Consider the following 57671-nt stretch of genomic DNA (forward strand, 5'->3'; position numbering starts at 1 on the left):
GCTTTCGTCTATACGGCTAAATGTTATGCGTTGCCTTGCTGTTCGTTCGGAGTACCACTGTTTGCAGTTAGCAATAAGATTGCTTGAATGCCAAAACATTTCTGTTCATTAAATTTGATACTAAAATGCGTCTTCTTCAATTTTTACAGATTCATATTTCGCAATAAATTCTTCCCAAGTCCAACCTGAAAACAAACGAGGCATGTGTTCTTTAAATTTTACTGTTTCCGCATTTTCGGTTTTGTTTGCGGATTGAAAGAATTGCTTTTTGCCAATACATAAAACAACGCGAAGCGATAAGCATCGCCATATAACCTGAAAGTCTAAACCTAAATACTCTGGTCTTTCATCAATGGCAAAATAATAAAGTGAGTTGGTGGCGCTTTGTAAAGCATATGCTTTAACAACTAGCCGTTGGGTGCATCCACCACACTAAAAATTCCAAAAATGGGGTCGTGCATCATCTAATATTTTGGGTCAAAATGGGAGATAAGGATAATTTTTTTTAAAATGTGGTCAAGATTCAGGATACGAAAGCCACCGACAATTGATTTACCTGAATCCTTTTCCTCCCAGTTTAAAAGCGCTTTAGCCGCTTGGCTATAAGAATAGGCAAAAGACTCTTTAAATCCGAGCTTCAATGCTTCTTCAATTAGTGAATCGTCAACAGGATTAATCGGACCAAAATGTTCTATTGCAAATTTTTCATCATCTTGAATGGCAAATACCATTAGTTTAAGTTCCATGTTCTTTTCAGCTTTCTTTTCCATTTCTATATTTGTTTGTTTTGTTTGCCTACTATAATCAGTTTTCGGCTACCCTGTTTTTTTGTCAAAGATATTTTTTGCAGTCAGTTTGATATTAGCTTTTACTGCCGCCCCCAAAAAGGTTGAACTTAACGGCAGCCTGTGAAAAAACAATTCCCTCAACAGCTGTACGTTAACAACATGTAAAAATAAAAATTACAACAACACTGTTGACCTGTCTTTGAAAAAAAAATAAATATGCATCACATAGCTGAGGGCTGCCGGCATTAAATGGAAATATCAAGCTTAGATTGCAACATCGATTCGGAAAATGTTGTACGCTTTATTGATGCTTTTGTTTGTAAACTCGATTTCGTGAAATTGAAATTTGGAGAGGAGTTGTTGTCGTGGTATTTTAAACTACAAAAGGTATGAATCGTATACACCCATAGTTAGACATCCACAAAAACAAAAATTGCTTTACTAGTACACCAAAGCAATTTAGCCCCCCCCAGCAAAGCCACTCAATTATGACGACACCCCATGCCGGTGTCGCTGAACCTCCGTTAGAGAATTCGGGGCAGGCCTAATAGTCAAAAGCCCATCGTTTGCTACGATGCCGGGGGGCTTTCGTCTATACGGCTAAATGTTTAGCTGCTGGGCTTCTTGACTTATTTATTTTATTAGTTTAAGTATAAGCCTTGTAACTTCCTCTGGTTTTTCTAAAGGACTAATATGTCCACCTTCAATAACAATAGTTTCAATATTAGGGTGGTGTCGGCACATAGTCCTCTTCCCCTTTTAAAGCTATGGCCTTAACTTTTAGTGTTTTGATTAAATCCGTTGCATCAACAGCGTCTAAAATAACAACTTTGTCGATTTGCTTAATTTGCTTATTTGATAAAATACTCATTGGGCGTTGGAGTTGAATTATCAATGATGCATTTTCTTTCAATGATAACTTGCCAAATAAGGCCTTTGCAGCTTGTTTTGTATAAAAATTTCTGAACACTAACATGGAATGTTGCAGTCCAAAGGTCGTCTTTTGCTTTTTTGAAGCTGCTTGAAACGGCATATTACATAACCCTATTGATGCAAAACGTTCTGGATGTTTGTATGCTGCTCTCAAAATAGTCATACTACCCCAGGAGTGACCAATAGCAATGACCTTGGAGATTTTCAAGCTATCTAAAATCTCAATTAGCATATTTGAGCAGTCGGTAATAGTCCAATTCGCTTTTATGTTCTTTCGGCTATTTCCATGCAAAGGCATGTCAACAGATATTAAGGTGCGGTCATTTATTTCTTGAATTTGGCTGTCCCATAAGCGATGGTCAAAGTATACACCGTGAAGAAAGATAATTGGCACTTTATCTGAAGTGTTTTCTTTTATATAAACGGTTATACGCCCGATATTTGTAGTAAAATATTTTGGATGTGCAGATGTATTCATAATTGATAATAGAGAAAGGATTACAATGAGAAAATATTTCATTTTAGTTGCTAATTGAAGGAGCTTGTTTTGAAAATGTTTTATCTGTAATTTGCTCAACAATGAAAGCTGCCATATCTCCTAATGTTATTGATAGCGTTAAATCTTTACCATCAAGAGTTGCTTTGCTGTTTTCTTTCGTAGGTTTATCAACAATATTTGAGCATCGAACAATGGTCCAGTCCAATTGGCTATTCATTATTATCGGCTCCATACGGTTCTTATCATCAATGATTACTTTCAGCCATTTCATGAAATATGGGAGTATAATTTTGTTGAAGAACCAAGGCTGAAAAGACACACTATTACCAGCACCAACATTGCTCATCGTTATAAGTCTTTTTATATTGGTTTTCTCCATTTCATCGACTATGATTTTAGTAGCATCAGAGATAAAAGTGGTAGGTTTTCCATCGCCTTTGCCACCAACACCTAAACATTGAATTACCGCATCTTGATTTTGTAAGATTGTGTTAACAGTATTTCTGTCAAGCACATTTCCTTCAACTATTGTGAGATTTTCATTTTCAAGTTGAATGGAATTTTTATCTCGGACTAGAATGGTTACCTGATGATTTTGTGATAAAGCTTTTTTTAGAATTGCCTGACCAGAAAAGCCGCTGGCTCCAAAGATTACTATTTTCATTTTTACATTGATTTATTTACAATGCAAATATGCAGGGTCTTCCAAAATCCTATCTGACACAAATGTGTCAAAATGAATGGTGAGCCAATTTTTTTCTTATTCGTGTTAATGATTGTCTCTCGATACCGAGGTAAGATGACAAGTGAGATAAGGAAACTCTATTGAACAAATCAGGGCTTTCTTGAATAAATTCAAGATATCTGCTTTCTGCATTTTCGAAAAGAAAGCTTTCAATCCTTTTTTGTTGCAACTTCAAAACTTCTTCTGCAACCAATCTGCCATATCTTTCCAAAATCGGAAACTGTTCGTAACCTTCTTGAATGTGTTTATATGAGAGATTAACAATTACACTCGGTTCAATGCACTGAAAATAATATTTGCTCGGTACTTGGGTAATGAACGCAGAATAATGGGTTGCATACCTCTTTTCCCTGATAAAGTTTACCGAAATTTCATTGCCATTATTGTCAATATAATAGGCACGCAATAAGCCAGAAAATATAAACCCAATTTCCTTCTGAATTGTATTTGCGTGAATGTAAAAATGCTTGGATTTTAATTCAGAAATAGTCAAGCCACTTTCAAGATAATTTAATTCAGCATTTGTCACTTTTGGGCAAAGTGTCTTAACCGAGTTTAAGTATGTCTTAATAGCTTGTTTCAATGTTTAATGTTATTTTGTGTTTAGTGTCATAGCCTTGCAGCTAACGTCAGCCTGTGAAATAACCAACTTGCCCACAGCTGCACGTTAACAACATGAGGTAAAAATAAAAATTACAACAACACCGTTGACACACCTTAGCAAAAAAAATAAATATGCATCACATAGCTGAGGGCTGCCGCAACCAAATGGAAATATCAAGTTTAGATTGCAACATCGATACTGAAAATGTTGTACGCTTTATTGATGCTTTTGTTTGCAAGCTCGATTTAGTAAAATTGAAATTTGAAAAGAGTTCTTGTTGTCGTGGTATTTTAATCTACAATTGGCATAAATCGTATATGGTCATAGTTATGAAATCGCTTCGACCGCCAAAATTTTCAAAAGTGGGTTTTTTCACATCTTGACGCACGGTTGGCAGCTACAAGAAGTTGGCGATTTCGAAGCACAAAACTGTCTGTTAGCACCGCACTTGCTACGAAGCACAAATCTTCATTTAACCACTGAACCGCCAATTTCTTGTAGGTGCTGTTATGCAACGCATTTCTTCTCATTCTATGCAAATATTGTCACTTTTGATTTAACAGGTTGTCCTTTTACTTTTGCTGGCGTCCAAGTTTTCATTGACTGAATAAACTGTTTAATTTCTTCAATTCGTTTGTCGTCAGTGTAGTAATTTATTCTAATCTCAATGTCGCTAATTGTTCCGTCCTTGTTCACAAAAAAGTCAATACTGATATCCGTCTCTTTGTCCTTTGGAACTATTTGATAAAGTTCATCTTTTACGAATTTAATTGTGGATTCACGTCCGTCTTTGAAATAAGGATAAGTAAACGATTGAAATTTATTTTCTTCATAGTCCTTTGTCCACATACTGTCAATTGAAAAAACGTAAGCTGGAATTACAAGATAGTATGGGTCTAGAACAATATGCTCAAATTCCTTCTTGTCAATTTTTTCGTCCGAGATAGATTTTATTTTGTATTTACGGTCAGTAGTTCCAAGTATCTTTATTTCATACTCTAAAGCTATTTTATCAAATGTTAACGGTGTCCAAGGATAAATTATTCCTGGCTTTATTTTGTCTGTCAACCAAACTTCAACTATCACTTGGTCTCCGTGCTTAATAATTGATTTTTGGCATTTATACCCCAGAATGTCTTTAAATTCTTGAGTTACTTTAATTGTCGTGTCGCCATAGTTACTCGATAACGCTTGCCTAACAAGTTCTTCAGGCGTGTAGTAAATAAAATAATTATCCTTGTTTAGTCCTAATGAAGATGCGTCATCAATTAATCCTAAAATTTCATTTGATTTCTTGTCGTAGATATATTTTCTATCTGCACCACGTGCATACTTTTCTTTAATTACTGCGTTGTCTTGGTCGAAAAGAATTTCCAACTCCCAACTTGAAGTCGTTCCTTCTCCTGAAATAGAGTAGGTTAATTTTCCTTCATTCAAGTCAATTGTCGGGTCTTTAACTGTCGAAACTTGTCCGTTACAACTGGTCAAAAATAGTGATGTCAAAAGGATACTTATTATTTTCACGGTCGGTCTTTTAATATGTTGCAAATCTACCCGCTTGACGCAAGTCATTATTTTTAATTTTATCAATACTTAGCTTGAAGTGCTTCATTTCCGATCAGTTAGAAATAAATATACAAAAAACGCAATTGCGTTTTTTGTATATTATTATTTACTTTTTGTCCCACAATAACTTCATGCTTTGTTACCAGCAATCTAACATGGTGCAATTTGTTTTTGAAACAGGAATACATCACAATAAGGATATTATTTGGATTTTGTTTCCAAACATACAAAAGCTTATTAATAATTTCAAGGCCATCAATTACTCCGTGTTTTGTTTTTTCTCTTAAAAAAATTATAAAACACTCCCGCTTCAGCCTGATAGTAACTAAGGTTTTGTTTTAGTTGTATAAAATCATCATCAATTAACCTGATGCTCTTAGCCTGAAGTATATCTGCTTTAAAAGGAGTTTCTTTTACATAATCAAGCTTCCACAACGAAGTGTTGCTATAATCCATATATGTAACTAGCCCTGTATACGTGTATCCGGCTCTAAGGTATACAGATATGGTAGCACTCAATTCATATTTAAATCCCAAATTAAAATTCAAATAATAAGTAAAACTTGAAGTTCGTTGCTGGGCTATAAGGTTTTGCGCATCTTTAATGTACCATTGCCCAAGCGAAAAATCAGCAAGCCGGCAAACTGACCTAATGTAAGTAACCCCCAATCCGGCAGTTGCATAACTTTGAAGCTTTTCATACTCAGGTGCAAATTGAATAGATACGCCTCCCGTAGTCATTGAACTACTAATGTCGTTGCGAATCGTATTTGGCAACTTGGCCACTTTCAATCCTTTATGAAACACAATAAGCGAATCGTTATAGTAAACCGAGTATGCATTTAGTCTGGCATAACTTGCTTCAAAACCCTTGCTGAATAATGAATTACGTGCCGGAGGCAAATAGTACGCTGCTTTTATCCCCAATCCATTTCTGTAAAAGTCTTTTAGTTGTTTATTACCCATAAAAGTGTATGTATAACCAACACTGAGAGAAGACTGCGAATACCCTTCAATATTTATTAAACAAAAACTCAAAAATAAAAGGATGTAATGTTTCACTTAATATAAAATAAGAATTGCTAAATAATTAACTTTGCTTGGTCAAAACTAATTGCTTACAAATATATGACTAATATACTTAACTGGTTTGAGATTCCTGTTACAAATATGGAAAGAGCTCTGCAATTTTATGAAACTGTTTTATCTATCAAATTTAAGCGTCAACAAACACTAGGCTATGATATGGCGCTTTTTCCAACTGAAACCAATATGGTAACTGGAGCGCTAATTTGCGGTGAAGGATACAAGCCTACTGTGCATGGAAGTCTAATCTATTTAAATGCAAATCCAGATTTAAATATAACGCTTTCTAAAGTTGAAAATAATGGAGGCCAGGTATTGGTTTCTAAAACTTTAATAGATGCTCAAAGCGGTTATTTTGCGTTTATTTTAGATACCGAAGGCAACAAGGTTGCCTTACATTCTAACCAGTAGTTTTCCAATAATTAGATCATCTCTTCTATCTGTTTTTGTTTCTTCTGTTGAAACTTTAATGGGGGTTTTGATTAATAATCCCACAATTCTATAGAATTTGGAGTAATTTTTGAGCAACGCACTAACTCAAGCATACTTTAAAATAAAAAGCTATACTTTTGCAATGTCAAAACTATCATGACAATTCTTTTAAAAAAGGAATATTCAAAATTTAAAAAAATGAAAAACGTTTTACTTACAATTTTTTCTGTATTAATAATGGTACAAATAGGCAATAGTCAGTGCACCAATACGAATGCAACAACATGCCAATGTTTGCAGGCAAACTCAACCGACTGCGATTTATTGCCAGATATTATTGTTGGTAAGCCACCATTGCTTACAAGTGGCTCCTATGGAATAATTGAATACGCATACAACGATAGCACAATTGAAAAAGGTCGTTTGCGTGTATCGGTTTCTACACCTAATATTGGGCGTGGTCCACTAGATGTGCGAACGGATAGTGTATTTGTTTGCGGAACGGATACAATTGTTGGCACACCTCCCGCTATTTGTCCTAATACAAATTTACCTCCTAATATTTTAGTTAAGCAATGGATTTATCATAAGAATGGAAATGTGATGACTAAAATACAAAAGGAAGCAGGAACTATGACCTACCATGCCGGTCATGGACATATGCATGTAGATGAGTGGGGACATTATACATTGCGAAAAGCCACATCAAACCCTGATCCCCTCACCTGGCCTATAGTTGGTTATGGACAAAAGCTCGCCTTTTGCCTGATGGATTTTGGCACTTGTCAAACATTTCTGGGACATTGCGTAGATAGTAATGGAAATACATTAGGCAATGCTAATTTCCCAAATCTGGGACTTGGTGGCGGTAACTTTACTTGCAATGCAACCCGACAAGGTATATCTTCCGGTTATACCGACATCTACTATCAGTATTTAGGTGGAATGTATATTCAATTGGACAGTTTATTATGCAATGGCACCTATTGGATAGTGGTAGAGATAGACCCGCTAAATTATTTTACCGAAGAGAACGAAGTAAACAATGTGTTGGCAGTACCTTACACCTTAACCAAACAACGTCCAGGTATAACTATTAATGCCACAGGCGGCCAAAGTATGTGTGTAGGACAACAGGCAAATTTAAGCGCAAGTGGAGCAGCAGATTATACGTGGTCGCCTTCAACCGGCTTAAATCAAACTACTGGTTCATCGGTAATAGCATCTCCTAACACAACAACAACCTATACTGTTGTAGGCAATGGTCAAGGCGCAGGTTGCAGTGATACCAAAACAGTAACTGTAACTATCACTAATACGGCTACTATAGGCGTAACAGGCAATACATCAGTGTGTAATAATGTACCGGTAACTATAAGTGCAAATGGCGGGAGTACATACACATGGGCTCCATCAACCGGCTTAAGTGCCACCACAGGGACAAGTGTTACTGCTAACCCATCAAGCACTACAACATATACCGTTACCGGAACAACCTCTAATGGATGCACCGGAACCACAACGGTTAAAGTAACTAAAGGAAACAATCCTACTATTAATCTCACTAATAGCACAGCAGTTTGCAAGGGTACATCAGTTACCTTAACAGCCTCCGGTGCAAGTACTTATAGTTGGTCACCCAGTACCGGCCTTTCTTCAATATCAGGCTCAACGGTATTAGCCAATCCAGAAAACACAACTATATATACTGTAACCGGAACCAATGCAGCCGGATGCACAGCCACCAAATCAGTTACCTTAACTATAAATCCGATACCTGTAATTAACTATGAACCTCTGGCTACGTCCTATATAAATACCATTACAGCAGTTGCATTGATTGCCACACCGCCAGGTGGTGTATTTCAAGGTATAGGTGTTTCAGGAAATACATTTAGCCCCAATGTTGCCGGTGTTGGTGGTCCTTACTACCTTTCGTATTCGGTTACTAATCAATTTGGTTGTCAGGCTGCAGCAGTGCGCTCAACATCTGTTGTTTATTCTTGCCTTAAGCCAACTGGTGTTACGGTAAATAATATAACAAGCAATTCAGCGCAAGTTAATTGGAACAGCGCCAGTACTGCTGCAACTTTTAAAATAAGATACAAAGTTTCTAGTGCTTCTGTGTGGACAACAAAGACAACCCCAGGCATTCCTTATGTTACTAGTTATAACCTAACTGGTCTTTCGCCTTCTACAACGTATAATGTTACCGTTAGACCTGGTTGCTCGGGTACTGGCATTACTAGTGTTAAAAGAACTTTTACCACCAATGCCAGCAAAAATGGCTTAAATATTTTTGACAATAATGAGGATGATGCTGTGCTCGAAATAATGCCAAATCCAAATTCGGGTGAATTCAATATTTCATTCTATACTGACCTTGCAGGTGATGGTGATATTCGTATTACGGATCTTACCGGACGTCTTTTATCGTCTGAAAAAATTGCCGTAGTTGAGGGTGAAAACAATTTATGGTATCAAATGTCAAGCTATGGGCCTGGAATTTATTTTATTGAACTAACTTTTGATAATCAAAAGTATAGTGCTAAAGTGGTGCTCAATTAAAATAAATTTATTGCTCGTTAAAAACAAAGAAGGCTGATGATGAATCAGCCTTCTTTGTTGAAGTGGCTTTTGATGGTAATTGGTAGAAGGATTCTTATTAGTAATATAGTGTACCAATCCAAAATAAATCCCCCTTACCTCTGCATTTTACAAAAAGAGCAAAGCAACCAGTCAATAACATCTATCTTTTATAGATATGAGTGCTAAGATTTTGTAAGTAATCATACGCTCCAATAAGCCGTGTTCCATACCAGCTAAAAAACTCTCCGTTAACTAATTTTACACAAGTTGCTGGAAATTGTTTCTGAAAAATATCCACGTGTTTTTGTGAAAAGGGAAATGGTTCGCTTGATAGAAAAATTAAATCAGGTTTTGCCTGACTTAATTCCTCAACAGATAGTGTTGGATACCTTGTTTTATGTTCAAAACAATTGACAAATCCGGCAATCTTAATGATCTCATTAATAAACGTATCATGACCTACCGTCATTATCGGATTATGCCAAATAAGATAAGCAACACGCAACGGAGACCCCTGCACAGAAAAGTTTGAATATAGCGCAACAATTCTTTTAGCTATTAATTGTGCTACATTGGATGTGTTTGTAATTGCTCCAATACTAGTAATCATGGCATATGCATCGGCAAGTGTTTTAACATCACTTATCCAAACAGGAAAATTTTTTTCAAGTAACTCAATCTGGTTTTTATCATTTTCCTCTTTGTTGCCAATAATCAAATCCGGGTTTAATGTAAATATTTTATCAATATTAAGATTTTTAGTTCCTCCTATCATAACTTTGTTTAGGCTTTCGGGAGGATGAATACAAAACTTTGTTGTACCAACTAAACGATCGCCCAAACCCAAATCGAACAGCAATTCGGTTTGTGATGGAACACACGAAACAATTCTTTGCGGTGTTGATGGTAAATAAATGGATCTTAATGTTTGGTCGGTAAACGTTGGCATTGTAGCTTATTGAAACGTTTAAACAGATACTTAAGGAAGTAGTTGTATGGTTGTAAAATCAATGCATTTTGCTTCGCTTGATAAAGTAAGGCATCAATACCTGTTGATATCCCAAAGCCACATCAGCTTCATATAAATCTATTTTATATTGAGCACATTTAAGGTCAAGCTCCTTTTTGAATTTTCTAATATTTTCAAGGTAATGTTCCTTAACTTGGTTGCTATGAACCTTAACCCGCTCTCCGGTTTCAACATCAATAAACTCGTAGGGGCGATTTTCAAAATTGAAGTCTAATTCGCGCGCTTTATCTGTAACATGAAATAATACTACTTCGTGCTTGTTGTACATGAGATGTTGCAGCGCATTAAACAAGTCATCGCTGCTACTTATATTCTCAAACATATCACTAAAAATAACTACAAGCGAACGTTTGTGAATACTATCGGCAATTTCGTGTAATGCACCCGCAGCAGCAGTCTTGCCTTCAACCTTTGGTGTTTGATCCATTGCCTGATCAAGATAATTGTATAACAATTTATGATGTACGGTAGTTGATTTAGCCTGTGTATTTACATCCACTTTATCGCTAAAAATGCTAAGGCCAACAGCATCGCGTTGCATCTTAAGCATGTACATGATAACCGCAGCACAATGTGCCGAAAAAGCAATCTTATTAAGTCTGGAAGGATTCTTTTTATCATACTCGGGAAAGTGCATAGATGCACTATTGTCAACAATAAGATGGCATCTGAGATTTGTTTCCTCTTCGTAGCGCTTTACAAAAAGCTTATCGGTCTTGCCATATAATTTCCAATCGATGTGACGGGTTGATTCGCCCGTATTATACAACCTGTGTTCGGCAAACTCAACCGAGAATCCATGAAAAGGAGACTTGTGAAGTCCGGTTATAAAACCTTCTACCACTTGACGAGCCAGTAACTCCAAGTGGCTTAAATGTTGTATTTCAAATTGATTAACTGGCATAAATAAAAAATGCCTTGTAACTGCATACTGTCACAAGGCATTTGTTTTTTTAATTAGAAAACAATGCCTCTAATTTGGTTGCAAGCGCAGCCTTTGGTGCTGCTCCTACTTGCTTATCCACCACTTCACCATTCTTAAAATATAGTAAGGCAGGAATGTTGCGAATTCCATATTTCATAGTTACTTCTGAATTTTGGTCAACATTTAATTTGCCAATTACAGCTTTACCTTCAAAGTCCTTTGCCAGTTCTTCTACAAATGGGCCAACCATGCGGCAAGGTCCACACCATTCTGCCCAAAAGTCTACCAATACCGGCTTGTCTGATTTGATTACTAACTCATCAAAGTTAGCGTCTGTTAGTTCTAATGCCATTTTTTTATTTAATTTTTAAAACGTTTCAATTAATAAGCCCACAAATAAAATTAATAATTCGATTCACAATTAATCAATAACTGTACTAAACCAAAAATAATGACAAAGTTTCCTTAAAAAGAACAATTATTCGTTAAACAATGTTTTACCTGATTTCTTTAGCTAGAAACTGCCCGGTCACACTTTTTTTATTTACGGCCAGTTCTTTCGGAGTGCCTGTGCACAGTATATTGCCACCCTTGCTACCGCCTTCAGGACCCATATCTATTATATAATCTGCCACCTTTATTACATCCATATTATGCTCAATTATGAGCACTGTATTTCCCTTATCAACCAAACGATGCAATACATCAAGCAGTACGCTAACATCCTCAAAATGTAAGCCTGTGGTAGGCTCGTCAAGTATGTAAAAGGTATTTCCTGTATCTCGCTTTGACAATTCGGCAGCAAGTTTAACCCGTTGTGCCTCACCTCCCGATAGCGTAGTTGACGATTGCCCCAGTGTTATATATCCCAAACCTACATCTTTCAACGTTCTTATCTTTTGCAAGATAGAAGGGATATTTTCAAAGAACTCTACTGCATGCTCAATGCTCATGTTAAGCACATCGTTTATCGATTTACCACGATAACGAACATCCAAAATTTCGCGATTATAGCGTTTGCCATTGCATGCTTCACAAGTAACATGTACATCGGGCAAAAAGTTCATCTCTATTGTTTTTACTCCCGCACCTGTGCACGTTTCGCAGCGGCCACCTTTTACGTTAAACGAAAACCACCCCGGCTTGTAACCTCTGATTTTTGACTCATTTAGCTCGGCAAATAAATTCCGAATATCTGTAAACACGCCTGTATACGTTGCTGGATTGCTGCGCGGTGTTCGCCCAATTGGCGATTGATCAATCTCTATAACCTTATCTACAAGGTCTATTCCTGTTAGCTTTTTGTACGGTAAAGGTTTTTGTTGTGAGCGATAAAAATGTTGCTGCAGAATGGGGTATAACGTTTCGTTGATTAATGTGGATTTGCCACTACCTGAAACACCCGAAACTACAATCAACTTTCCAAGTGGAAAACGTACGTTCACATTTTTAAGATTGTTGCCCGATGCTCCTGATAGTTCAATAAATTTACCATTGCCTGCCCGCATTGGTTGTGGCGATATCAACTTTTTCTCGCTTAGATATAAGCCGGTAAGTGTATCAGATTGAATAATTTGCTGAGGTGTACCATGAGCAACTATTTTACCTCCATGCACTCCTGCACCGGGACCAATATCTATTACATAATCGCTTTCCATTATGGTTTCCTTATCGTGCTCAACAACAATTACCGAATTGCCATTGTTGCGCAATTCCTTGAGTGAGTTTACCAAACGAATATTGTCGCGCTGATGGAGACCAATGCTTGGTTCATCTAAAATGTATAACACGCCTACCAACTGCGAACCAATTTGAGTGGCAAGTCGAATACGCTGCGATTCGCCACCACTAAGCGATTTACTTGTGCGGTCAAGCGTTAGATACTCAACCCCAACATCTACCAAAAATTTTATTCGCTTCGATAGCTCCTTAATAATTTCTGATGCAATGGCTTTTTGTCTTTCACTTAATTTGCTTTCAACCTTTTCAAACCACAGTTGCAAATCGCTTATGTCCATTTGTGCCAACTGCGAAATATTTTGTCCATTGATCTTAAAGTACAACGATTCCTTGCGCAATCTTGCACCATTGCATTGCTTACATCGATCAACATTCATAAAGTTGTCAATCCATTTTCGCAGACTCTCACTTGGATTCTCGGTGTACTGTTTTTGTAAGAAATTAATTATTCCTTCAAATACTACGGTGTATGAAAAACTTTTGCCCCTGGGCATATTCCTTCTCAACCAACAACTCATCAGTACCATACAACATCACTTGCAAGGCTTCATCCGGAATGTCTTCCATTTTGCTATTGAGGGTAACTTTATATTGCTTGCAAATGGAATCTATCTGTGCAAAAATCCAATTGTCTTTATACTCGCCAAGAGGCGCTATACCTCCTTGTTTTATAGTCTTCTTACGATTGGGAATAACTGCGTTTATATCTATTACATGCTGCGTGCCAAGACCATTGCATCCTGTACAAGCACCATAAGGCGAATTGAACGAAAAATTATTGGGCTGTGGTTCGTCATAACTAATGCCGGTGGTGGGGCACATCAGTTGCTGCGAAAAATGACGTGCTTCGGTGGTGGTTTCATCTAATATCATCAAACTGCCCTTGCTGTGTTTAAAGGCAAGTTTCAATGAATCAATAAGACGTGTAGCAGAAGTATCATTCACTGTTAACCGATCTATTACTACTTCAATATCATGTATTTTGTATCGGTCGGTTTGCAAGCCTTTTTTTAATTCGTGTATCTCTCCATCTATTCTTACACGCAAAAAGCCGTAATTAATCATTTGTTCAAACAGCTCGCGGTAGTGCCCTTTACGCCCTTTCACCAAAGGTGAAAGCACTGCGATTTTTTTATCAAAATATGATTCGTACACCAACTTATTAATCTGATCAAGCGTTAGCTTAATCATTCGTTCGCCTGTGTTGTACGAAAATGCTTCGGCACTGCGAGCGTAAAGAAGGCGCATAAAATCGTAAATCTCTGTAACGGTGCCTACGGTGCTTCGTGGGTTAGTATTGGTAGTTTTTTGTTCTATGGAAATAACCGGACTCAGCCCATTAATTTTATCTACATCGGGCCGCTCCATGTTTCCCAAAAACTGACGGGCATAGGCTGAGAAACTTTCCAGGTATCTGCGCTGCCCTTCGGCATAGATGGTATCAAATGCCAACGATGATTTTCCGCTGCCACTAAGGCCTGTAATAACGACAAGCTTATTACGCGGAATAATCACATCAATATTCTGCAGGTTGTGCTCACGGGCACCAAAAATCTCTATGTTCTCTTCGTGGTTCACTTAAAAAAATAGCAAGCCGCGAAAGTAGCATTTTGTAAAAAGTAAATTTGGTTTATTTGTAAACAACTGATAAGAGCATGATTAAGATTTATCTAATTGTTTTCTTAATGCGAATATTCCGATTATCTTCGTTATGTTTTTTGTCCATAGTACGTGATTATTACCTGCAAAACATGCCTTGCTAATCAAAATATACGCTCTTAATAAATTCAAAATATAAATCCTAAACAAGTTCTAAAATATAGAATGTCTTATTACATAAGTATGGTAAGCCTTTTAGATCGTGCCTTTTGCGTTCTTCTGTTTTCAACAAACAGAATTATGACTACTGCCAAAACATAAAGCATAATATCCTTGAAACAGAATTTATTGCCCAAAATTATTTTGGCCATAAAGCTATCACTCCAACCAAGCAGGTAGATGAGCTTAAAATACTGAAGTATTTCTATTACCGCACTAAACACCAATATTCCCATACTAAGTTTTGTTGAATTAAACTTATGAAACGACTGAAAAAAACAATACAAGAAAAAAATAACCAGAAAATCGCCTATGTACGGACGTACTATTTTGTCATCTATAAAAAGAACAATACTTAATTCAATTAAGAATAAAATAAAGGCAAGCAGTAAGTAGTTGATTCGGATGTTAAGCATGAGTCGAAAACGAATGTTATGATTTCGTAGTATGGATGACTCAATTTTTTAAATCTCATTTAACGATTTTATCCTTCTCAATTTGGATATAAAAGATTGCATAAAATTCTTTGAGGCACTCTTATCAACTAAGATTTTTCTCAAAACAAAGACTTAACGCTACACCAATGTATTGGCCATAATTTGCGGTACGTACAAAGTCATTCTTCTGATACAGTTGAATCGCTTCGGGTTGATTGATTCCGGTTTCAAGAATTAATTTTTTGAAACCACATTCTTTGCTCCATATAGAAAGGTTGTTGAGCACTGCACTTGCAATTCCTTTGTTACGAAAATCAGGATACACAAACATGCGTTTAATCTCAGCCACGCCATCTTGATAGGGCTTAAATGCACCACAACCTGCTGGTTTACTTTCCCAATAAGCAACAACAACATGATTAAGGTGATCTATTTTATTAAACTGCGCAAAAAATTCATGGTCTGCCCCATCGCGTATGGCTAGTTCTATGTCAAGCGCCTTTACCAATTCAATAAAATCGGAATTACTACTGGTTGTTCTTTCAATACTAAGCATGTATTTAAATAGCCAATTCGCCAATTAACGTGGCGCTTGTGCAAGACAATACCTTTACAAAAGTATAATCGCCCTTTTTTAAATCTCCCTTTGGAAAAACAAGCATTTTATTTTGATCGTTGCGCCCGCACAAGTGTTCATTGCTACGTTTGCTGGTGCCTTCTACCAACACCTTATATACTTTTCCTATGTCATGCTGATTGCTTTGCAACGATAATTTGCTTTGCAAATCAATAATTTCGGTAAGCCTGCGTGTTTTTACTTCTTCGGCAATGTCATCTGGATACTTGCGCGCTGCAAGTGTTCCGGGGCGCTCGCTATATTTAAACATGTATGCATAATCGAACTTCGAAAATTGCATAATCGACAAGGTATCCTCATGTTCATCTTCGGTCTCGCTGCAAAATCCGGATATCACATCGGTACTGATGCCACAGTCAGGAACGATGGCACGAATGGCGTTAACCCTATCCATATACCATTGGCGCGTATAGGTGCGGTTCATTTTTTCGAGAATGCGCGTATTGCCTGACTGAACGGGCAAGTGTATGTAATTGCAGATATTTTCACAACGTGCCATGGTAGTTAAAACCTCATCGGTAATATCCTTGGGGTGCGATGTACTAAAGCGTACCCGTAACAAAGGATTCACTTGTGCTACTCGCTCAAGCAGCTGTGCAAAATTGCACACCTGACCTGTAGCTTCATCAGCAAATTTATAACTATCAACATTTTGACCAAGCAGCGTTACTTCGCGAAAACCATTATCAAATAATTGTTGCGCCTCGCTTACAATCTCTGATAGTCGCGGCTGCGTTCGCGGCCGCGGGTAAATGGCACTACACAAAAGGAGCACATATTATCGCAACCACGCATAATGCTGATAAAGGCACTTACTCCGTTTGAGCCTAAACGCACCGGACTTATATCGGCATAAGTTTCTTCGCGCGACAACAATACATTTACGGCTTTATGGCCTTCGTCAACCTGATTAATAAGGTTTGGCAAATCGCGATAAGCATCGGGGCCAACTACCATATCAACCAGTTGTTCTTCTTCTAATAATTTACTCTTTAACCGCTCAGCCATGCATCCCAACACCCCTACCATCATTCCGGGATTTGACTTTTTGTTGGCCTTTAGTTCGCTCAAACGCTTCCATACACGCTGCTCGGCATTGTCGCGAATGGCGCAGGTATTTAAAAAAACTACATCGGCCTGATTAATATCGGCCGTAGAGGTAAACCCCTGTTTGCTCATGATTGATGCTACAATTTCGCTATCACTAAAGTTCATTTGACAGCCATAGCTTTCAATATATACCTTTCTCTTTAGGTTATCAACTCCCATCTCGGGCATGGTAAGCACTTCCCCTTGTCTGCTTTCGTCTATATACTTCTCCTGCATTTTATTGTGTAAATAATCACTGCAAAGATAGGCTTTTGCACCAACTTTCGAATTTCTATGTTGACAATTACGATTCAATTGCGGGCAGATTATGAGCAATGAAGTTTCTAATTACAAATCATGATTACATTTGCGCCCTTAAGCAAAAATAAAAACAGAAAATTACTGACTACCAATGGCAAAGATTTTAGTTATAGATGATGAAAAAAGTATCCGCAATTCACTACGCGAAATTCTGGAATACGAAGGACATACCATAGACGAGGCTCCTGATGGGCTTGAAGGATTGAAAATTCTTGAAAAAACGGAATATGATGTGGTATTGTGCGATATTAAAATGCCAAAAATGGATGGTCTCGAACTGCTTGAAAAACTTGCCGAAAAAAATATTGGGGCGCAAGTGGTCATGATATCAGGACATGGCAACATTGATACTGCCGTTGAAGCTATAAAGAAGGGTGCATATGATTATGTTTCGAAACCATTGGACCTTAACAGACTACTCATTACCTTGCGTAATGCCTTGGATAAATCAACACTCATAACCGAAACCAAGACATTAAAGCGCAAGTTAGGCAAGAGTACCACCATGATTGGAGAGAGTACTGCTATCTTAAAAATAAAAGACATTATTGAGAAAGTAGCCCCCACCGATGCGCGTGTACTCATTACCGGTGGTAATGGCACGGGCAAGGAACTTGTTGCACGCAGTATTCACGAAAAAAGTCAACGTACTGCTGCACCCTTAGTTGAAGTTAACTGTGCCGCTATACCTTCTGAATTGATAGAGAGCGAATTGTTTGGACATGAGAAAGGCTCCTTTACAAGCGCTGTAAAACAGCGCATTGGCAAGTTTGAACAAGCCAACAATGGCACCCTATTTCTGGACGAAATAGGAGATATGAGTATGAGTGCACAGGCAAAAGTTTTGCGCGCACTTCAGGAAGGAAAGATTACCCGTGTAGGTGGCGAAAAAGAAATTTCGGTAAATGTGCGTGTAATAGCCGCCACCAATAAAGATTTGAAAAGGGAAATTGAACAGAATAACTTTCGCGAAGATCTTTATCACCGCCTCAGTGTGATATTGATAAAAGTACCCACGCTTTCGGAACGAAAGGAAGATATCGGATTGTTGGTTGATCACTTTTTAAAAGACATTAGCAGCGACTCATCCATGCCGCAACGCAAGTTTAGTCCCGGAGCCATTAAAGAATTACAACAAATGCCCTGGACAGGCAATATACGCGAGTTACGTAATGTGGTTGAACGACTATTGATACTAGGTGATAAAATCATTACCGAAAAAGATGTGCAATTATTTGCAACCTTTACCAATTGATATAACTAAGCCAGTTTCTTAAGCATATACCATTGCATACCTGCCCTTGAGGCTAGCGATTTGAGTTTATATTTCATTAATTTCAGATTACTCCTACCCTTCAATTTGTCTTTGTATAGTTGCACTTCGTTATACATTAAACGAATAGCATGCTTGTAAAAACCCTTTGGATACATGCGCTTAAAATCAATGTCACGGTCGCTTTGATTTTCCCAATCAAAGGTTGTAGTAAAATCAGATTGCACTTCATTATATAATTCGGTGCCGCGAATGGGATAGGCTACTGTTAACGTGTAATAGTCAGGGTTTGCAACCTTTAAGTGGTTTATGGTTTCATAAATATCATCAATAGTTTCGCCCGGATAACCTAACATAATAAATGTGCCGGTTTGTAATCCTTGTTTGTTTGCCTCTTGTATCATAGTGCGCACCTGCCCTACCTGCACCCTTCGGTCCATATTATCAATAATATTTTGTGAGCCACTCTCTGCCCCTATCCAAACGCGAAAGCAACCACTGCCCTTTAACAAGGCCAGCATATTTTCACTTAATCGGTCAGCACGTGTTATACATTCGTAGTTGATTTTTATTTGATTGCTTACAATCAAATCATGAAACTCCTGCAACCATTTAGGGCTGATGGTAAACACATCATCTACAAACCAAATAGCATCAAAAACATATTGCTTTTGTAAAAACTGCAACTCATCAATTACATGTTGAGGACTACGTCTTCTGTAACTCTGACCGTATACAGCCCTGCTGCACCACTTGCAGGTATAAGGACAACCGCGCATGGTGTTTATAGAAATCGAATTTTCGCCATGCCTGTTTTTCCAGGCATCAAGATATAATTGAATATCAATTTTATCTCGTGCAGGATGCGGCAGTACATCCAGGCTTTTAAACTTTTCGCGCTCGGGCGTATTTTTAATTTCTCCGGCATTGCTATAGGCAATGCCTGTAATATTTCCCAAACTACTTTCCCCCTGTATAAAGTGATTGCAAAGCTCAAGCATGGTTTGTTCACCCTCGCCAATCACAATTACATCTGCACCTACCTTTAGCAACTCAGCAGCATGATAGCGAACTTCGGGTCCTCCTAATATGATCTTAGGTTGATGCGCTATTGGTTTACTGCGTAAATACTTAATTATTTTAATCACATTAACGCGAGTCATCAGATTGGTATATATACCAATTACCGGAGGAGCATTTTCATCTATATAACTTTTGAGTTTTTCGAAAGTCGAAAAGGTGCTGTCATACACATCACAATCTGTTCCATTCTTGCGCAACCAGGCGGCTATGTAAAGTATTCCGAGTGGTGCGTATGGTTTCATTATGCTCTGCTCCCTTTCATCCGAAGACAAAAAATAAGCATGGGTTAAGAGCGGTTTGTTATTCATAAATGAGTAAAGCCTTGTGGCATTTATTTAATATGGAACAAGGTTAAGCATTTTTCTATTTCTAAAGAAATAGAATTGACACACGCATGAAATAAAAGCAACGCTGATTATATCTTTTCTGCTTGTTTTCTAAATTCTTGAACAAAAGCAAAACCGAACAAACTTGTTTAAAACAAAAGGTATATACTCACCGTTGCAAAATGCAATTGGCTTCTGTCTCCTTCAAATAAAAGAATCTGCTATTTAAGAAAGCAACAGATTTTCTGCTTGTAATAAAAGAATTGTTGGCAATGCAACCTCCCGTATTGCTTAGCAGTGTTAAAGTGGTATTATCCGTTTTCGTATAATGCAACAAAGCCTTCGGGCAAGTTGAAGGTCATGGTTTTGTTTTCGCGATCTATACCAGCTATAAAATCAGCATGTAATGGAACCATAATTTCGGGACCCTTATTAATTACTTCGGCTACCCCATACATAGGCAACTCATGCACCTTTATAATTTTTCCAATAAAACCGGTTGTACTATCAATGGCATCAAACCCAATAATTTCATGAAAATAAAATTCCGTACCGGTCAGTTTGGGCAACCATTTTAAATCAAGATACACATCTGCCTGATGGTACATGCTGGCTTCTTCGGGTGTGCTTATTTCTTTTAACTTAGCAATGGCTGCATCGCCTTGAATTTTAATTTTTTCAACAGTAAAGGGAATAAGCTTTTCGAAAAGCCCCAATACAAGCTGGTCAACCTTAATGTACGCATTTGGATGATCGCAATCGAGTTCAATGGCAATTTCGCCCTTCGTACCAGTGCGTCTGGTAACTTTTCCAATATAGAAGTAATCTTCCTTTTTCATCAAAATAAAAAACCTGCAAGTTTTTACAAATGCAGGTTGTTGGTTTCTTTACTAAAAAATCGATTAAGCGTTTTCTTCTGCAGCAGGTGTTTCCTGAGCAGGTGCTTCGCTTTCGCTGGCACCACCTGTCATCTTAGCTAAAGCAGCTTCGGCAATTTTCTTTGCACGAGCATCTTTTACCTGAGACTCAGCAGCCATGCGGTCTTTCATTTCAGCTTTGCGCTTGTCGGCAACGCTTACTTTTTTGTTGTCAATCTTAGTGTTCTTATCACTAAGCCATTTTTCGAATTTGGCATCAGCCATTTCCTGGGTAAGGGCACCCTTTTTTACTCCTTCGTGCAGGTGTCTTTTGTACAATACACCTTTGTAACTCAGGATGGCACGCATGGTATCAGTTGGCTGAGCACCATTTTGTAACCAGGTTAGGGCTTTGTCCGCGTCAAGCTCTACAGTAGCGGGATTTGTGTTAGGATTATAAACTCCCAACTTCTCGATATACTTACCGTCCCTCGGAGCACGCGCATCAGCCACCACTATATGGTAAAAGGCATAGCCTTTCTTACCATATCTTTGCAATCTTAATTTTGCCGGCATTTTTTAATTTTTTTTTAGTTTTTATATAATTTAATTTTCTAACCCCAATTTCTCCGAAAATTGGGAGCGCGAAAGTAATAAAATAGTTTAAAAAAACACTATTATTGGAAAAAACTAAAGAGTTTAAGGTTTGAAGAGTTCAAAGGTTTAAGGGTTGAAAGGTTCAGAAAAGCACAACCCTATGCTAAACCCACGCCATAAACTGCCCTAATTGCTCAAAAAGCCTTTATGGAAGCTTGTAAAAATATTTACTTCACATTTGGTATTGTATAATAAATGGTTACTTTTGCACTCCGAAAATCTAAAAATAAACAATGTTAGTTGTACAAATTAAAGAAAACGAGTCGCTAGATAAGGCTTTGAAAAAATTCAAAAAGAAGTTTGAAAAAACTGCTGTGGTAAAGCAATTACGCTCACGCGCAGCATTTGAAAAGCCATCTGTATCGCGCAGGAATACAGTAAAGCGCGCGATACATAAGGGCAAACTCGTTGCTGAAATCCTATAAGCAAATCATCTGATTTACGATATACCAAGCACTCATACATTGAGTGCTTTTTTATTTTACACGCTTTTGATATGGAAAAATTAACCTCCATCTCTCTTTAAAATTATAATAAATTTGCAAGCAAAGCACCAACGTATGAAACATGTTAAAATAATTCTGACGAGCGTAACATACCTCTTGATTTGCGCTTGCGACTATGGAACTCAAAAGAAATACGATGATACCCCTACCTCGGGCACTATCAATATTTCGGTAGATGCCACTTTTGCCAATATTATGCGTGTAGAACTAGATACCTTTCATGCCCTTTACAAACATGCCCGCGTAAATGCGCGCTATTGTACCGAAAGCGAAGCCTTCAAAGACTTGATAAATGATACCGCAAGGGTCATAGTAGCCTCGCGAAAGCTAAATGATCAGGAATTGCAATACTTTAAACAGCGCAATCTAACACCAAGGGAGGTGCATATAGCGATAGATGCCATTGCGTTTATTGTGCATCCGGATAACGAAGACAGCGTGCTTGGTAATTCGCAAATCAAGAAAATGCTGTCGGGAGAAATTACTGATTGGAAGCAGGTAAGCGAAAAAAATACATCAGGGCAAGTGGTGATGGTGTTTGACAATGTAAATTCGAGCACTGCCCTATATGCTCGCGATAGCATTAATAAAGGGGCGCCAATAAAAGGAAATGTATTTGCACGCAATACCTTTGAGGATGTTATTAATTATGTAAGCGAAAATAAAAATGCCATAGGCGTGGTAGGAGTAAGCTATATAAGTGACCCTGATGATCCCACACAACTTAGTTTTATTACCAAAACCAGGGTGATAGCTATTAAAAACGAAAAAGATGCTACACGCTACAAGCCTTATCAGGCATATGTGGCACAGGGTTTATACCCCTACACCCGCAATGTGTATATGATAAGCCGTGAAGCACGCAGCGGACTAGGCACCGGAGTGAGCGGTTTTGTTTCTTCCTACAATGGGCAGCTCATAATTAAGAAAATGGGCATTATGCCGGCCACTCAGTTTGCACGTGTTGGCGGCTTTAGAAATAACAATTAGCTTTAAAATGTAGTGTTTTTTTAGCCTTAACAGGGAATGCTTTAAACAATAATAATAATTATTTGGTCCATAATTGGCAAACAACTCGCTTCAAGCTAGCAAGTGTATAATATTGCAACACTTTTATATTCTGCTTTAAATAATAGCAACTCAGCAGGTAACATTGTACAAGTTGTTAATTAAATTTTCGGATTGAAAAAAGCTTTTGAACAAAACTAACTAATTTTGAAGCGACTTACTATTCTATGAATCTTGGTTACGCACGATATCTGAAGTTTATGCTTTACGTGGTTGAGTGGCTATTGCTCAACGCAAGTTTTGCTGCGGTTTCTTATTATACCACACCGGATCATTTATTAATAAGCAGTCCGTTTTTTTCGCAGTTTTATATTATTAACCTGGCATACGTACTCAATTTTATATTTTTTGAACGAAGAGAACGCCTGTTTGACTATCAACCGGCCCACTACATTCGTTCTTCTGTTAAGTGGATTATTTTCCTTTTCATCTTCATTGCTTTCAGCAGTTACTTTGCAGAAAAGACATTTCCAAAATTACATAACCTGAAAGAAAAGTTTGTCTTGTTTGGTTGCTTGTTTGTATTGTGGCGCATTCTGTTTATGACTATTATAATGAACCTGCGCAAAAACCTACGCACGTTTAAAAAGGTGATGCTGCTTGGTAACAGCAAAGGGTTACATCAGCTAAATGTGTTTTTTCAGAAACACGGGGAAACAGGTTATGAAGTTTCAACCATTATTGATAATGAAAACGAATTGAATGAGTTAAGCGGAAATAATAAAGCAATCGTAAACCGATTGCAACAAATACAAAAAGCGCAAGACCTTGACGAAATTTTTTGCTGTCTAAAAAGCTTTACCAACGAAGACATTCAGGAAATAGCCAACTTTTGTGATGAACACTTTATCAGGCTTCGCATCGTTCCTGATTATTCATCGCTGCTTATTAATAAGCCTATTTATACCAATCGCTATGGAACAGTCAATGTAATCGAGTTTTATTTTGAATCGCTTGAGATTATGCACAACCGGGTAATTAAGCGTGCTTTTGATTTCATGTTTTCTCTTGTTGCCTTATTAATTTTGAGCCCATTAATGTTTGTTATAATTCCAATCTTAATCAAACTTAGCAGTCGCGGACCGGTATTTTTTGTTCAGGAACGAAGCGGGAAAAACAACAAACCGTTTAATTGTTTTAAATATCGTACCATGCGTGTTAATTTGGACTCGAATAAAATTCAGGCTACTAAAGATGACCCGCGCATTACAAGAACAGGAAGTATACTACGCAAAACAAGCATGGATGAGCTTCCGCAATTTATAAATGTATTGCTAGGCAGCATGAGCATTGTAGGCCCGCGCCCACACATGCTCTATCACACCGAATCGTACAAGCATATTGCAAATGAGTTTATGATGCGCCACGCCATAAAGCCGGGCATAACAGGTTGGGCACAAATTAATGGCTACCGTGGTGAAATTAAAAACGAAATAGACATCAAAAACCGTGTTGATTACGATTTATATTACCTCGAAAACTGGTCACTCTACTTCGACATAAAAATAATTTTTCTAACAGTTTATTATGTCATTAAAGGGCAAAAGACAGCTTATTGATATTTCCCTTTTCCGCTTCAATTCCCCTCGTACATCAGCTTATATTGAGCTGCTATTTTCTCAATTGCGAATTCCTTTGCAACTGCCTTCATCCCATTATTGCTCATTTCAATTTTAAGGTCATGCGTAAGATTGAGGTAATGAAATAATCTATCGGCAAGGCTTTCTTTATCAGTCAAACAAACAAGGCCACATTTATTTTGCAAAACCATATTACACAAGTTAACCTTGTTGGATATAATGACCGGCAATCCATTTGAAAGCGCCTCAACAACTACCAACCCAAAATTTTCCTGGTAGCTTGGCAGTATCAGCAAAGCATATTGTTGTAAGGTTTGATTGCGATTATCTGGATTGAGCTTGCCTTTAAAACTTATGGCGCTTGCTATTCCAAGTTTTTTAGCTAGTAACACAAGTTCCGGTTTGCAGTAGTCATCATCTTCGCCATAAATATCCAATGTTACATTTAACCTGTACTCATGAATTATGTGCATACTCCTTATCAGAATATCGAGTCCCTTTTTGCGATTGATACGGCCTAGCGATACCAGATTAAATGATTGCAACGAATCATAATTGCCTCTCTTTATTTTTGCTGGCTCTGCAAGCAGATAAGGAGCAATATAATAATTGCAGCCTTTTGGAATCTCCGAATTTTCGTACTCTTCAATTGTTGTAAAGTGAATGTACTTTGCTTTTTTTAAAAGATGATTATCCCAAATAGTTCGATGAACTATTTTTACCAATTTAGAACGTGTCAGGGAATAGATATCAAGCATACCATGCGGAGTTATCACAAAGGGAATTTTATTTCTAACGGCAAACTGCATTCCGCAGCGCGAAAAATAATTGAACAAGGTGTGTATATGAATCTGGTCGGGCTTTTTTAATGTGGATAAAAAAGAAGTGAGGTTATGGCTATGAAAATATTTTTTGTTCAAAAAGGAACAGCTGGAGGGCATATAATGCACAGTCACTCCATTTTGATTGGTGGTATGAATGCCTCTGGCATCCACCACTGCTTTATCATTATTTTGATTAAGTGTAACTACCTCTATGGTGTAGCCAAATTCTTTTACTAAAATTTCTGCCTGTTCGGAAATGCATCGTGGAGGTCCGCCATAAAACCATGCAGGTTTATAATAAGGAGTAATGTAAACAATATGCAAAAGGATGGTGGATTAGTAGATGCAAAACTAACCGAATAGTAAAGCCAAAGCGGTATGAAGCAGATTGTAATGAACAGCATCCGGCTAACAACTTTAGGCTTCTCTTGAGATGGAGTTCGATTTTAATCAACCATTACCATTTCAAAAAAAAAACGGGATTGAAATATCAATCCCGAAATATAATCTAAGCCTATACTTAATACTAAACCAACAAAGACACTACCTAGTTAAGGCCTTGTACTTAATGCGATGTGGTCCCGTATCGCCCAGTCGCTTTTTCTTATTCTCTTCGTAGTCGGTATATCCACCTTCAAAATAATAAACCTGCGACTCGCCTTCAAACGCAAGTATATGTGTACATACACGATCGAGAAACCAGCGGTCGTGGGAAATAATAACAGCACAGCCGGCAAAATTTTCTAATGCTTCTTCCAAAGCTCGCAAGGTGTTTATATCTAAATCATTGGTAGGCTCATCCAGCAACAAAACGTTAGCTTCGGTTTTTAAAGTTAAAGCAAGATGTAATCTGTTTCGTTCTCCTCCTGATAGCACACCACATTTCTTTCCCTGATCGGAGCCACTAAAATTGAAACGACTAATGTATGCGCGCGAGTTTAGTGTTTTGCCTTCCATTTCAATAATCTCGTGCCCACCACTTACCACTTCATAAATTGATTTTTCAGGATCGATAGCTTCGTGAGCTTGATCTACGTATGCCACCTTTACCGTATCCCCTATCTTAATAGTGCCGCTATCAGGTTTTTCAGTTTCCATAATCATACGGAACAGCGTAGTTTTTCCAGCACCATTGGGGCCAATGATTCCAACAATGCCGGCAGGTGGCAATCGAAATTCCAGATTTTCGTATAATAATTTATCACCAAAACTTTTTGCAACTCCTTCAAACTCGATTACCTCATTTCCCAATCGTGGGCCATTTGGAATAAATATTTCAAGTTTTTCTTCCTTTTGGCGGATGTCTTCGCTCATCATTTTATCATAGGCTTGCAAACGTGCTTTGCTCTTGGCATGACGCGCCTTCGGAGCCATGCGCACCCACTCCAACTCTCGCGAAAGTGTTTTCTGACGTTTGCTTTCTGTTTTTTCTTCCTGTGCAAGTCGCTTTGTTTTTTGTTCTAACCAACTGCTGTAATTTCCCTGCCATGGAATTCCTTCGCCACGGTCAAGTTCTAATATCCATCCGGCAACATTGTCAAGAAAATATCGATCGTGGGTTACGGCAATAACAGTTCCCTTATAGCGTTGCAAGTGCTGCTCGAGCCAATCTACCGATTCGGCATCGAGGTGGTTGGTAGGCTCATCAAGTAATAATATTTCAGGTTCTTGCAACAACAAGCGACACAATGCCAATCGCCTGCGCTCTCCTCCCGATAAGTTTGCAACAAGGGTATCGCCCTCGGGGCAACGCAGCGCATCCATAGCAACTTCTATTTTATTGTCCAATTCCCACGCCCCCGCAGCCTCTATTTTATCCATCAATTCAGATTGGCGCTCGAGCAATTTATTCATTGCATCATCTTCAAGTGGCTCGCATAATTTATTATTTACATCCTCATACTCCTTTAAGATGGCAGTGATGGGAGCTACTCCCTCCATTACAATTTCCTTTGCAGTTTTTGTATCGTCCAAAATCGGTTCCTGCTCCAGGTATCCAACATTATATCCTGGCGAAAAAACCACATCGCCTTGAAATGATTTTTCTACTCCTGCAATAATGCGCAACAACGTAGACTTACCCGAACCGTTTAAACCCAGTATTCCTATTTTGGCTCCATAAAAAAAGGAGAGATAGATATCTTTTAATACTTGTTTTCCATTGGGGTACGTTTTACTTACCCGTACCATCGAAAAAATTACTTTCTTATCATCAGCCATCGTTTTATTTGTTTGTTTTTAAATACAATTAGTCAATTAAGTTATTCGCAAAGCCAAAACTTATACCATTAAAAAAAACACTGTCGCCAATGATTTAGTCTTTAATAAATCAATAATCCTAACACTACTTTTTTAAGGCCGCGCAAAAGTATAATTTATACGTTAACAAGCTACATGATGTTCCATTTTGGTACAATAATTGAAAATCGGAAATTCTTCTTGTAGCTTATGAAACAACAAATCTGGCAAACAATAAAAGAGGCAAAATTCAGGTATATTCAACTGGATAATTACATGTATTTGCAAGTACAGTCTCTTAAGATGGCTCGCAACATTTTGCTTGCATGCACAGCAGTTTCAACCATAGCTGTAGCCTACTTTCAAAACAATTATATTACCCTTGGAATTTGGCTTACAGGTACTTTAGCAGTATGGCTAATGGCTAATACATTTTGGGCGAAAAGCATAACGCATTTGAAAAAGGCGAAGGCCAATTTATTGAGCCTGGAACAAATAAATAATCAGCTCGAAGTATTGTGGCGTAATTTAAATAGTAAAAGTATAACTGAGGACGAGATTGCGGGTATTTATTTAACGATACAAGCTACCTTGCATCTCTGTGAAGCTGAAATTGCAGAAAACAAAATAAACATTACCACACAAACCAGCGAACATACTAATGAGCGACTTGAACTTTCGCTTCGCAATGTTTATTAAAAAAAAAGAGTAACCAAGCTGCCAAATAAATAGCCCATATTACATTTTCAAAATTCGCTCCATTACCAATTTGCTACCAATAGTTACCATAGGCAATCCGGTGCCGGGAGTAGTTGATGCACCTACATAAAATAAATTTTTCAAGAGCTCATCGTAATTGCGGGGCCTCAGTCCCCCAACTTGATTTAAACCATGTGCAAGACCTAACCCACTGCCACGATACAGGCTAAACTTCTCTTGCCAGTCTATGGGTGTCCAAATGGTTTTTGTTAGCGTAGCAGCATGTAAATCAAAATTCACACGCTTGCTAATATCTGCAATAATGGTATCGGCCAACTGCTGCGAGTCGCTCCATTCGGGCTTTGTACGAAGGTCAGGAACAGGACATAGAATAAAAATATTCTCACAACCATCGGGTGCACAATTAGGATTAGACTTGCTGCTCACATTTACATAATAATAGGGCTTATCAGGTGCAACCGTTGTTTTGAAAATTGTATCAGCATATTGCTTAAAGTTATCGCCCAAAAAATAATTATGATGCTGAAGTTTATCCACCTTGCCTTTAACACCAAGGTAAATAGTAAATGGCGCAAGCGTCCATTCCATGTTGTCCAATTTCTTTTCCGAAAATTTTTTCCTGTTAAGTACCTTACCTCTGAAAGAAGCAGCATCGCTGTTGCAAACAAAAACATCAGCAGCAAACGAAGTTCCATTGCTACTTACTACTGATTTAATCTTCCCCTGTTCGGAATTCACCGCAGCTATTTCGGTATTGTACTGAAACACCACACCCCTAGCCTCTAATAATTTAACCAATTCGCTTGTTATGCTATACATTCCACCTTTTACATTCCAATATCCATCGTGTATCATTTCGGTATAATTAAGCAGACTATATACAGCAGGTGTTTGGAAAGGTGTATTACCGAGGAAGAATGCCACTAAAGAAAAAATAACTTTTGCTTCCTGCGATGTAAATGTTTTTTCTAACTCTTCCCACATGCTGCGAAACATCATGGGAGCATGTTTCCATGGAACCCTCGACAAAGCATATAAGTATCCAATGGTAGAGTCAAAATTTTTATCAATCACAATGTGCTCTGTATCGTGAAAAAGCTGGCCTGCCTTTTTCAAATATTTTTCCAACTTTAATTTTAATTCCGGTTCTATGTTGGCAAATTCCTTTTGCAGTACATCTAAGTCTTTATATATTTTCAATGGTGTATCGCGTCCTTCAAAATATACAGTGTACAGCGGGTTAAGTTCGTTAAGCTGCAGCGGATTTTTTATTTTGCAGTAACTGAATAGTTCTGTAAACGCATAACTCATACTAAAAAAAGATGGCCCGGTATCGAACGTAAAACCGTCTTGCTTCAAAATATTTAAACGGCCACCGGGTGTAGCTGCCTTTTCAATTACTTCAACCTGATATCCATGATGTGTAAGTCGGAGCGCTGTAGCTAGCCCTCCCAATCCTGACCCTATGATTACTGCTTTTGGCATATATTAAATTTTTCATGTAACAATTTACTCCTGCAAATGTTAAGAAATACTTTTGCTTTTCATATTGCGGACGATGACAACCTTGAAATTGTACTAATAGAATGCCCTCTAATGCTTATTTTTTCTGTTCACTCTTTGGGAACTCACGCCATGTATAGCTCTTCTGAACTATTTTCCATGAGCCCTCATACTTTAGTAGTAAAAAATAGTCGGTAAATATTCTCCAATTAGGAATTACAATTTCTGCTTTTGCCATTGCCGCATCCCTTTCAAAATCAATTGAAATGATTCGACCTATGCGATCAGACTTTTCTCCTTGCTTTATATTCGAAATATACTGCTCCCCCGATCGAATTCTTAGACTATCCCTCTCACCTACCGTGTATAAATTAAAGCTTGGATGGAAGGCTTGCCGCAACCTATCAGGTTCGCCATTAGCTGTGCCTTCAATATAATCCATTAGTGTGGCTGTAATTTGTTCAATTTCGGATTTGCTATTTTGCGATTGCCCTTTTACCATTATCCCGGACAATAGTAGCATTGCCTTAAGTAAAATTTGAAGTCTCTTTGTTTTCATATCATTATATTTTTTAAAGTTTAAATTGCTCAAGTATTTGAAGATGTTAATTCACTTTAAAACGAAGATCATGTTATGTGGGAGTAGAAAAATGTTTAGAACATTTTTCAGATCTCAAAAATCATTTAAAGGCAAATGCACCCTAGGCGTATAAATCTTAACTGGTGCTAGAAATCCGGCATAATGCAACTTAACATAATCACAATCACTACAGCTGCATTGTCTTAGTTGGATCCTGTAAGTTAATCCAAAATATAGTAACAGGTTCACTATCTTCAATCTGCCCATTTGCATTTTTATCTAATCGTGCAAATACAAACATTACATCATTGCCTTCATCATATTCTGATTTGAATACCGAATAGTTTTCAGGAACCAGAGCACTTTGTCTTTCACCATTAATATTGAACAAATAAAATCTTCGTAAATCTTTTGCATTTATAAATCCATCTTTATTAGTGTCGTCATCATAAACTGAAGTAAAAATGTAATTCCTTTTTACCAAGGAATTATTTAAGGTGTCGTTTGAAAATGCCGGATAATAAACTGTTTTAATTAAGACAGGCTTGTCAAAAAACTCCCTTCTAGTATTTGTTTGAAAGTCGTACAGCGAAACATTTACAAGATTGTAACCATAAACCCCTTCTAATCCCGGCATCAGATGGCCATTCCAATTGTTTCCTTGTTCCTGTTCCGAATCGTTATATAAGAAGTTGTTCGAACCAATAAAGGTGGTTCCATGCTTCTTATTCAGATTTACCTTATACACCGTTGCAAGTCGTATATTAGAAACACCAGTCAATAATACACTACTAGGACGTGTTTCAAATATAAGTGAGTCTTTGTTTATTCCTTCTGCTTTTCCATCATCAATATTTTCATCAGCCGTGGTGTTGACTACCGGAAATCCCTTTTCTTCAAGGTTGCTATTAGAACAACTTGACAGAATACCAAGCGACACGATTATTAAAAGTATATTTCTATTTCCCATTTATAATTTTGTTTTATAATGCAATGTTTCCTTTAGAAATACCAATAACATCATTAACGAATAAGTCAATTTCCAACTACATGCTTAAGATGATATTAAAACAAGGCTTGCAATTAAGTTCACGCAAAACTATCTTTTTTTTCAGTTTACAGTTCTTTAGATTTTGTTAAAGTAGAGCTTATATTTATAAATCATTTCCTAATAAATTCTTAGTCAATGTGCGGTGGCATTTATTAAGCTGCATACTAATTAAATTACTTATTACAGTAGACTATTATTGCATAATTGCATATGCAATTATCTTTCAAACTAAAACGAAATTCCTATGACTTAAAATCTTACTAAAGCCAAAGTGCAGCATACAAGTAAGCACAAGTTATGAGCTAATTGAAGAAAAAAATAGCAGCATATACAAGCATGGTTATACTTGCATAAATGGCACAGCAAAACCTTAGGAGTGCACCAACATGTATGCTGGCAAAAGTGCATACTATGGGCATTGCGGCTTGTGTCGATGAACGCAATTTATATGAGGAATTCTTTGTGTGATTTACTCGAATGGGCGGTTGGCATAAATGGTTAATTGCCCACCGTAGTTGTAATTCGATAAATTTTTTTAAATAAATTTTCTCATGCCTTAGGCAACCTCAAAACAGCATAGCCCCCATTTATTCCGACAACCCATATTACTTATTGTATATTAATAAACAATAAAACTCCAAAATAGATTTAAGAAACTTGAATGCGGGCATTGTTAATCTTAGCAACTAGATGCAGTAAAAAATAATTACTTCGCTAACCCCAAACTATCCTTACAAAATTTCCATATAAGTGATGGAGCATTAATTACGCCTTTGGTTCCAAGACCGTTAATTAAAAACACGTTCGCATAGGTTGGGTGTTGCAGTGCAAGTGTTTTTCTATCTCGCACAGTTGGTCTGATGGCGGCCTGATGGTTTACAATTTTAAATTCACCTGCAAGTATGTTTTGCAATTTGCCATATAAAGATTCCTTAATTTCTTTGGATGGCAGGTCGTCAGTATAATTCCACTGGTAGTTACTGCCAGCTTTCCATATCCCATTTCCTAAAGGAAGGATGTACATATCACGATTGATAATGGCATCAATCGCCAAATCTGTTTCAATGGTTAGCATTTCACCTTTGCATAATTGAAATGGCAAGTTCGGGAAAAGCGGGTTTTGAATGGCCTGCGCACCTTCACAAAAAAATATTCTCTCAGCTTGTATATCCTTATATTCAACATGCTTCGATATTTTCAACTGAGAAAAATCAAATCTTTCGCTAATCAATAATTTTTGCTTCGCTAATTTTAATCTGTAGTGATTGACTAATTCCGAAACATGCAGAAAGGAACCTTTCAAGGCAGTGGCTCCATAGGGCATCTTCAACCCGGCTATTTCATTAGCCGCTAGTTCTTTTACGATAAGCGCAGCAACTTCTGGAGCACTGCTGCGTTCGTTCCAATCATTTTTACTTTTTACAGAGGAATAAATTTCAATAATTGGTTTTTGCCTAAAGAAAGCTTGTCCTAAAGTGCTCTCTAATGATGCATACACTTCTGTTGCAGTTTTCATTTGCTCACTAAACGATGGTGCAACCACTAATCTACGGCCGGTAACAGGATGAACTATGCCGGCAGCTATGCGCGATGAGGTATTTTGTTTTTCATCATCTATGCAAAGAAAATCGATATGGTGTTGTTCGCAATACCAGGCCAGTAATGTACCCGCAAGCCCCTGCCCTATTATGAGTACTCTTGTATTACGCATTTACTCTTTACCGCGTTTCTGCCTTATTTGCAGCTTGGTGCTAACCGGTTTTAATAGCAAGGTAGTGTCGCATTTTACACCAAAGGTATACACGGATAGTGACACACTATCTTCCCCACTAAGTTTATTTACGTTTAGACGGTTTATTTTTTCAGTAAAGTCTATATCACGCATAAGGGTCTTATTAAAATAAAAAATGCGTTTGTATAATTTGTAGCGTGGTGCTATTTCTCTATTATTAAGCATGGATGTTTGCAATTCGAGGTAATAGTTATTGCCAAGTGCAAATCTGTTTTCTGAATTACTAAAGGGCTTAAAGTTTGCAATTAAACTTACAAGCGTAGAAGTGCTCAATACAAAAATTATAAAGCTACTGGCAAAAACAGCATAAAGTAGTTTGATTATCAAATTCATTTTGCTTTTTAAAACAGCACCCGACACTGCTACTCCTGTGCTACAGAAAATAATATTTACCAATTGCTTAATAGGCAAATCAATAAGATCATACCTGGCCAACAAATTAAATGCAACAACTAAGAGGAGCAAAACGGCATGTGCCGTAATTAGTTTGGGCAAGCGTTTTTTCCATTTCTCCGATTTCAAGATCATTAAAAAAATGGCGGCAGCTACAGAAATAATATATAAGGAAACTGCCAGAATAAATATATACCACTGCATATTTTACTTTTCGGCTACTAATTTTTCAAGTTCAAACATTTCATCGCGCAGGCGTGCTGCCTCCATAAAGTCGAGCTCGCGTGCTGCCAATTCCATTTTTCTTTTTGTATTGGTAATTTGCTTTTGGAAGTCTTCCTTATTCATATATGCAATTAAAGGGTCGGCAGCAATGGTAGTTTCTGTATTCTCAACATAGCCCATATTCTTTCTGCTCTTTCCATCGGCCGTAGCAAAAACCGAAGTTTTTGATTTTTTAATTTGTTGTGGAACAATACCATTTTCGGTATTATACTTAATTTGCTTTTCGCGTCTGCGATTGGTTTCCTCTATGGTCATGCGCATGCTTTCGGTAATTTTATCGGCATACATAATTACACGTCCATTAATATTTCGTGCTGCGCGACCTGCCGTTTGCACCAGCGATCGGTTGCTGCGTAAGAATCCCTCTTTATCAGCATCTAATATAGCTACTAGTGCCACTTCGGGTAAGTCGAGTCCTTCGCGTAGCAGGTTTATTCTATTAATACATCAAACAGTCCGTTACGTAAGTCGCTCAAGATTTCAATACGGTCAAGTGTTTCTACATCGCTGTGTATGTAACGGCAGCGTATGTTCATTTTAGTAAGATACTTGGCCAACTCCTCTGCCATCCGCTTAGTTAATGTTGTTACTAATACGCGTTCATCATTTTTTACAACTTCTTCTATTTCATTTAATAAATCATCCACTTCATTCATACTTGGCCTTACTTCGATAGGAGGATCGAGCAAGCCGGTAGGACGTATCAATTGCTCTACAATAATTCCATCGCTGAGTTGCAATTCAAAATCGGCAGGAGTTGCACTTACGAATATTAACTGACCAACAATCGATTCAAATTCTTCGAACTTCAGTGGTCTGTTATCTAATGCTGATGGTAATCGAAAACCATATTCAACCAGATTTACTTTGCGCGAGCGGTCGCCACCATACATGGCCCTAATTTGAGGAACAGTAACATGGCTTTCATCTATGACCATGATAAAATCATCAGGAAAATAATCAAGCAAACAGAAAGGTCGGTTACCTGGTACACGCCCATCAAAGTAGCGCGAATAATTTTCGATACCACTACAATATCCCAATTCACGAATCATCTCAAGGTCATACGTAACGCGGTCTTCCAGTCGCTTGGCTTCGAGAAACCGCTGATTTTCTTTGAAAAAATCAATTTGCTTAACCATATCTTCCTGTATATTCCAAATGGCTTGAAGCTGCCTATCCTTGTTGGTAACAAAAATGTTGGCAGGAAAGATTGCTGTAAACTCAAGTTTTTCGATGCGGCTTGCGCTAATTGGATCAATGGTTTCGATGTCTTCAATTTCATCACCAAAAAAGATTACGCGTAACGCGAAATCGGCATATGCCAAAAATATATCAACCGTATCGCCCTTTACACGAAAGGTGCCATGCTTAAATTCATTTATTGTGCGCGAGTACAAGCCACTCACTAACCGATGCAAAAATGAATTGCGCGAAATGCGCATTCCCTTGTGCAGGCGTACAATATTATCTGCAAAATCTGCCGGGTTGCCCATTCCATAAATACACGATACGCTTGATACCACTATTACATCGCGCCTTCCACTAAGTAATGAAGTAGTGGTGCTTAAACGCATTTTTTCTATCTCTTCGTTAATGGCAAGGTCTTTTTCTATATACGTATTCGTAGATGGTAGGTATGCTTCGGGCTGATAGTAATCGTAGTAGGACACAAAATATTCAACAGCATTATTTGGAAAAAAAGTTTTAAACTCCTGATACAACTGTGCAGCAAGTGTTTTGTTATGGCTTAAGATGAGTGCCGGTCGGTTTGTTCCGGCTATAACATTTGCCACAGTAAAAGTTTTTCCACTACCGGTAACACCAAGCAATACCTGCGATTTGTCTTCGCGATTAAGGCCTTCGGTAAGTTGCTTGATTGCCTGCGGCTGATCGCCAGTAGGTTTAAAGTCAGAGATTAATTCAAACTGCATGTGGCAAAGATAGGAAGTAAATGATTTGATAAAATCTTCAATTCGTGCAGTTTTATTCGGCATGCTATTCAAATCATAAACAAATCATGCATTGGTTCAATTATAACCGGGGCATAATGAGTTCTTTGCTATGTGTACCAAAAACATACTTTTGCATCGGTTCAAAAATAAATCAGAAAGAAGTGATACAAGCCCTTGTAAAAAAAGGAAAAGTAATTGGTGAGAAAGTACCGGCACCAGTGGTGAGTGATGGTTGCGTGTTGATAAAGGTGGTAAACAGTTGTATATCGGCCGGAACCGAATTAACCAGTGTGCAAACCAGCAAGAAATCAATTATAAAGCGTGCCCTTGAACAACCTGAAGAAGTGCGTAAGTTGATTGATTTTGTAAAAAGTAACGGCATCGAAAAAACATACCTGCGCGTAAAAGGGGTTTTAGATGCTGGTAAACCAACAGGATATAGTATTTCGGGAGTTGTGCTAGCCGTAGGTGTGGGTGTCGAAGGGTTTGAGCCGGGAGATAAAGTTGCAGCTGCCGGAGCCGGAATAGCAAATCATGCAGAGTTTGTTGATGTACCGGTTAACTTGTGTATGAAAGTACCACAAGGCATGTACATGGCCCATGCCAGCACGGTTACTTTAGGAGGCATTGCCATGCAGGGAGTGCGTAGAGCAGACTTACGTATAGGCGAATATTGTGTGGTAGTAGGTGCAGGAATTCTTGGTTTACTTGCCATGCAAATGTTGCGCAACAGCGGCATACGCACGCTGGTAACTGACCTTGATGAAAAGCGTTTAGCTATTGCCAAAGAACTTGGTGCTGACGAAGTAGTTAACCCTTCAAAGACCGATGTATTAAAAGCTGTAGATCAGTTTACTAATGGTTATGGAGCCGATGCGGTATTATTTACTGCGGCCACATCAAGTAGCGAACCATTGTCGCAATCATTTAAGATGTGCAGACGAAAAGGGCGTGTGGTATTGGTGGGCGTGGTTGGAATGGAAATTAATCGTGGCGATATGTATGCCAAAGAGTTGGATTTTCTGATTTCTACTTCATACGGCCCCGGCCGTTATGATGCCAGCTACGAAGAGCGCGGCATGGATTACCCTTATGCTTACGTGCGCTGGACAGAGAACCGCAACATGACAGAATACCTACGCATGGTGCACGAGGGCAAAATCAACCTGAAACCCATGATAAATGGAGTGTATCACATCGACTCGGTTGAGCAAGCATTCGACTCCTTGCAGCAAACCGAAAAACCCATTATCGTATTGCTTGATTATGGCAACGAAATAGTTTCGCCTTCAAAGGAATCGTATAGGGTTACCGTTAAAAAATATGCTGCCAATAAAAAAGTATTGAATGTGGCATTGATAGGTGCAGGCAATTTTGCAACAGGCATGCACTTACCGAATATGAAAAACCTGAGCAGTCAATACAAACTGCATGCAGTAATGAGCCGCACAGGCAGTAAAGCAAAAGCAATAGCCGATCAGTATAGTGCTCAATATGCAACCGGAAATATAGATGATATACTTGGTGATAAGGAAGTAGACCTGGTAATGATTGCCACCCGTCACGATAGTCATGCAACGCTTGCCTTGCAAGCTTTGCAGGCCGGCAAGCATGTATTTGTAGAAAAACCTTTGGCAATACAAAGCCACGAACTTAGATTGATAGAAGATTTTTATAAAACCCCAGGCGAAAAACCTGTTTTAATGTGTGGTTTCAATAGACGCTTTAGTAAGTATGCCTCAGAAATAAAAAAACACACTAACCTAAGGCATAACCCCATGCTTATTCATTACCGAATGAATGCCGGATACATACCGTATGATAGCTGGATACATGGCGATGGTGGACGAATAATTGGTGAGTGCTGTCACATTATTGACCTGATGACTTTTTTACCGGAAGTAAAATTAAGTCGATTAGCAGTGAGCAGCTTTCGCCTCAAACTGATAAATACAAAAGCGCAGACAATAAATCGATTTTATTAAAATATGAAGATGGGTCGGTATGCAGTATCCAATACTTCTCTGTAGGAAATAAAGGCATTGCGAAAGAGTTGATGGAAATACATTTCGATGAAAAGTCAATCGTTATGGATGATTACAAATCGTTAAACGGTTATGGGCTGAAGTTAAAGGAAATGAATGATGCCATTAGCAGCAAAGGGCAACTGGAAGAACTAAAATCACTGCATTACTCCATTATGAACGCTGATATTGGGTGGCCAATTGAGTTATGGGACATGATTCAGACCACCGAAATCAGCTTTGTAATTTAGTAAGTGAAAATACCGCAGATACAAAAGGCAGAAAACAAAAAACCCGACCTAGGTCGGGTTTCGTTTTCATTCTTTGGTTACGTGATCAGATTAATGACCTACCGCTTCTTTAGCAGCATCAACCGCAGCACCAGCAGTGTTAGCAGCTGAATCAACAACAGCAGTAGCAGCGTGAATCAACAGTAGCAGCAGCTGAATCAACAACAGCAGCAGCTTCGTTAACAGTTTCAGTAGCAGCAGCAGCAGTAGAATCTACAGCGTTAGCAGCGTTTTCAGCAGTGTTTCCACAAGCTACAGCAAATGATACAACAAATGCAGCAGCGAATAATTTTACAAGATTTTTCATTTTTTAAATAGTCTTTTTATTTGTTAAACTTAACCTTTATACCAAAAAGAAAAAAAGGTAACCCATAAGATTAAAAAAAATATTTTTTTTGCCAGCGGGTTACTTTTACTTAAAACGAATATTAATTGATAGCATATAATACAGTGGCGGGCAGTGATGATTTGATTATGGAAAGAATCCGCGAGGGGGATTCTACTGCAATGAAATCTTTTTACAAGGAACATTATCCAATGATAATGAGACTTGTAACTCAAAATGGCGGAAGCGAAGATGAAGCCAAGGACATTTATCAGGATGGTGTAATAGCACTGTTTGACAAGATTAATGCGCGTTCTTTGATACTAAATTGTAAGTTAAAAACGTATCTCTATAGCCTTTGTCGCAACTTGTGGTTAACACAGTTGAAAAAGAAAAGAATAAATGTAATGCAGGTTACCGAAATAGAGGAATATACCATTCTTGAAGAGCCTGGCATAGACGAAAAAGAGAAAAACTTACATTATAGTATTATGACGCAAGTGATGACTCAAATAGGTGAACCATGTCATAGTCTTCTTCATGCATTTTATATTGAAGAAAAAAGTATGACTTACATACAAGAAGCCTTTGGATATGCTAATACAGATACCGTAAAAACGCAACGCTATAAATGCATGAATCGATTGAAAAAACTTTTTTTCGATCTCAAGAAAACAAACGAATAACACAGGGGGGATAAACAGAAGAAGATGAACACAGACAACAGCATTATTGAATTGACCGAACGCTACCTTATTGGCTCTATGAGCAAAGAGGAAGTTGAGGCCTTTGAACTCAAAATTCACCAGAATACTTATTTAGCCCAAATAGTGAACGAGTATATACTAGTGCACCAATCGATGCTTGACTATGCAGCTAAAGAAAGAACTAAAATGCAAATGCAAGCCTGGCATAGTGAGTTTGCTGGTACTAGCAGTGCAAAAATTGAAATTAGTAAGCCTGTTACTGAAGTACCTAAGACCGTTGCTGAAGCACCTAAAACTATTGAGTTTAAAACTCCGGTAGCAGCACCTGAAAACAATAATTTATCAATTACTTTCTGGCAACGAAATAAAAAGCATTTTGCTGTAGCCGCTTCGGTTGCAGTATTTAGTATACTCAGCACCATTGGTATTTCCACATATTTAGATAGCCGTAATTCCGGCAATAGTGGCTATATAGCTTTGAAGAAGGATTTAGAAAAAATTCGCCAATCACAAAAGTCCTTAGACAGTAAAATAAATAAGGTGAGCCAAAGTGGCGCTGAAAAAAGACCTGCTACGATTGCTAAATTTGGTGGAACAGGATTCCTCTTATCTGGTCAGGGTTATGTTGCTACCAGTTTCCATGTTATAAAAGATGCACACAAATTACAGGTTGCTAATAACGGCTTTGGCTATGATGCCACAGTGGTGTTTAGTGATCCTGCAACCGATTTTGCTATTTTGAAAATTCAGGATAGTACATTCGATGCGCTACCCTTTGTTCCCTATAATATCTTTAATGCTAGTGCACAGTTAGGGCAAAAAGTATTTACTTTAGGATACCCGCGTACTGATTTAGTTTATGGAGAAGGTGTTATTAGCTCCATGTCAGGATTTAATGACGATACATTAGCTTATCAAATTTCTGTTCCGCTTAATCCCGGCAATAGCGGTGGACCTGTGTTTGATGAGCAAGGCAATGTGGTAGGATTAATAAGTGCCAAGCAAGACAATATAGAAGGTGCTGCCTTTGCCGTAAAGTCAGCCTACATTACCCAAATACTAAACAAACTGGATAATACCTGGTCGTATAACGGGTTAAGCAAAAAATATAAATATATGCTTGCTCGTCAAAATCGTGTGCAACAAATAAATACCGTAAAACCTTGTATTTTCGAAGTAAGGGTTGATAATTAAAAAATCAATATCAGAATAAATGATGGGCATACAATTTTTTGTATGCCTTTTTCATATAACGCCATCCACACCCAAACCGAATAAAGCAAAGTCATATTTAATCGGATCGTTGCTATCAAATTTTTCAATGCGTTGGTAATTTCATCTACCGCCTTCCAGTCATTTTGTACACGTTGCAGTATACCAAGCCTACGCCCTACTCTGCTTGTATGCACATCTAGTGGCAAATACAATAAGGCAGGCGACACTTGTTGCCATATACCCAAGTCAACGCCTTGACTATCCTTACGCACCATCCATCGCAAAAACATACACATGCGTTTAGCAGTGCTATTACTGTTAGGATTGCCAAGATGCTTGGCACTTCGCTTAAGTGACATTGCTGCCACAAAATCTGTTTTAAATGAAGCTAAAGCGTTGGTCATATCCCGATTACTTTCAAGCTTTTGTACAAAATAACCTTCAAGGCTTGGGAATTTTTTATAAAAAGATTGCAGTGCGACAATAAATTGCAAAGCATCTATACCATTAAATGTCCGGTGCTTGAAAGTTGCAAGTGACTTTAAATCATTTGTAGTGTGGTGCAAGATAAATTGATGCGGGTTAAAATCCATTAGTCGCATGAGTGAAGTTGCGTTGGAGATAATTGTTTTTCGTTGTCCCCAACTTAAGGTAGCAGTCAACAATCCTGATATTTCAATATCTTGTTTATTGGTAAATAAATGAGGAATGCTAATTGGATCGAGCTCAATAAAATCTTTTCGGTTGTATTTTAAATAGTTTTTTTCGAGCAGTTCAAATAGCTCATCGTATTCGAGTTGCTCATCCATTCTTACTTTTTTCTAAAAATAGAATCTGCCAGGCCCTTATTAATAATATATTCCTTGTAGGTAATAACAACCTTGCCACGTTTGTTTGATTTATCGTTTGTTTTTTTTGCTGTACCTGATTCCAAATCACCTGCAAGCGCTTTTGGTATTTTAAATTTAGCTACATCCATTTCAATCGTTAACATATCAGGCAAAAGATATTCTGAATATTTTCCATAGGTAAACTGCATATCAACCGTGCCATTGCTTTTAGAAGTAATTCGTGCTTTATGTATCAATAATGTAAGTGGATCAATCATCAGGGTTCCTAATACAATATCCGAAGTATCGTCTACCGGTATAAGCTTGACTTGCTTCAGTTTTTTATTTTCAAAAATCTGTTCACCAGCGTCTACTATTAAAAACTGCTTATTCTGTAATAGCGAGGTAAATAAATACCCATGTCCTTGTTTTGGCATGAGTGCAATACCCTTTGTTTCTATATGCATTTTATCAGGCTTTTTGTAATATACATTTGCATTAACAGGCAATATTTTAATAAAAGTAACATCAGTTTTAATAATAGCCTTGGCCTGATAATCAATTACGGTAGCAAACCTTTTTCTTACCTGTTCAATCAGTTCAGGGCCAGCCTGTGCCATACTGCTGAGCGAGAGGGCAAGCAAACCAAACAAAATAATAAGGAGTTTATGTTTCATGTTATACTAAAATATCTTTTTTAAGAAAATGTGCGGCACCAATTGAAAACGATAACAAAATATAAAATAATAAAATCGCCAACGAATTGTATAAATCCGGCATTGGTACAGGGCTATCAAAAAGCAATCGCCATGAGGCCATATGTGTTGTGAATAAATACGGGTGCATAAACTTGAGCGAAGGCAAATCTAGCGCGGCTATGATGGTACTTAGAATAATAAATGCCATGGTAATGATAATGGGTGCAATTGAATTATTTGCAAAGCACGAGAGGGCGAAAGAAATAGCAGCAACCATACTTAATGCGACAAAGGCCACACCCAATGCTGCAATAAAACGCCAGGTTATATCGCCAGCCTGCAATACAGTTATTTCTTCGGTTTTCAGAACAATTAAATCGCCTACTCCAAAAATTAGTCTACCAACAATCAAAGAAACAAAGGCAAAAAATAACAGCACCGCTAGGATGTAAATTTGTCCTGCAGTAAATTTAGCAGTAAGTATAGAAAGCCGGCTTACCGGTTTCAACATCATTAAGCGTAATGTTCCTGAATCACTTTCGCCCGACATTAAATCACCGGTAACCAACGATATTAATAGTGGCACATGCACTATCAGCATTTGCAAAATAATAAAACAGATGGTGTTACCATTAAGTATGTTGCCTTCTATTACGAAAGATTGCTCCAGGGTTTGTGTAAACATTTCTATGTAGTTTCTACCATCGCTATACATAGCAAAATGTATGATAGCTGCAATAACACCTATAGCCCCAAAGGCAATATAGCTGCGCGGACGGGCAAAAATTTTATATATCTCAAGTCGAAGCACAGTTAGCCACATCATTCTATTTAATTTTTTGTTATTCGTAAAAATAATTCTTCTAATGGTCGCTGATACGTAATGCTGTAAACATTTACTCCCGCTTCATTCATCAGTTTGTTTATTGCAGCTACCTGATTTTTTTCTGCAGAAAATGAAATAACATTTTCTGCAATGCTTAATGCCGGTAATTGACCTGCAGAATTACTCCAAGTTGATTGTGCTAGCTCCATACTATCAATTTCCATCTTTACTGAATATACGCTGTTGGTGAGTAACTCTTTCACATCTCCTTCCAGAATTTTTTTTCCATTATTAATAATAATCATTCGTGTGGCAGTTAATTCTATTTCACTTAATAAATGCGATGAAAGCAAAACGGTCTTGCCCTTTTCTTGCGCCAAATGATTAATAAGGTTTCGTATATCAATTATTCCTTGCGGATCGAGGCCGGTGGTTGGCTCATCAAGTACAATAATTTCAGGATCATGTATGAGAGCCTGTGCTATACCTAATCTCTGTTTCATTCCATGCGAAAAGGACTTTACTTTATCTTCGTATCTTCCGTGTAGGCCAACAAAGTCAAGCATTTCGTAAATTTGCTTTTTACTTATATGCACACCGCTCAGGCGCGCAAAAATTTCAATGTTTTTAGCTGCAGAAAAGGTTTTATAAAAATCTGGTTTTTCAATTATTGCCCCTATCTTACCTAGCACGCTTGTTCGTTTCGAAGGCATTTCTTGCCCTAGAATTTTAATAGATCCATACGTTGGATATATCAAACCAAGCATCATACGCATGGTGGTACTTTTGCCTGCACCATTAGGGCCAAGGAAACCGAATACATCTCCTTTGTTAACAGTAAAACTTAGGCTGTCAACAGCCACAAACTTGTTAAAGTGTTTGCTGATATCATTTACTAAAATTACCTCTTCCATTTTCGTTTACCTTTATTTACGAATCTGTTTATCAGAAAAAACTTTATACTTTGATAAAACATAATTACTTTAGCCAAAACTCTTAAAAACAGTTAAAAATATAAGTCAGGTTTTAGTAAGAAATTTATCATCAGTAAATAAGACAAATTGGAACAAAACCCGAGGGACAAAGTAAATTCATTTATCAATAAAGTTTGGAGATATTCCTTGTAAAACTTGATTTCTATATTTTAACCTGGTGACCAACGAAAAGCTTAACTGAAAATTTTAATCAAATATAATTAGCCTAACAAGTAAAGTGCAAAATGGTTATTTCAAATAAAACAAAATCTAATATTCTATGAAATCAAAACTTACGTTATTCTTTATTTTTCTTTTTGTATCAGCCCAGTCGCAGAAATATGCCAATCATTGGTATTTTGGCTGTAATTCAGCAATTGATTTTAACTCCGGTGTTCCGGTAGTTCTGTCAAATAGTGCCATGTGTCAGGCCGAAGGATGTAGCAGTATCAGCGATGATGCAGGCAACCTTTTGTTTTACACAGATGGCTCAACCGTATGGGATAATACGCATGTAACCATGGCCAATGGTGTTGGGCTTGGCGGCAACGCATCATCAACACAAAGTGCGTTAATCGTGCGTCAACCGGGAACCACCACTACTTATTATATTTTTACAACTGATGGATTCAACGGTGGCAATGGGTTGCAATATAATGTGGTTGATATGACGCAAAACGGGGGCTTGGAGCTGTTACAATAAAAATCAATTGTTATATACGCCAACCACCGAGCGTGTTACTGCTTGCACGCATGCCAATGGAGTAGACATTTGGATACTTTCTCACGAGAGCTATAGTGGTACTTTTATCGCGCATTTGCTTACACAAACCGGATTGGCTCCGGGTACAGTAAACTCCACAATAGGACCGGTTTTTAATGGTTCCGGACTTGATTTTTTAGGGAATTTAAAATTCTCATCACAGGGCAACCGTGTTGGCATGGCAGTTAGTAATCCTGATTACTTTTGGCTATTCGATTTTGATCGTGCAACAGGAATACTCGCTAATCCTATTCAGCTGCAATCTACCGGAAACTTCGAGGGGGCCTATGGTATTGAGTTTTCCCCAAATGGAAATGTTCTTTATGGTACTTCAGAAATTCCTTTTAAGTTTTTTCAATGGGATTTAACCTCCGGTGTTGCAGCAACCATAGATGCTACACGTATTGATATTCCGGTTTTACCTATGGGTAGCTCCTATACAGGTGGATTACAATTAGCACCTGATGGAAAAATTTACATGACCCGTAATACCTGCACATGGCTGGCAGTAGTAAATAATCCCGATGTATATGGGGCAGGATGCAACTATGCCGACAGTGGATTGTTTTTAAATGGAGGTACGTGTATCTATGGGTTACCTAATCTTAATCAAAGTGTTTACCAACAAGTTTTGATAGACAAGTTTTGTATTGGAGATACCACTACTTTTTTAGTAAGCGACTCGTTAAGTTATTTTGCTTTTCAATGGGATTTTGGTGATCCCGGTTCGGGCCCCCTCAATGTTTCATATAATGCTTCTACATCGCATTATTACAGCGCACCTGGAAATTACACCGTTCAATTAATTCGGGGCTTATTTGTTGCCCCATTTAGCGATACTGCTACTTTTGATATTGAAATTAAAACTTGCTCTTCGGTAATTGCTAATTTATCATGCAGCGATACTTTGTTTTGCGATAAGCAATGCATCGACTTTTTCGATCAGTCGCAGTTTAATCCAACATCCTGGCAATGGACTTTTACCGGAGCCTCGCCATCATCATCTACCGATCAGAATCCTTCAGGAATCTGTTATAATAATTATGGTGCATTTGATGTGCAACTTATTGCCTGCAATGCAGCAGGTTGTGACACGGTATTGTTTGCCAATTTCATTAACGAGTTTCAACTACCACTACAACCAACGGTAACCAGCAGTAACGATACCTTGTATTGCAATGCAACTAATGTAAGCTTTGCATGGTACAATGTTACCAATCCAAATCTTGTGTTGAGCACAACCAACTTTTTTGCGCCAACCCTGGCAGGTCAATATTATGTTGTTATTACAGATAGTAATAATTGCGCAGTGGCATCTAATGTTTTTAGCTCCTCAGTTGGAGTGATGGAAATAACACAAGATAACATTAGCATGAATTATAACATGGAATTGGGGCAATTGATTGTTGAAAATACAGCAGGTGTTATGGAAAATGCTTTGCTTATTATTTACGATATCACCGGAAGAAAACTGTCGGAAGTAAACATTCCTGAAAGTGTGAATAAGTATATAGCTACTATTCCAACGTATAATCAAACTTGCATTGCACAACTTTTATACAACGACCAATCAATAAAACTCAAATTAATTTCTAAATAATAAATATAAATATAATGAGAACGCAAAATTTAATCTATTGCTTACTTTTACTAGTAAGCTATAACTTACAAGCTCAGAAAGAAGCCAATAAATGGTACTTCGGAACAAATGCCGCTTTGGATTTTAATTCAGGCTCACCGGTAGTAATTTCTCCCAGTTCAATGAATCAATTTGAAGGTTGCACAAGCATGGCAGATGCAAATGGCGACTTGCTTTTCTATAGCGATGGACAAACCATCTGGAATAAAAACCATAATACAATGGCCAATGGAACTGGCCTGTTAGGAAATAATTCAAGCACACAGTCGGTTTTAGCAGTGCGTCAACCGGGCAGTTCTGATTTATTTTATGTTTTTACAACTGATGGATTTGGAGGTGGCAATGGCTTCTCCTATTCAATTGTAGACATGACCCTTAATGGTGGCTTAGGAGGCGTTACTACAAAAAATGTTCAACTGTATACACCAACTTCTGAGCGTGTTGCTGCATGCAGACATGGTAATGGAATTGATTTGTGGATTATGTCGCACGACTTTCCCGGCAATTCATTTTATGCATATCAGTTAACCCCCACAGGAATAATAAATGTCCCCGTTATCACCAGCATGATACCTATGGTCAATACAGGTATAGCTTTTTTAGGAGGCATGAAATTTTCTCCAAATGCTGCACGACTTGCTTTTGCATTGGGAGAGCCTAACCAAATTTGGCTGTATGATTTCGACAACCTTACAGGTATTCCGTCCAACCCACAACAATTAGATGTAAACTTTAATTCATCAGGTTCATACTCTGTTGAATTTTCGCCAGATGCGAAAATTCTTTATGGTTCCGATTATAATTTATTTGAAATATATCAGTATGATTTAACTCAACCAACAACTGCTTTAATTAATAGTACCAAATATACCATTGTGGGTACGGGAGTATCAGCAGTTTTTTCGGGAACCTTACAATTAGCTCCTGATGCTAAAATTTACTGGGCACGAAATCCTTCCACCCACCTTGCAGCAATTGAAAATCCTAATGTTCTTGGCGTAGGATGTAATTATAACGATTCAGCAATTTTTCTTGGCCCTACCGGCAGCAGTCAGTATGGTTTGCCTTGCGTTAGCGCCCATATTTTTCAATTTATTGATATCGAAAAATTTTGCCTTGGCGACACCACTCTTTTTACTGCTTACGACTCGGTAAATTATGTAAGTTTTCAATGGAATTTTGATGACCCCGGTTCAGGCCCAAATAATTTTGCATATACCGCTACCGCATCGCACGTTTATACAGCACCCGGTAATTATAATGTGCAGTTAATAAGAGCATTTCTTTTTGCACCTTTTAGCGACACTACTTTTTTTCCAATAGAAATAAAAACATGTTCGTCTGTCATAGCCAACCTTTCGTGCAGCGACACACTTTTTTGTGATAAAAAATGTATTGACTTCTACGATCAATCGCAATTTAATCCAACCTCGTGGCAATGGACATTTACAGGAGCTTCGCCTTCATCCTCTACCGATCAGAATCCAACCGGAATTTGTTATAATAACTATGGAGCTTTTGATGTGCAGTTAATTGCATGCAATGCTGCCGGCTGCGACACGGTGCTCTTCACTAATTTTATTAATGAGTTTCAACTACCACCACAGCCAACCATTACAAGCAGTAACGATACATTGTATTGCAATGCAACTAATGTGGGCTATGCTTGGTTTAATGTAAATAATCCAAATCTTGTATTAAGTACTGATAGCTTTTTTGTGCCAACCATAGCCGGGCAATATTATGTAGTAATTACTGATAGCAACAGCTGTGCGGTTGCATCCACAGTGTTCACATCAACAGTATCTCTTCCTGAATTAGTTAATGGTAATCCGTTTTTGTTTTATAATTCCTCATTTAATGCCATTGTGATTAAAGCCAATTCACCTTTATCTAAAGTAATTATTTATGATGAAATAGGTAGAGAAATTAAACGAGTGATGTACAATTTGAATAGCGGCTTTGAAACAATTGAAATGCCACTATATCAAGGTGTGTGCTTTGTTAAGCTCGAAACACAAAATTCGGTATTCAGCTATAAACTGATTATTCAAAAATAAAAGAAATATGAGTTTGAATATTAATCACTGTTTGATTAATATCTCATCCACTTGAATAATTCCTTCCAAGTTACTTTTTTACCATACATTAAAATGCCGGTGCGATAAATTTTTGCAGCTAGTAAGGTAATCAATACAAACGTTACGGCTAGCAGTGCCATGCTTAAAGCTATTTGCCATGCAGGTGGTTCAAATGGCATGCGCACCATCATTACTATGGGCGATGTAAATGGGAAAATGCTACACCAGAATCCAAGAGGGCTATCAGGATTTTGCATCACTGCTGCTGCAGCTATATATGCAAAAATCAGAGGTATTGTAATTGGCAGCATAAATTGCTGCACATCCGTTTCGGCATCTACTGCAGCACCTACGGCAGCAAATAGCGATGCATATAGTAAATAGCCAAACAGAAAGTAAAATATAAACGCAAGCCCAATGCTTTTAAAATCATAGGCTTGTATGTTTTTACAATTTCATTTTCTTCTAAATGATCTGCATTTACCATCGGATTATTGCCCATGGCAGGTTGTTGCGAACCCACTTGCTTGGCCATGGCTTCTTTGCTCGTTCCCATTTTGTCGGCCATAAATGAAATGGAAACTGCGGCAACACCAAATGTTAGTAGCGCCCAAAGAATAAACTGAGTAAGGGCAACCATTGCAATTCCCAATATCTTTCCCATCATAAGCTGGAATGGTTTTACTGATGACATAATTACCTCAACTATACGGCTGGATTTTTCTTCCATTACCCCTCGCATTACTTGTGCGCCATAAATAAAAATAAACATGTAAATCAAAATACCCGAAACGAAAGCAAGAATAGAGGTTAACGTGGCATTGGTGCTGCTATTTTCCGAATTTATAAAACTGGTTTGTTTTAGTTTTACTTTTTGCTTGAGGGCAGCAAGTAACATTGGGTCTATATCATTTTTAACCAACGCATCTTCATCAGCAATTTTCTGAATTGACGATCTGATAGATTCTACCTTTGACATACTTGCTAACTTGGGTGTAAACAGCTCGTATGAAACACTATCACCAGCTGTGTTAAAAATATAAAGCAGACCGTAATATATTTCAGGGTTGAAAGACTTTTTTGCTTGTTCAATAGAAGATGTATCCGGATAGTACTGTATTACCCCATCTTTATTATTAAAGGATAACTGGCGCGCATACAACGCTTCTCTGCTATTATCTATAACAATAATATTAGTTTTTTCATCGCCACCACTGCTTTGAATATAAATGCTTATTGGAATAATAGCACCCATGAGCAAAGGCCCAAGCAGTGTCATGATGATAAAGGAGCGCTTACGAACTCGTGTAAGATACTCACGCTTAATTATGAGAAGTATTTTATTCATTATTTTGCAATGTTGCGTTAGTGTTAGACTCTCCTACAACGGTTATAAAAATATCATTCATGCTGGGAATATGTTCATTAAAAGATTTTATTTCTACAGATGGTAACAATGCCTGAAGCAAATCGTTAGGCCTTGCTCCATCAAGCATTTTAATGGTTGCAAAATTCCCTTCTTCAGTTTGTTTGTTATCGAGCAATTCGAAACCGGCCCACAGCGAATTAGCCAATGCTATTTTGCTTCCTTCATAATGCAATGTGTAAGAATCGGCTTTGTATTGTTTACGAATATCCTTAACAGCACCATGCAAAACTACTTTCGACTTATTGATTAATGCAATATGCGAACACAACTCCTCAACCGATTCCATGCGATGTGTGCTTAGCACAATGGATGTTCCATTGCGCTGCAATTCCAATAGTTCGTCCTTTACTATATTAGCGTTTATTGGATCAAATCCGGTAAATGGTTCATCAAGTATAAGCAAATTTGGCTTGTGAACTACGGTAGTAATAAATTGAATTTTTTGAGCCATACCTTTCGATAATTCTTCAATTTTCTTTTTCCACCAACCACGCATATCCATTTTTTCAAACCAGGTTCTAAGTTCAGCAACAGCCGTGCTGCGGCTCATGCCCTTTAATTGCGCCAGGTAAATAGCATGCTCGCCTACTTCCATTTTTTTGTAAAGTCCGCGTTCTTCGGGCATATAGCCTATTTGACTAATTGTATCTGGTGACAATGGTTTGCCTTCAAATAAAACCGTACCACTATCTGGGGCAGTAATCTGATTGATTATTCTAATCAACGAAGTTTTGCCGGCTCCGTTTGGGCCTAATAATCCATATACTTTTCCGGCTGGTATTTCCAGTGAAACATTATCAAGAGCAGTATGGCTTTCGTACCGCTTATATAGTTCCCTTATATCAAGTATGTTCATGCACTATTTTTTTGCAAATGTATATTTATTGAATACTCCATTCAGATTAATAGCTAATTATTTTGTTACATCATTAACATAGTAATGTATGCTGCCCGGTGATGAACAACTGCCTGACTATCTTTTTGCAAAAATGTGTCTTTCTTTTCTGTTTGTATTAATTAAAATTGATGTTGACTTAAATTGCAGTGAATCTTTATATACAAGAATAACTTTGTTATTCTTGCATCATGCATCCTTTGTTTAAGATAATTGCCCCAGGAGAGAGCGATACGCTCGATTACAAAAAGGAGATTACAAGTGCCTATAAGATTGCTAAAACAATGGTTTCGTTTGCTAACCATAAAGGAGGCTGCTTACTGATCGGTGTGCGCGATGATAAAACAATTGCAGGTATCAGAAGTGAAGAAGAAAAATATATGCTTGATTTGGCAGCCAATTTTTATTGCAAACCCGAAATTAAAATTGAGATAAAAGAATGGCAAATACAAGGCAAGATAGTGTTAGAAGCTTATATACCTGAAGGAAAAGAAAAGCCCTATGCATCAAAAGGTGAAGATGATAAATGGTGGGTTTACATTCGTGTAAAAGATCAATCGCTTCTGGCAAGCAAAGTAACTGTTGATGTGCTACGGAAATCTTCAAACGATAAACCACTAATCATAGAGTTTAGTAGCAAAGAAAAAGCATTACTCGAATATCTATCAAAAAACGATCGCATCACCTTAAAGCAATATTGTAAACTAATAAATATTAGCAGATGGCGTGCAACTAAGCTGATGGTTAATCTGATATCGGTTGGAGTAATTCGTGAACATACCCATGAGAAAACACCCTTTTATACGCTTAGTTGAAACCATTTATGATGCTAAAGAAACTTAATACTCTTCGCATACTTGAAAATAAAGGTTGATGTAAAAGTTTTTTTGTTACAGTTAACTATTTAAAAAGAAAAAAGGCTACATCCAATTAAGTCTGCAGCCTTTAAATATACACGTAACTAAATCTTCCAAAAATTATTACTTCTGGTTAGAAGTCTCGTCACTCACTGAAAGTTTTTTTCTTCCACGAGCTCTGCGAGCTGAAATTACTCTACGCCCATTTGCTGAAGCCATACGGAGGCGAAATCCATGCTTGTTTCTTCTTTTTCTGTTTGATGGCTGAAAGGTCCTTTTCATTTTTTGAGTCTATTTATTTTACCAGTTTTCTATTTCAATACGGATGCAAATGTAAATAATCCGCCTCATTTTGAAAGGGAAATTTTCAAAATAATTATTAAATTTCGTAAATGACAGATAATCAGCTTCTTAGGTAATCAGCCGAAAATAGTTTATAACTATCTAATTAAAGTCTGGGCAAGTAAACAAGCTTTTTAGTAGCGAAAAATTCTTCTTCAAAATAGTCAGATAAATTCTTGACTTCCAAATTTTTAGCTTGAAAATGTTCAAGTTCTTCCAAAGCTCCTCCCTTTAATGCAATGATTCCATTAGGCCTGGCATGCAGCGGTTTCCTTTTAAGACTTGTTGTGGTCCATTTATTCAAATCACTCATTGTGGCCACAGCGCGTGTTACAACAAACTCATATTGATTTTGCAATTTTTCGGCACGTATGCATTCAGCCTCACAATTCGTTAATTCCAATGCCTTAATTATTTCGCTAACACACATTATTTTTTTTGCAATTGAATCGACTAAATGAAAATGCGTGTTTGGAAAAAATATTGCCAATGGCAATCCGGGAAAACCACCTCCCGTGCCTATATCTAAAACAGTTGCATTGCTTTCAAATTTAATATACTTAGCAATAGCAAGGCTATGTAATATATGATGCAACACAATGTTGGATGTGTCTTTACGCGAGATCAAATTAATGCGCTCATTCCAAAAAATAATTTGGTCGTGCAGGTTATTAAATAACGCTAATTGTTCCTTAGTAAGTTGAGGAAAGTATTTAGTTAATAGATGTAAATCAGTCAATGGTTTTAAAAAGTATTAATCCATCGATTTTAATTCGTTGACTAATTCAGTCAGTGCTTTTTTAGCATCACCAAATAGCATGCTCGTTTTTGGATTATAAAACAACTCATTTTCAATTCCTGCATAACCGGCATTCATACTCCGTTTGTTTACGATTATGTTTTGAGCATTTTCTACATCAAGTATAGGCATTCCGTATATAGGCGAAGACTTGTCATTTTTTGCGGCAGGATTTACTACATCATTCGCACCTACCACCAACACCACATCAGTTGTGCTAAACTCGGGGTTGATGTCTTCCATTTCAACAAGTTTACCATAGTCTACATTGGACTCAGCCAGCAATACATTCATGTGGCCCGGCATACGCCCAGCTACGGGATGTATGGCATATTTAACATCCACTCCTCTTTCTTCCAAAATATTTTCAAGTTCATGTATCACGTGTTGAGCCTGTGCTACAGCCAGCCCGTAACCAGGAACAATAATTACCTTTTTAGAGTAATTCATAAGCACAGCTAAATCGGTTGTTGTTATATCCTTAATGTTACCTTTAATACCACTGCTGCTTTCGGTACTTGCAGTGCTTCCGCCAAATGCACCGAAAATAACATTGCTCAACGGTCTATTCATGGCTTTACACATAGCAAAAGTTAGTATAGTTCCAGCGCTACCAACAAGTATACCTCCGGTTAGCATTGCCTGATTTCCGTATAAGAAACCACCAGTAGCTGCTGCCAAACCAGTAAATGAATTTAACAAAGAAATTACCACAGGCATATCTGCTCCACCAATGGGAATTACAAACAATACTCCATACAACAACGACATTAAAAACAAAACCCAAATTGCAATGCCTGGTAATTCATGACTCATAATAATGTAACCTCCCATAGCAAGGGTAGCCAGCATAAAGACGTTATTCAGAATATTATAACTCGGCAGTCGGATTGCTTTACTTAATGTGCCATTTAATTTCATAAAAGCAATGATACTTCCCGAAAATGAAACAGAACCGATTATTAAACCAAGAACAATGCTAAGCATGATACCAAACCCTGCCCCCATTTCATGATTGTGCTTAAATTCGATAAGCGATATCAATGCGGCACAGGCACCGCCCATTCCATTGAAGAGTGAAACAAGCTCAGGCATCTTGGTCATTAACACCCTTTTGGCAGTAAGCCAACCTACAATTGTTCCTACTGCAATTGCTCCAAAAATAAGCGCATATACCAACATGGGAACTTCGCCTTCGTGAAGAAAAATTGTACCAAGAATGGCTAAGGTCATACCTGCAGCAGCATATAGGTTACCATTTCGAGCTGACTTGGCATTGCCCATCATTTTTAGCCCAATAATAAATGTTATTGAGGCAATTAAATATATAATATCAAGAAAATACTTTTTTTCCATTTGGATTATTTCGATAAACGCTTTATTACTTGTTTACTAACCTCTGATTACTTTTTCTTTTTAAACATCTCCAACATTCTGTCGGTAACAACAAAACCTCCAACTACATTTAATGTTCCAAGGAATACCGCAATTGTTCCAAGCGCAAGCGCAAGGATGTTACTTGTATCCACATTCAACATTACAATAATAGCACCTACTATGACTACACCGTGTATTGCATTGGCACCGCTCATCAAAGGGGTGTGCAATACAGACGGAACGCCACCAATTACTTCAACTCCCACGAATATACTCAGGATTACGATGTATATCATAGGCATGTTGCTGCTGATGAATTCTAAAGTTTCTTTCATATTTTAGGAAATTTAATTTATCTGTGATTTACCTTTAAGTACGATGCAAGAGCCTTTGGTAATTTCTTCTTCCATTTCATACTTAAATCCATCTTTGTTGCTAAGATGTAACAGGAACGTTTGAATATTTTTTGCATACAAATCGCTGGCATTCATTGGCAATAAACTTGGCATGTTTGACTCGCCAACTATAATTACACCATGCTTAGTAACAACTTTATTAAGCTCGCTCAACGGGCAATTACCACCTTGCTCAACAGCCATATCAACAACTACCGATCCGGGGCGCATATTTTTTACCATTTCTTCTGTTACCAACACAGGCGCTTTTTTGCCGGGAATTAATGCAGTAGTAATTACCAGATCGGCTTGCGTAATGTGCTTATAAAGCAATTCTTGTTGTTTTTTCAGAAACTCTTCTGAAACTGATGTTACATAACCACCGCCAGTTTTTACACTATCATCACCTTTAACTTCAATAAATTTTCCACCCAAAGATTCTACTTGCTCTTTTGTTTCGGGTCTTATATCACTAACCTCTACAATGGCACCAAGGCGCTTAGCAGTTGCAATGGCTTGTAACCCGGCTACACCGGCACCCATAATAACAACTCGGCTTGGTTTTATGGTTCCTGCAGCGGTCATTAACATTGGAAATATTTTACCTAAATAATTAGCCCCAAGCAATACGGTTTTATAACCTGCCAGATTACTTTGTGAAGAGAGAGCATCCATCTTCTGTGCCCTTGATATACGGGGTATAGCATCTACCGAAAACATGGTAATACCTTGCTTAGCACCTGCTTCAATAAGTTCTTTGTTTATTCCTGCAAACATAAAGCTGATATAGACAGCTTCGGGTTTCATTAAGGCAATGTCCGATACTTCGGCAGGATTTACTTTTAATAATACATCCGAATTACCAAAAACTGCATTACGATTTGCTATGGAGGCTCCTGCGGCTACATACATTTCGTTGCTGTACGATGCACCCTCGCCTGCTCCACTTTCAACTTGAACGATGTATCCGGCTGTTACCAGCGACTTTACTACCTCAGGAGTTAAGGCAACTCGTTTTTCGCGTTCCTTGGTTTCTTTGGCAACACCAACTATCATATATACTTATAGTTATTTTGTTAGGTTTTATTAAAAAATCGAAGTGTCTGATTTTTGTCGGGGGGCAAAGAAAACATTTTTTGGCAATTACTTAATTACTTATGTGATTAAAAATGCAATACACTTATAAATTGTAAAATCATTCCATCACTATTTACAAAAAACAAAAATAAAGTTTATAAGCTCATTCACTAGCTGAAGCATATCAATCTAAAATCAGCTATATTTGCTGCATCCTTATTAATGTCCAATCAATTAGATAACATTATTATAGCCATTGACGGCTACTCATCTTGCGGAAAAAGCACTTTGGCAAAAGCTATTTCTCGTAAGTTAGGATTAAAATATGTGGATAGTGGAGCAATGTATAGGGCAGTTACGTATTATTTTTTAAAAAATCACATTGATATTCCCCAACCGGGAGAAGTGGAACAGTTGCACCACAATAATTATAACGAAATCTTAAATAATATTTTTATCGAATTCCGTTTCAATAATACTACCCGGCAATCAGAAATTTATCTAAATGATGAGAAGATTGAAAAACAAATTCGTGAAATGCCTGTTAGTGAAAATGTGAGTCATGTAAGTGCTATTAGAGAAGTACGCAAGCATCTTGTTTTTATTCAACAGGAATATGGTAAAAATGGTGGGCTTGTAATGGATGGTAGGGATATTGGTACTACCGTATTTCCCAACGCTGATTTAAAAATATTTATGACAGCTGATATTGGTGTACGCGCCATGCGCAGATACAATGAGCTCATAAATAAAGGTGTAGCAATCACCTACGATCAGATTTATAACAACCTCGATTCGCGCGATTACGAAGATAGTCATCGAACTGAAAGTCCACTAATAAAAGCAGCAGACGCTATATTGCTTGATAACACGCTCTTGAACGAAGAAGAACAGGTTGACTTTGTTTTAAGCTATGCCGAAAACATAATTGGAAAAAAAATAACCGCTTTATAAATGAAAGTTACAATTGATAATGAGTCTGGTTTTTGCTTTGGTGTTGTTTACGCCATTCAACTCGCTGAGCAAGAGTTGGATAAAACAGGAACACTTTATTGTTTAGGCGATATTGTTCATAATAACATGGAGGTAGAGCGCTTAACCCGAAAAGGCTTAAAAATTATAGACCACACTCAACTTCAAGATTTAAAAGATTGCAAAGTGTTATTAAGGGCACATGGTGAGCCACCTTCTACTTATGAAACCGCCATTAAAAATAATATAGAACTTATAGATGCTTCTTGTCCGGTAGTGCTCAAATTACAATATAGGGTGCGAGATGGTTTTGAAGAAATGGAACAAAATAACGGGCAGATTGTAATTTATGGTGAAGAGAATCATGCTGAAGTAAATGGTTTAATTGGACAAACCGAAGGCAAGGCTATCTTAGTTCGGAATGAAGATGATCTTGATAAAGTTGATTTTAGATTGCCAATTCAGTTTTTTTCACAAACTACCAAAAGCACGGCAGGCTTCGAACATATGAAAGCCAAAATAGGAGAGCGCATTTTAGAAGTAAATGGAATAATTACGCAAGATAATTTCACAAGTAATGATACCCTATGCAGGCAGGTAAGTAATCGCGAACCACGCTTGCGAAAATTTGCTAAACAATATGACGTGATCATATTTGTAAGTGGGAAAAAAAGCAGCAACGGCAAAGTATTATATAACGTTTGTAAAGAAGAAAACCCAAGAAGTTATTTTATTTCAACTATTGAGGATTTGGACTATGCTCTATTTGATAATGCCAATACAGTTGGTATATGCGGTGCTACCAGCACCCCTATGTGGCTGATGGAAGAAATAGAAAAGGCCATTTCTGCAAATTTTTCAGCTACAACAACTTAGGTCAATAAGGTATTCAACATGTTGCTACAGCAGAGTCAATTTTAATTCTAGCTTTTGGCTAGGTTCTCTGAAGTTATTCTATAAGTAGTTATTATTTTTTCTGCGACTCTTAATGTCCCATCGTGTTTTAGTTGATTAAATGAAAAATTAAAGAGCTATCGACTAGGCATGACCATTTGAAAAATGTAAAACAGCTTTTTAAAAACTCCCATTATTTACCTGACATTTAGACAAGTAAAAAAAGCATTTATAGCGGTGCGAAAAAAAAGCACGAAAAAATCATGGTAAAGAATCGAAAAAATTGGTTTAAAAAGTAGATTTTTGACTAAGGCTTAAATTTCAATGGTAAA

48 protein-coding genes and 5 pseudogenes are annotated in these 57671 nt (G+C 37.6%); 16 read left to right on the forward strand and 37 right to left on the reverse strand.

The window, feature by feature from the left end; all coding sequences use genetic code 11:
- Positions 1-464 precede the first annotated feature (464 nt).
- The 6 genes from IPO27_17005 to IPO27_17030 all read right to left on the reverse strand — a co-directional run bounded on the left by IPO27_17005 (position 465) and on the right by IPO27_17030 (position 6101).
- A complete protein-coding gene (locus IPO27_17005; protein ID MBK8848136.1) occupies positions 465-770 on the reverse strand; it encodes a hypothetical protein in 306 nt (101 codons plus the stop codon).
- 742 nt (positions 771-1512) lie between these two features.
- Complete coding sequence (locus tag IPO27_17010) at positions 1513-2241, reverse strand: alpha/beta hydrolase (GenBank protein MBK8848137.1); 729 nt, start codon at positions 2239-2241, stop codon at positions 1513-1515.
- Between the two features lies 1 nt (position 2242).
- Complete coding sequence (locus IPO27_17015) at positions 2243-2884, reverse strand: NAD(P)H-binding protein (GenBank protein MBK8848138.1); 642 nt, start codon at positions 2882-2884, stop codon at positions 2243-2245.
- Positions 2885-2951: 67 nt separating this feature from the next.
- Entirely contained in the window at positions 2952-3548 is a 597-nt protein-coding gene (locus IPO27_17020; protein ID MBK8848139.1) for a Crp/Fnr family transcriptional regulator, read from the reverse strand.
- 552 nt (positions 3549-4100) lie between these two features.
- Complete coding sequence (locus tag IPO27_17025) at positions 4101-5093, reverse strand: hypothetical protein (GenBank protein MBK8848140.1); 993 nt, start codon at positions 5091-5093, stop codon at positions 4101-4103.
- Between the two features lie 297 nt (positions 5094-5390).
- On the reverse strand, positions 5391-6101 hold the full coding sequence (locus IPO27_17030; GenBank protein MBK8848141.1) for a hypothetical protein: 711 nt from the start codon (positions 6099-6101) through the stop codon (positions 5391-5393).
- Positions 6102-6263: 162 nt separating this feature from the next.
- Here IPO27_17030 and IPO27_17035 point away from each other — a divergent pair, with 162 nt between their 5' ends.
- Together IPO27_17035 and IPO27_17040 are read left to right on the forward strand one after the other, a co-directional pair.
- Positions 6264-6632 (forward strand): VOC family protein, encoded by a 369-nt coding sequence (locus IPO27_17035; GenBank protein MBK8848142.1) that lies wholly within the window; start codon positions 6264-6266, stop codon positions 6630-6632.
- 219 nt (positions 6633-6851) lie between these two features.
- Complete coding sequence (locus IPO27_17040; protein ID MBK8848143.1) at positions 6852-9221, forward strand: fibronectin type III domain-containing protein; 2370 nt, start codon at positions 6852-6854, stop codon at positions 9219-9221.
- A gap of 181 nt (positions 9222-9402) precedes the next feature.
- On the opposite strand, the gene IPO27_17045 is transcribed toward IPO27_17040, so the two are convergent.
- From IPO27_17045 to miaB, 7 genes and pseudogenes are all read right to left on the reverse strand, one after another.
- Positions 9403-10191: an ABC transporter substrate-binding protein gene (locus IPO27_17045; GenBank protein MBK8848144.1), complete on the reverse strand. Its 789-nt coding sequence runs from the start codon at positions 10189-10191 to the stop codon at positions 9403-9405.
- A gap of 58 nt (positions 10192-10249) precedes the next feature.
- Positions 10250-11176 carry a DUF58 domain-containing protein gene (locus IPO27_17050; protein ID MBK8848145.1) on the reverse strand — a complete coding sequence of 309 codons (927 nt, stop codon included), beginning with the start codon at positions 11174-11176 and terminating at the stop codon, positions 10250-10252.
- Positions 11177-11225: 49 nt separating this feature from the next.
- Positions 11226-11549: a thioredoxin gene (gene trxA / locus IPO27_17055; GenBank protein ID MBK8848146.1), complete on the reverse strand. Its 324-nt coding sequence runs from the start codon at positions 11547-11549 to the stop codon at positions 11226-11228.
- Between the two features lie 145 nt (positions 11550-11694).
- A pseudogene (gene uvrA / locus IPO27_17060) lies at positions 11695-14515 on the reverse strand (excinuclease ABC subunit UvrA).
- A gap of 254 nt (positions 14516-14769) precedes the next feature.
- Complete coding sequence (locus IPO27_17065; protein ID MBK8848147.1) at positions 14770-15171, reverse strand: DUF2809 domain-containing protein; 402 nt, start codon at positions 15169-15171, stop codon at positions 14770-14772.
- Between the two features lie 124 nt (positions 15172-15295).
- Positions 15296-15748, reverse strand: a complete 453-nt coding sequence (locus IPO27_17070) for a GNAT family N-acetyltransferase (protein ID MBK8848148.1) — start codon at positions 15746-15748, stop codon at positions 15296-15298.
- 4 nt (positions 15749-15752) lie between these two features.
- A pseudogene (gene miaB, locus IPO27_17075) lies at positions 15753-17155 on the reverse strand (tRNA (N6-isopentenyl adenosine(37)-C2)-methylthiotransferase MiaB).
- A 175-nt stretch (positions 17156-17330) separates the two neighbouring features.
- Here miaB and IPO27_17080 point away from each other — a divergent pair.
- Entirely contained in the window at positions 17331-18494 is a 1164-nt protein-coding gene (locus tag IPO27_17080; protein MBK8848149.1) for a sigma-54-dependent Fis family transcriptional regulator, read from the forward strand.
- Between the two features lie 5 nt (positions 18495-18499).
- Here IPO27_17080 and IPO27_17085 read toward each other — a convergent pair whose 3' ends face one another.
- From IPO27_17085 to IPO27_17095, 3 genes are all read right to left on the reverse strand, one after another.
- The gene (locus IPO27_17085; protein ID MBK8848150.1) at positions 18500-19903 is read right to left on the reverse strand and encodes a cobalamin-dependent protein; all 1404 of its coding nucleotides are present in this window, start codon (positions 19901-19903) and stop codon (positions 18500-18502) included.
- Between the two features lie 329 nt (positions 19904-20232).
- The gene (rimM, locus tag IPO27_17090; protein ID MBK8848151.1) at positions 20233-20760 is read right to left on the reverse strand and encodes a 16S rRNA processing protein RimM; all 528 of its coding nucleotides are present in this window, start codon (positions 20758-20760) and stop codon (positions 20233-20235) included.
- Between the two features lie 63 nt (positions 20761-20823).
- Positions 20824-21354, reverse strand: coding sequence for a 30S ribosomal protein S16 (locus tag IPO27_17095; protein ID MBK8848152.1), 531 nt, complete (start codon positions 21352-21354; stop codon positions 20824-20826).
- A gap of 314 nt (positions 21355-21668) precedes the next feature.
- Between IPO27_17095 and IPO27_17100 the strand changes: the two genes are divergently transcribed.
- The 3 genes from IPO27_17100 (at position 21669) to IPO27_17110 (ending at position 24568) form a co-directional block, all read left to right on the forward strand.
- Positions 21669-21860 (forward strand): 30S ribosomal protein S21, encoded by a 192-nt coding sequence (locus IPO27_17100; protein ID MBK8848153.1) that lies wholly within the window; start codon positions 21669-21671, stop codon positions 21858-21860.
- 135 nt (positions 21861-21995) lie between these two features.
- Positions 21996-22931, forward strand: a complete 936-nt coding sequence (locus tag IPO27_17105; GenBank protein MBK8848154.1) for a substrate-binding domain-containing protein — start codon at positions 21996-21998, stop codon at positions 22929-22931.
- A gap of 245 nt (positions 22932-23176) precedes the next feature.
- Positions 23177-24568 (forward strand): undecaprenyl-phosphate glucose phosphotransferase, encoded by a 1392-nt coding sequence (locus tag IPO27_17110; protein ID MBK8848155.1) that lies wholly within the window; start codon positions 23177-23179, stop codon positions 24566-24568.
- Between the two features lie 17 nt (positions 24569-24585).
- On the opposite strand, the gene IPO27_17115 is transcribed toward IPO27_17110, so the two are convergent.
- Entirely contained in the window at positions 24586-25737 is a 1152-nt protein-coding gene (locus IPO27_17115) for a glycosyltransferase (GenBank protein ID MBK8848156.1), read from the reverse strand.
- Positions 25738-25956: 219 nt separating this feature from the next.
- On the reverse strand, positions 25957-27633 hold the full coding sequence (ettA, locus tag IPO27_17120; protein ID MBK8848157.1) for an energy-dependent translational throttle protein EttA: 1677 nt from the start codon (positions 27631-27633) through the stop codon (positions 25957-25959).
- A gap of 228 nt (positions 27634-27861) precedes the next feature.
- On the opposite strand from ettA, the gene IPO27_17125 reads away from it, so the two are divergent.
- Positions 27862-28350 carry a hypothetical protein gene (locus IPO27_17125; GenBank protein MBK8848158.1) on the forward strand — a complete coding sequence of 163 codons (489 nt, stop codon included), beginning with the start codon at positions 27862-27864 and terminating at the stop codon, positions 28348-28350.
- Positions 28351-28389: 39 nt separating this feature from the next.
- Here the strand turns inward: IPO27_17125 and crtI are convergent, their stop codons facing one another.
- From crtI to uvrB, 6 genes and pseudogenes are all read right to left on the reverse strand, one after another.
- Positions 28390-29856 carry a phytoene desaturase gene (gene crtI, locus IPO27_17130; GenBank protein ID MBK8848159.1) on the reverse strand — a complete coding sequence of 489 codons (1467 nt, stop codon included), beginning with the start codon at positions 29854-29856 and terminating at the stop codon, positions 28390-28392.
- A gap of 115 nt (positions 29857-29971) precedes the next feature.
- Complete coding sequence (locus tag IPO27_17135; protein ID MBK8848160.1) at positions 29972-30397, reverse strand: nuclear transport factor 2 family protein; 426 nt, start codon at positions 30395-30397, stop codon at positions 29972-29974.
- Positions 30398-30641: 244 nt separating this feature from the next.
- Positions 30642-31424 carry a hypothetical protein gene (locus tag IPO27_17140; GenBank protein ID MBK8848161.1) on the reverse strand — a complete coding sequence of 261 codons (783 nt, stop codon included), beginning with the start codon at positions 31422-31424 and terminating at the stop codon, positions 30642-30644.
- Between the two features lie 787 nt (positions 31425-32211).
- Entirely contained in the window at positions 32212-33216 is a 1005-nt protein-coding gene (locus IPO27_17145; GenBank protein MBK8848162.1) for an FAD-binding oxidoreductase, read from the reverse strand.
- On the reverse strand, positions 33217-33894 hold the full coding sequence (locus tag IPO27_17150) for a hypothetical protein (protein MBK8848163.1): 678 nt from the start codon (positions 33892-33894) through the stop codon (positions 33217-33219).
- Between the two features lie 3 nt (positions 33895-33897).
- Positions 33898-35909, reverse strand: a pseudogene (gene uvrB / locus IPO27_17155) (excinuclease ABC subunit UvrB).
- Positions 35910-36091: 182 nt separating this feature from the next.
- Between uvrB and IPO27_17160 the strand changes: the two are divergent.
- Positions 36092-38205, forward strand: a pseudogene (locus tag IPO27_17160) (bi-domain-containing oxidoreductase).
- Positions 38206-38356: 151 nt separating this feature from the next.
- Here the strand turns inward: IPO27_17160 and IPO27_17165 are convergent.
- Positions 38357-38551: a hypothetical protein gene (locus IPO27_17165; protein MBK8848164.1), complete on the reverse strand. Its 195-nt coding sequence runs from the start codon at positions 38549-38551 to the stop codon at positions 38357-38359.
- A 200-nt stretch (positions 38552-38751) separates the two neighbouring features.
- On the opposite strand from IPO27_17165, the gene IPO27_17170 reads away from it, so the two are divergent.
- Positions 38752-39255 (forward strand): sigma-70 family RNA polymerase sigma factor, encoded by a 504-nt coding sequence (locus IPO27_17170; GenBank protein ID MBK8848165.1) that lies wholly within the window; start codon positions 38752-38754, stop codon positions 39253-39255.
- 24 nt (positions 39256-39279) lie between these two features.
- The gene (locus IPO27_17175) at positions 39280-40470 is read left to right on the forward strand and encodes a trypsin-like peptidase domain-containing protein (GenBank protein ID MBK8848166.1); all 1191 of its coding nucleotides are present in this window, start codon (positions 39280-39282) and stop codon (positions 40468-40470) included.
- A 51-nt stretch (positions 40471-40521) separates the two neighbouring features.
- Here IPO27_17175 and IPO27_17180 read toward each other — a convergent pair.
- The 4 genes and pseudogenes from IPO27_17180 to IPO27_17195 all read right to left on the reverse strand — a co-directional run bounded on the left by IPO27_17180 (position 40522) and on the right by IPO27_17195 (position 43759).
- Positions 40522-41300: pseudogene (locus tag IPO27_17180) on the reverse strand (TIGR02757 family protein).
- 2 nt (positions 41301-41302) lie between these two features.
- Positions 41303-41998, reverse strand: a complete 696-nt coding sequence (locus IPO27_17185) for a hypothetical protein (protein MBK8848167.1) — start codon at positions 41996-41998, stop codon at positions 41303-41305.
- Position 41999: 1 nt separating this feature from the next.
- On the reverse strand, positions 42000-42842 hold the full coding sequence (locus IPO27_17190) for an ABC transporter permease subunit (GenBank protein ID MBK8848168.1): 843 nt from the start codon (positions 42840-42842) through the stop codon (positions 42000-42002).
- 8 nt (positions 42843-42850) lie between these two features.
- Positions 42851-43759 carry an ABC transporter ATP-binding protein gene (locus IPO27_17195; GenBank protein ID MBK8848169.1) on the reverse strand — a complete coding sequence of 303 codons (909 nt, stop codon included), beginning with the start codon at positions 43757-43759 and terminating at the stop codon, positions 42851-42853.
- A gap of 340 nt (positions 43760-44099) precedes the next feature.
- Between IPO27_17195 and IPO27_17200 the strand changes: the two genes are divergently transcribed.
- The 3 genes from IPO27_17200 to IPO27_17210 are packed head-to-tail and all read left to right on the forward strand — an operon-like array spanning position 44100 to position 48281.
- On the forward strand, positions 44100-44522 hold the full coding sequence (locus IPO27_17200) for a hypothetical protein (protein ID MBK8848170.1): 423 nt from the start codon (positions 44100-44102) through the stop codon (positions 44520-44522).
- Between the two features lie 7 nt (positions 44523-44529).
- A complete protein-coding gene (locus IPO27_17205) occupies positions 44530-46182 on the forward strand; it encodes a PKD domain-containing protein (protein MBK8848171.1) in 1653 nt (550 codons plus the stop codon).
- Between the two features lie 14 nt (positions 46183-46196).
- A complete protein-coding gene (locus tag IPO27_17210; protein MBK8848172.1) occupies positions 46197-48281 on the forward strand; it encodes a PKD domain-containing protein in 2085 nt (694 codons plus the stop codon).
- A 35-nt stretch (positions 48282-48316) separates the two neighbouring features.
- On the opposite strand, the gene IPO27_17215 is transcribed toward IPO27_17210, so the two are convergent.
- The 3 genes from IPO27_17215 to IPO27_17225 are packed head-to-tail and all read right to left on the reverse strand — an operon-like array spanning position 48317 to position 50587.
- Positions 48317-48745, reverse strand: coding sequence for an ABC transporter permease (locus IPO27_17215; protein MBK8848173.1), 429 nt, complete (start codon positions 48743-48745; stop codon positions 48317-48319).
- Positions 48652-49650, reverse strand: a complete 999-nt coding sequence (locus tag IPO27_17220) for an ABC transporter permease (protein MBK8848174.1) — start codon at positions 49648-49650, stop codon at positions 48652-48654. Before IPO27_17220 ends, IPO27_17215 begins: the two co-directional genes overlap by 94 nt.
- Complete coding sequence (locus IPO27_17225) at positions 49643-50587, reverse strand: ATP-binding cassette domain-containing protein (protein MBK8848175.1); 945 nt, start codon at positions 50585-50587, stop codon at positions 49643-49645. Before IPO27_17225 ends, IPO27_17220 begins: the two co-directional genes overlap by 8 nt.
- Positions 50588-50817: 230 nt before the next feature.
- On the opposite strand from IPO27_17225, the gene IPO27_17230 reads away from it, so the two are divergent.
- Positions 50818-51441 (forward strand): ATP-binding protein, encoded by a 624-nt coding sequence (locus tag IPO27_17230; protein ID MBK8848176.1) that lies wholly within the window; start codon positions 50818-50820, stop codon positions 51439-51441.
- A 165-nt stretch (positions 51442-51606) separates the two neighbouring features.
- Here IPO27_17230 and rpmH read toward each other — a convergent pair whose 3' ends face one another.
- The 5 genes from rpmH to IPO27_17255 all read right to left on the reverse strand — a co-directional run bounded on the left by rpmH (position 51607) and on the right by IPO27_17255 (position 55452).
- On the reverse strand, positions 51607-51765 hold the full coding sequence (rpmH, locus tag IPO27_17235; protein MBK8848177.1) for a 50S ribosomal protein L34: 159 nt from the start codon (positions 51763-51765) through the stop codon (positions 51607-51609).
- Between the two features lie 166 nt (positions 51766-51931).
- Positions 51932-52564, reverse strand: a complete 633-nt coding sequence (rsmG, locus tag IPO27_17240) for a 16S rRNA (guanine(527)-N(7))-methyltransferase RsmG (GenBank protein MBK8848178.1) — start codon at positions 52562-52564, stop codon at positions 51932-51934.
- Positions 52565-52579: 15 nt separating this feature from the next.
- Positions 52580-53980: an NAD(P)(+) transhydrogenase (Re/Si-specific) subunit beta gene (locus IPO27_17245; protein ID MBK8848179.1), complete on the reverse strand. Its 1401-nt coding sequence runs from the start codon at positions 53978-53980 to the stop codon at positions 52580-52582.
- 47 nt (positions 53981-54027) lie between these two features.
- The gene (locus tag IPO27_17250; GenBank protein MBK8848180.1) at positions 54028-54336 is read right to left on the reverse strand and encodes an NAD(P) transhydrogenase subunit alpha; all 309 of its coding nucleotides are present in this window, start codon (positions 54334-54336) and stop codon (positions 54028-54030) included.
- 12 nt (positions 54337-54348) lie between these two features.
- A complete protein-coding gene (locus IPO27_17255) occupies positions 54349-55452 on the reverse strand; it encodes a Re/Si-specific NAD(P)(+) transhydrogenase subunit alpha (GenBank protein MBK8848181.1) in 1104 nt (367 codons plus the stop codon).
- 243 nt (positions 55453-55695) lie between these two features.
- Between IPO27_17255 and IPO27_17260 the strand changes: the two genes are divergently transcribed.
- Both IPO27_17260 and IPO27_17265 read left to right on the forward strand, forming a co-directional pair.
- Positions 55696-56427, forward strand: a complete 732-nt coding sequence (locus IPO27_17260; protein MBK8848182.1) for a (d)CMP kinase — start codon at positions 55696-55698, stop codon at positions 56425-56427.
- Complete coding sequence (locus IPO27_17265; protein ID MBK8848183.1) at positions 56428-57321, forward strand: 4-hydroxy-3-methylbut-2-enyl diphosphate reductase; 894 nt, start codon at positions 56428-56430, stop codon at positions 57319-57321.
- Positions 57322-57671: the final 350 nt, after the last annotated feature.

This window comes from Bacteroidota bacterium (assembly GCA_016714535.1).
GTDB lineage: Bacteria > Bacteroidota > Bacteroidia > AKYH767-A > OLB10 > JADKFV01.

Coding starts and splice junctions, on each gene's coding strand:
- IPO27_17005 (MBK8848136.1), bottom strand. CDS start 770: ATGGAAAAGAAAGCTGAAAAGAACATGGAACTTAAACTAATGGTATTT.
- IPO27_17010 (MBK8848137.1), bottom strand. CDS start 2,241: ATGAAATATTTTCTCATTGTAATCCTTTCTCTATTATCAATTATGAAT.
- IPO27_17015 (MBK8848138.1), bottom strand. CDS start 2,884: ATGAAAATAGTAATCTTTGGAGCCAGCGGCTTTTCTGGTCAGGCAATT.
- IPO27_17030 (MBK8848141.1), bottom strand. CDS start 6,101: ATGGGTAATAAACAACTAAAAGACTTTTACAGAAATGGATTGGGGATA.
- IPO27_17035 (MBK8848142.1), top strand. CDS start 6,264: ATGACTAATATACTTAACTGGTTTGAGATTCCTGTTACAAATATGGAA.
- IPO27_17040 (MBK8848143.1), top strand. CDS start 6,852: ATGAAAAACGTTTTACTTACAATTTTTTCTGTATTAATAATGGTACAA.
- IPO27_17045 (MBK8848144.1), bottom strand. CDS start 10,191: ATGCCAACGTTTACCGACCAAACATTAAGATCCATTTATTTACCATCA.
- IPO27_17050 (MBK8848145.1), bottom strand. CDS start 11,176: ATGCCAGTTAATCAATTTGAAATACAACATTTAAGCCACTTGGAGTTA.
- trxA (MBK8848146.1), bottom strand. CDS start 11,549: ATGGCATTAGAACTAACAGACGCTAACTTTGATGAGTTAGTAATCAAA.
- IPO27_17065 (MBK8848147.1), bottom strand. CDS start 15,171: ATGCTTAACATCCGAATCAACTACTTACTGCTTGCCTTTATTTTATTC.
- IPO27_17070 (MBK8848148.1), bottom strand. CDS start 15,748: ATGCTTAGTATTGAAAGAACAACCAGTAGTAATTCCGATTTTATTGAA.
- IPO27_17080 (MBK8848149.1), top strand. CDS start 17,331: ATGGCAAAGATTTTAGTTATAGATGATGAAAAAAGTATCCGCAATTCA.
- IPO27_17085 (MBK8848150.1), bottom strand. CDS start 19,903: ATGAATAACAAACCGCTCTTAACCCATGCTTATTTTTTGTCTTCGGAT.
- rimM (MBK8848151.1), bottom strand. CDS start 20,760: ATGAAAAAGGAAGATTACTTCTATATTGGAAAAGTTACCAGACGCACT.
- IPO27_17095 (MBK8848152.1), bottom strand. CDS start 21,354: ATGCCGGCAAAATTAAGATTGCAAAGATATGGTAAGAAAGGCTATGCC.
- IPO27_17100 (MBK8848153.1), top strand. CDS start 21,669: ATGTTAGTTGTACAAATTAAAGAAAACGAGTCGCTAGATAAGGCTTTG.
- IPO27_17105 (MBK8848154.1), top strand. CDS start 21,996: ATGAAACATGTTAAAATAATTCTGACGAGCGTAACATACCTCTTGATT.
- IPO27_17110 (MBK8848155.1), top strand. CDS start 23,177: ATGAATCTTGGTTACGCACGATATCTGAAGTTTATGCTTTACGTGGTT.
- ettA (MBK8848157.1), bottom strand. CDS start 27,633: ATGGCTGATGATAAGAAAGTAATTTTTTCGATGGTACGGGTAAGTAAA.
- IPO27_17125 (MBK8848158.1), top strand. CDS start 27,862: ATGAAACAACAAATCTGGCAAACAATAAAAGAGGCAAAATTCAGGTAT.
- crtI (MBK8848159.1), bottom strand. CDS start 29,856: ATGCCAAAAGCAGTAATCATAGGGTCAGGATTGGGAGGGCTAGCTACA.
- IPO27_17135 (MBK8848160.1), bottom strand. CDS start 30,397: ATGCTACTATTGTCCGGGATAATGGTAAAAGGGCAATCGCAAAATAGC.
- IPO27_17140 (MBK8848161.1), bottom strand. CDS start 31,424: ATGGGAAATAGAAATATACTTTTAATAATCGTGTCGCTTGGTATTCTG.
- IPO27_17145 (MBK8848162.1), bottom strand. CDS start 33,216: ATGCGTAATACAAGAGTACTCATAATAGGGCAGGGGCTTGCGGGTACA.
- IPO27_17150 (MBK8848163.1), bottom strand. CDS start 33,894: ATGCAGTGGTATATATTTATTCTGGCAGTTTCCTTATATATTATTTCT.
- IPO27_17165 (MBK8848164.1), bottom strand. CDS start 38,551: ATGAAAAATCTTGTAAAATTATTCGCTGCTGCATTTGTTGTATCATTT.
- IPO27_17170 (MBK8848165.1), top strand. CDS start 38,752: ATGAAATCTTTTTACAAGGAACATTATCCAATGATAATGAGACTTGTA.
- IPO27_17175 (MBK8848166.1), top strand. CDS start 39,280: ATGAACACAGACAACAGCATTATTGAATTGACCGAACGCTACCTTATT.
- IPO27_17185 (MBK8848167.1), bottom strand. CDS start 41,998: ATGAAACATAAACTCCTTATTATTTTGTTTGGTTTGCTTGCCCTCTCG.
- IPO27_17190 (MBK8848168.1), bottom strand. CDS start 42,842: ATGTGGCTAACTGTGCTTCGACTTGAGATATATAAAATTTTTGCCCGT.
- IPO27_17195 (MBK8848169.1), bottom strand. CDS start 43,759: ATGGAAGAGGTAATTTTAGTAAATGATATCAGCAAACACTTTAACAAG.
- IPO27_17200 (MBK8848170.1), top strand. CDS start 44,100: ATGAAATCAAAACTTACGTTATTCTTTATTTTTCTTTTTGTATCAGCC.
- IPO27_17210 (MBK8848172.1), top strand. CDS start 46,197: ATGAGAACGCAAAATTTAATCTATTGCTTACTTTTACTAGTAAGCTAT.
- IPO27_17220 (MBK8848174.1), bottom strand. CDS start 49,650: ATGAATAAAATACTTCTCATAATTAAGCGTGAGTATCTTACACGAGTT.
- IPO27_17225 (MBK8848175.1), bottom strand. CDS start 50,587: ATGAACATACTTGATATAAGGGAACTATATAAGCGGTACGAAAGCCAT.
- IPO27_17230 (MBK8848176.1), top strand. CDS start 50,818: ATGCATCCTTTGTTTAAGATAATTGCCCCAGGAGAGAGCGATACGCTC.
- rpmH (MBK8848177.1), bottom strand. CDS start 51,765: ATGAAAAGGACCTTTCAGCCATCAAACAGAAAAAGAAGAAACAAGCAT.
- IPO27_17245 (MBK8848179.1), bottom strand. CDS start 53,980: ATGGAAAAAAAGTATTTTCTTGATATTATATATTTAATTGCCTCAATA.
- IPO27_17250 (MBK8848180.1), bottom strand. CDS start 54,336: ATGAAAGAAACTTTAGAATTCATCAGCAGCAACATGCCTATGATATAC.
- IPO27_17255 (MBK8848181.1), bottom strand. CDS start 55,452: ATGATAGTTGGTGTTGCCAAAGAAACCAAGGAACGCGAAAAACGAGTT.
- IPO27_17260 (MBK8848182.1), top strand. CDS start 55,696: ATGTCCAATCAATTAGATAACATTATTATAGCCATTGACGGCTACTCA.
- IPO27_17265 (MBK8848183.1), top strand. CDS start 56,428: ATGAAAGTTACAATTGATAATGAGTCTGGTTTTTGCTTTGGTGTTGTT.